Annotated in this window: 65 protein-coding genes and 2 other annotated features (1 of these 67 running past the window's edge); of the genes, 24 read left to right on the top strand and 41 right to left on the bottom strand. The window is 37.4% G+C overall.

The features are described from left to right. Positions 1-581 precede the first annotated feature (581 nt). From FG383_RS06450 to FG383_RS06475, 6 genes are all read right to left on the bottom strand, one after another. A complete protein-coding gene (locus FG383_RS06450) occupies positions 582-1,754 on the bottom strand; it encodes an MFS transporter (protein ID WP_142606140.1) in 1,173 nt (390 codons plus the stop codon). A gap of 169 nt (positions 1,755-1,923) precedes the next feature. Next, entirely contained in the window at positions 1,924-2,298 is a 375-nt protein-coding gene (locus FG383_RS06455; protein ID WP_142606142.1) for a YobA family protein, read from the bottom strand. 12 nt (positions 2,299-2,310) lie between these two features. Further along, positions 2,311-2,784 carry a hypothetical protein gene (locus FG383_RS06460; protein WP_142606144.1) on the bottom strand — a complete coding sequence of 158 codons (474 nt, stop codon included), beginning with the start codon at positions 2,782-2,784 and terminating at the stop codon, positions 2,311-2,313. Positions 2,785-2,931: 147 nt separating this feature from the next. After that, positions 2,932-3,876, bottom strand: a complete 945-nt coding sequence (locus tag FG383_RS06465) for a dipeptidase (protein WP_142606146.1) — start codon at positions 3,874-3,876, stop codon at positions 2,932-2,934. 54 nt (positions 3,877-3,930) lie between these two features. Beyond that, positions 3,931-4,914: a diaminopimelate dehydrogenase gene (locus FG383_RS06470; RefSeq protein WP_142606148.1), complete on the bottom strand. Its 984-nt coding sequence runs from the start codon at positions 4,912-4,914 to the stop codon at positions 3,931-3,933. 72 nt (positions 4,915-4,986) lie between these two features. Beyond that, positions 4,987-5,487: a DinB family protein gene (locus tag FG383_RS06475; RefSeq protein WP_142606150.1), complete on the bottom strand. Its 501-nt coding sequence runs from the start codon at positions 5,485-5,487 to the stop codon at positions 4,987-4,989. 131 nt (positions 5,488-5,618) lie between these two features. Here FG383_RS06475 and FG383_RS06480 point away from each other — a divergent pair, with 131 nt between their 5' ends. Then, positions 5,619-5,993, top strand: coding sequence for a nucleotide excision repair endonuclease (locus FG383_RS06480; protein ID WP_142606152.1), 375 nt, complete (start codon positions 5,619-5,621; stop codon positions 5,991-5,993). An 80-nt stretch (positions 5,994-6,073) separates the two neighbouring features. Here the strand turns inward: FG383_RS06480 and FG383_RS06485 are convergent, their stop codons facing one another. The 3 genes from FG383_RS06485 to FG383_RS06495 form a co-directional block, all read right to left on the bottom strand. Next, a complete protein-coding gene (locus tag FG383_RS06485) occupies positions 6,074-7,066 on the bottom strand; it encodes an NAD(P)/FAD-dependent oxidoreductase (RefSeq protein WP_142606154.1) in 993 nt (330 codons plus the stop codon). Positions 7,067-7,140: 74 nt separating this feature from the next. Next, on the bottom strand, positions 7,141-7,530 hold the full coding sequence (locus FG383_RS06490; protein ID WP_142606156.1) for a thiol-disulfide oxidoreductase DCC family protein: 390 nt from the start codon (positions 7,528-7,530) through the stop codon (positions 7,141-7,143). Positions 7,531-7,609: 79 nt separating this feature from the next. Then, entirely contained in the window at positions 7,610-8,095 is a 486-nt protein-coding gene (locus tag FG383_RS06495) for a TraR/DksA C4-type zinc finger protein (protein ID WP_142606158.1), read from the bottom strand. A gap of 127 nt (positions 8,096-8,222) precedes the next feature. On the opposite strand from FG383_RS06495, the gene FG383_RS06500 reads away from it, so the two are divergent. Both FG383_RS06500 and FG383_RS06505 read left to right on the top strand, forming a co-directional pair. Beyond that, positions 8,223-8,849, top strand: coding sequence for a YfbR-like 5'-deoxynucleotidase (locus FG383_RS06500; protein WP_142606159.1), 627 nt, complete (start codon positions 8,223-8,225; stop codon positions 8,847-8,849). A gap of 88 nt (positions 8,850-8,937) precedes the next feature. Further along, positions 8,938-9,582 (top strand): GntR family transcriptional regulator, encoded by a 645-nt coding sequence (locus tag FG383_RS06505; RefSeq protein WP_142606161.1) that lies wholly within the window; start codon positions 8,938-8,940, stop codon positions 9,580-9,582. A gap of 45 nt (positions 9,583-9,627) precedes the next feature. Here FG383_RS06505 and brnQ read toward each other — a convergent pair whose 3' ends face one another. The 8 genes from brnQ to FG383_RS06545 all read right to left on the bottom strand — a co-directional run bounded on the left by brnQ (position 9,628) and on the right by FG383_RS06545 (position 17,198). Continuing rightward, positions 9,628-10,977, bottom strand: coding sequence for a branched-chain amino acid transport system II carrier protein (gene brnQ / locus FG383_RS06510; protein ID WP_142606163.1), 1,350 nt, complete (start codon positions 10,975-10,977; stop codon positions 9,628-9,630). 458 nt (positions 10,978-11,435) lie between these two features. Beyond that, a complete protein-coding gene (locus tag FG383_RS06515) occupies positions 11,436-11,795 on the bottom strand; it encodes a Na+/H+ antiporter subunit G (RefSeq protein WP_425467633.1) in 360 nt (119 codons plus the stop codon). Continuing rightward, positions 11,773-12,057, bottom strand: coding sequence for a Na(+)/H(+) antiporter subunit F1 (locus FG383_RS06520; RefSeq protein WP_142606165.1), 285 nt, complete (start codon positions 12,055-12,057; stop codon positions 11,773-11,775). Before FG383_RS06520 ends, FG383_RS06515 begins: the two co-directional genes overlap by 23 nt. Continuing rightward, the gene (locus tag FG383_RS06525) at positions 12,057-12,539 is read right to left on the bottom strand and encodes a Na+/H+ antiporter subunit E (RefSeq protein ID WP_142606167.1); all 483 of its coding nucleotides are present in this window, start codon (positions 12,537-12,539) and stop codon (positions 12,057-12,059) included. Before FG383_RS06525 ends, FG383_RS06520 begins: the two co-directional genes overlap by 1 nt. Before the next feature lie 19 nt (positions 12,540-12,558). Beyond that, positions 12,559-14,043, bottom strand: coding sequence for a Na+/H+ antiporter subunit D (locus FG383_RS06530; RefSeq protein ID WP_142606169.1), 1,485 nt, complete (start codon positions 14,041-14,043; stop codon positions 12,559-12,561). Then, the gene (locus FG383_RS06535; RefSeq protein ID WP_142606171.1) at positions 14,036-14,374 is read right to left on the bottom strand and encodes a Na(+)/H(+) antiporter subunit C; all 339 of its coding nucleotides are present in this window, start codon (positions 14,372-14,374) and stop codon (positions 14,036-14,038) included. Before FG383_RS06535 ends, FG383_RS06530 begins: the two co-directional genes overlap by 8 nt. Positions 14,375-14,377: 3 nt before the next feature. After that, entirely contained in the window at positions 14,378-14,800 is a 423-nt protein-coding gene (locus tag FG383_RS06540) for a Na(+)/H(+) antiporter subunit B (protein ID WP_142606172.1), read from the bottom strand. After that, positions 14,787-17,198, bottom strand: a complete 2,412-nt coding sequence (locus tag FG383_RS06545; RefSeq protein ID WP_142606173.1) for a Na+/H+ antiporter subunit A — start codon at positions 17,196-17,198, stop codon at positions 14,787-14,789. The genes FG383_RS06540 and FG383_RS06545 overlap by 14 nt, the downstream gene beginning before the upstream one ends. A 329-nt stretch (positions 17,199-17,527) precedes the next feature. On the opposite strand from FG383_RS06545, the gene FG383_RS06550 reads away from it, so the two are divergent. After that, positions 17,528-18,208, top strand: a complete 681-nt coding sequence (locus FG383_RS06550; RefSeq protein ID WP_142606174.1) for a universal stress protein — start codon at positions 17,528-17,530, stop codon at positions 18,206-18,208. 50 nt (positions 18,209-18,258) lie between these two features. Here FG383_RS06550 and FG383_RS06555 read toward each other — a convergent pair whose 3' ends face one another. Next, positions 18,259-19,476 carry an MFS transporter gene (locus FG383_RS06555; RefSeq protein WP_142606176.1) on the bottom strand — a complete coding sequence of 406 codons (1,218 nt, stop codon included), beginning with the start codon at positions 19,474-19,476 and terminating at the stop codon, positions 18,259-18,261. A gap of 160 nt (positions 19,477-19,636) precedes the next feature. On the opposite strand from FG383_RS06555, the gene FG383_RS06560 reads away from it, so the two are divergent. Beyond that, entirely contained in the window at positions 19,637-20,344 is a 708-nt protein-coding gene (locus tag FG383_RS06560) for a YetF domain-containing protein (RefSeq protein WP_142606178.1), read from the top strand. Between the two features lie 348 nt (positions 20,345-20,692). On the opposite strand, the gene FG383_RS06565 is transcribed toward FG383_RS06560, so the two are convergent. Then, positions 20,693-21,466 (bottom strand): alpha/beta fold hydrolase, encoded by a 774-nt coding sequence (locus tag FG383_RS06565; protein ID WP_342782129.1) that lies wholly within the window; start codon positions 21,464-21,466, stop codon positions 20,693-20,695. Positions 21,467-21,479: 13 nt separating this feature from the next. Next, entirely contained in the window at positions 21,480-23,135 is a 1,656-nt protein-coding gene (nagZ, locus tag FG383_RS06570) for a beta-N-acetylhexosaminidase (RefSeq protein ID WP_142606181.1), read from the bottom strand. 146 nt (positions 23,136-23,281) lie between these two features. Between nagZ and FG383_RS06575 the strand changes: the two genes are divergently transcribed. Beyond that, the gene (locus FG383_RS06575; protein ID WP_142606184.1) at positions 23,282-23,620 is read left to right on the top strand and encodes a winged helix-turn-helix transcriptional regulator; all 339 of its coding nucleotides are present in this window, start codon (positions 23,282-23,284) and stop codon (positions 23,618-23,620) included. Further along, a complete protein-coding gene (locus tag FG383_RS06580; protein WP_246096883.1) occupies positions 23,610-24,539 on the top strand; it encodes a DsbA family protein in 930 nt (309 codons plus the stop codon). Before FG383_RS06575 ends, FG383_RS06580 begins: the two co-directional genes overlap by 11 nt. A gap of 155 nt (positions 24,540-24,694) precedes the next feature. On the opposite strand, the gene FG383_RS06585 is transcribed toward FG383_RS06580, so the two are convergent. Both FG383_RS06585 and FG383_RS06590 read right to left on the bottom strand, forming a co-directional pair. Beyond that, positions 24,695-25,189, bottom strand: coding sequence for a cupin domain-containing protein (locus tag FG383_RS06585; RefSeq protein ID WP_142606186.1), 495 nt, complete (start codon positions 25,187-25,189; stop codon positions 24,695-24,697). Further along, complete coding sequence (locus FG383_RS06590; RefSeq protein ID WP_142606188.1) at positions 25,189-25,776, bottom strand: histidine phosphatase family protein; 588 nt, start codon at positions 25,774-25,776, stop codon at positions 25,189-25,191. The genes FG383_RS06585 and FG383_RS06590 overlap by 1 nt, the downstream gene beginning before the upstream one ends. A gap of 239 nt (positions 25,777-26,015) precedes the next feature. Between FG383_RS06590 and FG383_RS06595 the strand changes: the two genes are divergently transcribed. Continuing rightward, entirely contained in the window at positions 26,016-26,774 is a 759-nt protein-coding gene (locus FG383_RS06595) for a MerR family transcriptional regulator (RefSeq protein WP_142606190.1), read from the top strand. Positions 26,775-26,788: 14 nt separating this feature from the next. Here FG383_RS06595 and FG383_RS06600 read toward each other — a convergent pair whose 3' ends face one another. Further along, positions 26,789-27,196: an NUDIX hydrolase gene (locus FG383_RS06600; protein ID WP_142606192.1), complete on the bottom strand. Its 408-nt coding sequence runs from the start codon at positions 27,194-27,196 to the stop codon at positions 26,789-26,791. A 21-nt stretch (positions 27,197-27,217) separates the two neighbouring features. After that, a complete protein-coding gene (locus tag FG383_RS06605) occupies positions 27,218-27,547 on the bottom strand; it encodes an MGMT family protein (protein WP_142606194.1) in 330 nt (109 codons plus the stop codon). Between the two features lie 138 nt (positions 27,548-27,685). On the opposite strand from FG383_RS06605, the gene FG383_RS06610 reads away from it, so the two are divergent. Both FG383_RS06610 and FG383_RS06615 read left to right on the top strand, forming a co-directional pair. Then, entirely contained in the window at positions 27,686-28,009 is a 324-nt protein-coding gene (locus tag FG383_RS06610; RefSeq protein ID WP_142606196.1) for a PadR family transcriptional regulator, read from the top strand. After that, a complete protein-coding gene (locus tag FG383_RS06615; protein ID WP_142606198.1) occupies positions 28,002-29,033 on the top strand; it encodes a DUF4097 family beta strand repeat-containing protein in 1,032 nt (343 codons plus the stop codon). Before FG383_RS06610 ends, FG383_RS06615 begins: the two co-directional genes overlap by 8 nt. Positions 29,034-29,148: 115 nt before the next feature. Here FG383_RS06615 and FG383_RS21250 read toward each other — a convergent pair whose 3' ends face one another. Beyond that, entirely contained in the window at positions 29,149-29,430 is a 282-nt protein-coding gene (locus FG383_RS21250; protein WP_342782133.1) for a DUF2935 domain-containing protein, read from the bottom strand. A 318-nt stretch (positions 29,431-29,748) separates the two neighbouring features. Continuing rightward, positions 29,749-30,594: a GNAT family N-acetyltransferase gene (locus FG383_RS06625; protein ID WP_142606200.1), complete on the bottom strand. Its 846-nt coding sequence runs from the start codon at positions 30,592-30,594 to the stop codon at positions 29,749-29,751. A 69-nt stretch (positions 30,595-30,663) separates the two neighbouring features. Here FG383_RS06625 and aroD point away from each other — a divergent pair, with 69 nt between their 5' ends. Together aroD and FG383_RS06635 are read left to right on the top strand one after the other, a co-directional pair. After that, positions 30,664-31,416, top strand: a complete 753-nt coding sequence (gene aroD / locus FG383_RS06630; protein WP_142606202.1) for a type I 3-dehydroquinate dehydratase — start codon at positions 30,664-30,666, stop codon at positions 31,414-31,416. A 57-nt stretch (positions 31,417-31,473) separates the two neighbouring features. Further along, positions 31,474-32,388, top strand: coding sequence for a DNA-3-methyladenine glycosylase family protein (locus FG383_RS06635; RefSeq protein WP_342782130.1), 915 nt, complete (start codon positions 31,474-31,476; stop codon positions 32,386-32,388). Between the two features lie 168 nt (positions 32,389-32,556). Here the strand turns inward: FG383_RS06635 and FG383_RS06640 are convergent, their stop codons facing one another. Continuing rightward, a complete protein-coding gene (locus FG383_RS06640) occupies positions 32,557-33,984 on the bottom strand; it encodes a stalk domain-containing protein (protein ID WP_142606204.1) in 1,428 nt (475 codons plus the stop codon). Positions 33,985-34,121: 137 nt separating this feature from the next. On the opposite strand from FG383_RS06640, the gene FG383_RS06645 reads away from it, so the two are divergent. The 3 genes from FG383_RS06645 (at position 34,122) to asnB (ending at position 38,330) form a co-directional block, all read left to right on the top strand. Then, on the top strand, positions 34,122-35,021 hold the full coding sequence (locus FG383_RS06645) for an ABC transporter ATP-binding protein (RefSeq protein WP_142606206.1): 900 nt from the start codon (positions 34,122-34,124) through the stop codon (positions 35,019-35,021). Beyond that, complete coding sequence (locus tag FG383_RS06650; RefSeq protein WP_142606208.1) at positions 35,014-36,252, top strand: ABC transporter permease; 1,239 nt, start codon at positions 35,014-35,016, stop codon at positions 36,250-36,252. Before FG383_RS06645 ends, FG383_RS06650 begins: the two co-directional genes overlap by 8 nt. Positions 36,253-36,485: 233 nt before the next feature. After that, positions 36,486-38,330 carry an asparagine synthase (glutamine-hydrolyzing) gene (asnB, locus tag FG383_RS06655; RefSeq protein WP_142606210.1) on the top strand — a complete coding sequence of 615 codons (1,845 nt, stop codon included), beginning with the start codon at positions 36,486-36,488 and terminating at the stop codon, positions 38,328-38,330. Positions 38,331-38,470: 140 nt separating this feature from the next. Here asnB and FG383_RS06660 read toward each other — a convergent pair whose 3' ends face one another. Continuing rightward, entirely contained in the window at positions 38,471-39,598 is a 1,128-nt protein-coding gene (locus tag FG383_RS06660) for an N-acetyldiaminopimelate deacetylase (RefSeq protein WP_142606212.1), read from the bottom strand. Between the two features lie 10 nt (positions 39,599-39,608). After that, on the bottom strand, positions 39,609-40,322 hold the full coding sequence (gene dapD / locus FG383_RS06665) for a 2,3,4,5-tetrahydropyridine-2,6-dicarboxylate N-acetyltransferase (RefSeq protein WP_142606214.1): 714 nt from the start codon (positions 40,320-40,322) through the stop codon (positions 39,609-39,611). Positions 40,323-40,540: 218 nt separating this feature from the next. Between dapD and FG383_RS06670 the strand changes: the two genes are divergently transcribed. From FG383_RS06670 to FG383_RS06685, 4 genes are all read left to right on the top strand, one after another. After that, positions 40,541-41,353 (top strand): ATP-binding cassette domain-containing protein, encoded by an 813-nt coding sequence (locus FG383_RS06670; protein WP_185907867.1) that lies wholly within the window; start codon positions 40,541-40,543, stop codon positions 41,351-41,353. Between the two features lie 2 nt (positions 41,354-41,355). After that, positions 41,356-42,057 carry a hypothetical protein gene (locus FG383_RS06675; RefSeq protein ID WP_142606218.1) on the top strand — a complete coding sequence of 234 codons (702 nt, stop codon included), beginning with the start codon at positions 41,356-41,358 and terminating at the stop codon, positions 42,055-42,057. A gap of 302 nt (positions 42,058-42,359) precedes the next feature. Beyond that, the gene (gene abc-f, locus FG383_RS06680; RefSeq protein ID WP_142606220.1) at positions 42,360-44,015 is read left to right on the top strand and encodes a ribosomal protection-like ABC-F family protein; all 1,656 of its coding nucleotides are present in this window, start codon (positions 42,360-42,362) and stop codon (positions 44,013-44,015) included. A 165-nt stretch (positions 44,016-44,180) separates the two neighbouring features. Beyond that, entirely contained in the window at positions 44,181-44,603 is a 423-nt protein-coding gene (locus tag FG383_RS06685) for a DUF4395 domain-containing protein (protein WP_142606222.1), read from the top strand. Between the two features lie 43 nt (positions 44,604-44,646). On the opposite strand, the gene FG383_RS06690 is transcribed toward FG383_RS06685, so the two are convergent. The 6 genes from FG383_RS06690 to FG383_RS06715 form a co-directional block, all read right to left on the bottom strand. After that, positions 44,647-45,366 carry a YebC/PmpR family DNA-binding transcriptional regulator gene (locus FG383_RS06690; RefSeq protein WP_142606224.1) on the bottom strand — a complete coding sequence of 240 codons (720 nt, stop codon included), beginning with the start codon at positions 45,364-45,366 and terminating at the stop codon, positions 44,647-44,649. Positions 45,367-45,446: 80 nt separating this feature from the next. Further along, positions 45,447-45,851 carry a DUF1801 domain-containing protein gene (locus FG383_RS06695; protein ID WP_142606319.1) on the bottom strand — a complete coding sequence of 135 codons (405 nt, stop codon included), beginning with the start codon at positions 45,849-45,851 and terminating at the stop codon, positions 45,447-45,449. A gap of 164 nt (positions 45,852-46,015) precedes the next feature. Further along, on the bottom strand, positions 46,016-46,528 hold the full coding sequence (locus FG383_RS06700) for a DUF2179 domain-containing protein (RefSeq protein WP_142606226.1): 513 nt from the start codon (positions 46,526-46,528) through the stop codon (positions 46,016-46,018). A gap of 150 nt (positions 46,529-46,678) precedes the next feature. After that, positions 46,679-47,116 carry a GNAT family N-acetyltransferase gene (locus FG383_RS06705; RefSeq protein ID WP_142606228.1) on the bottom strand — a complete coding sequence of 146 codons (438 nt, stop codon included), beginning with the start codon at positions 47,114-47,116 and terminating at the stop codon, positions 46,679-46,681. Between the two features lie 33 nt (positions 47,117-47,149). Further along, a complete protein-coding gene (locus FG383_RS06710; RefSeq protein WP_142606230.1) occupies positions 47,150-47,602 on the bottom strand; it encodes an SRPBCC family protein in 453 nt (150 codons plus the stop codon). Between the two features lie 14 nt (positions 47,603-47,616). Further along, positions 47,617-48,273 (bottom strand): metallophosphoesterase family protein, encoded by a 657-nt coding sequence (locus tag FG383_RS06715; protein WP_142606232.1) that lies wholly within the window; start codon positions 48,271-48,273, stop codon positions 47,617-47,619. Positions 48,274-48,433: 160 nt separating this feature from the next. Here FG383_RS06715 and FG383_RS06720 point away from each other — a divergent pair, with 160 nt between their 5' ends. From FG383_RS06720 to FG383_RS06730, 3 genes are all read left to right on the top strand, one after another. Beyond that, complete coding sequence (locus FG383_RS06720) at positions 48,434-48,823, top strand: NUDIX hydrolase (RefSeq protein ID WP_142606234.1); 390 nt, start codon at positions 48,434-48,436, stop codon at positions 48,821-48,823. Positions 48,824-48,902: 79 nt separating this feature from the next. Next, complete coding sequence (locus FG383_RS06725) at positions 48,903-49,766, top strand: AraC family transcriptional regulator (RefSeq protein ID WP_142606236.1); 864 nt, start codon at positions 48,903-48,905, stop codon at positions 49,764-49,766. A 114-nt stretch (positions 49,767-49,880) separates the two neighbouring features. After that, on the top strand, positions 49,881-50,354 hold the full coding sequence (locus FG383_RS06730) for a VanZ family protein (RefSeq protein ID WP_142606238.1): 474 nt from the start codon (positions 49,881-49,883) through the stop codon (positions 50,352-50,354). 4 nt (positions 50,355-50,358) lie between these two features. On the opposite strand, the gene FG383_RS06735 is transcribed toward FG383_RS06730, so the two are convergent. The 5 genes from FG383_RS06735 to FG383_RS06755 form a co-directional block, all read right to left on the bottom strand. Further along, positions 50,359-50,775 (bottom strand): GerW family sporulation protein, encoded by a 417-nt coding sequence (locus FG383_RS06735; RefSeq protein WP_142606240.1) that lies wholly within the window; start codon positions 50,773-50,775, stop codon positions 50,359-50,361. A 57-nt stretch (positions 50,776-50,832) separates the two neighbouring features. Continuing rightward, entirely contained in the window at positions 50,833-51,339 is a 507-nt protein-coding gene (locus FG383_RS06740) for a GNAT family N-acetyltransferase (protein ID WP_142606242.1), read from the bottom strand. Positions 51,340-51,451: 112 nt separating this feature from the next. After that, complete coding sequence (thrS, locus tag FG383_RS06745; RefSeq protein ID WP_142606244.1) at positions 51,452-52,648, bottom strand: threonine--tRNA ligase; 1,197 nt, start codon at positions 52,646-52,648, stop codon at positions 51,452-51,454. A gap of 49 nt (positions 52,649-52,697) precedes the next feature. Then, positions 52,698-52,928, bottom strand: a binding site (T-box leader). Between the two features lie 38 nt (positions 52,929-52,966). Continuing rightward, positions 52,967-53,196, bottom strand: a binding site (T-box leader). Between the two features lie 227 nt (positions 53,197-53,423). Next, positions 53,424-54,080: a carboxymuconolactone decarboxylase family protein gene (locus FG383_RS06750; RefSeq protein WP_142606245.1), complete on the bottom strand. Its 657-nt coding sequence runs from the start codon at positions 54,078-54,080 to the stop codon at positions 53,424-53,426. 17 nt (positions 54,081-54,097) lie between these two features. Then, positions 54,098-55,324 (bottom strand): MalY/PatB family protein, encoded by a 1,227-nt coding sequence (locus FG383_RS06755; RefSeq protein WP_142606247.1) that lies wholly within the window; start codon positions 55,322-55,324, stop codon positions 54,098-54,100. A 206-nt stretch (positions 55,325-55,530) separates the two neighbouring features. Between FG383_RS06755 and FG383_RS06760 the strand changes: the two genes are divergently transcribed. Continuing rightward, positions 55,531-55,977, top strand: coding sequence for a MarR family winged helix-turn-helix transcriptional regulator (locus FG383_RS06760; RefSeq protein WP_142606249.1), 447 nt, complete (start codon positions 55,531-55,533; stop codon positions 55,975-55,977). A gap of 54 nt (positions 55,978-56,031) precedes the next feature. Further along, positions 56,032-56,574, top strand: coding sequence for a hypothetical protein (locus FG383_RS06765; protein WP_142606251.1), 543 nt, complete (start codon positions 56,032-56,034; stop codon positions 56,572-56,574). Positions 56,575-56,615: 41 nt separating this feature from the next. On the opposite strand, the gene FG383_RS06770 is transcribed toward FG383_RS06765, so the two are convergent. Further along, positions 56,616-57,671, bottom strand: the 3' portion of a protein-coding gene (locus FG383_RS06770; RefSeq protein ID WP_142606253.1) for a catalase. Its footprint extends 1,014 nt past the window's final position; only the last 1,056 of its 2,070 coding nucleotides appear in the window; its start codon lies off the right edge, out of view — the gene reads right to left on this strand; the stop codon is at positions 56,616-56,618.

Raw genomic sequence — 57,671 nt, forward strand, 5'->3', positions numbered from 1 at the left:
AACCAGTTCTATTCGGAAAGCAACCAAATCAAATCCGAGAGCAACCAAATTGCTAGTGAAAGCAACCAAATCTTAAAATAACAAGTTTACTTGGAGTGAGACAACGATGAATACGAGGTTTCATACCAATAAATGGTTGTATGAAACGAACTTTATCCTAAGTAAATACTCTACTTATTTGGAGAAAGCATTTTCTAATTAGCTTTAATAAATATTGCGTAGTGAATCTAATCAATTTAAAGCTCTGATAACAGTAGACGCAAAATTAGTAAGAAATTCCCATGGATTTTCGCTGCTGGGAGGCCAACAGGATGTTGGTCACGAAGGCGTTGCCACACGATGTGGCGTTTTTAGCCTTTGTTCCTCTGTGTGAGCAAAATGAGACTTCTCAGGCGGACGCGCGCAGGCGCGACGGTGAAGGCTCATCGCTCACCCCACGGAAAGCGTCCGCCCAGCAGCGAAAATCCTACCGGTCACTTCCTTACCACGCAGTATCCCTAAACAGTTACATACCATCTACTTTCTAGCTTCCTATAAAACAAAAAAGCTGCCCCGCAATTCATCATACGGGGCAACTCTCCTTATGCTATTTTCTTCGTACCCTTCCACAAAATTGATCCAATCATTGTAATAAGTAGTACGATCAGGCCTAAAACAAATGGATAAATTATATGCACATCATATAATAATCCCGCAAGAAGTGGGCCTAACACATTTCCAATACTCATATATGCATTATTCATACCCATCGCAAATCCTTGTTCTTCTCCTGCTAGCTTCGATATTAGCGTCGTAAGTACTGGACGTAAAATGGAAGTAGAAAGGAAAATAATCATTGTAATAACAAAGAAAAATGCATAGTTTGATACGATAATTGAAAGGAGAAACCCGAAAGCTGCTACACCTAAAAATATTTTCAATACATTCTCTTCCCCAAAACGGCGTACAACCCAATCAACAGCTGCCAACTGGACAATCACACTGACGATTCCAGTAGCTGTTACCATCCAGGCGATGTCTTGCGGAGAAGCACCAAATTCATTATCTACAAAAAGACCAAGAACGGATTCATACGCCATCAACCCAAAACTCATTACTAGTGTAATAACAAGTGGGATAAAATATGGTTTCTTAAACGATTGAACGATTTCTTGCACCATAGGCTCAGGTTTATGTTCAGGAGTGCTACTTGTTTCTGGTTTACTTTCTTTTAGAACAAACAATGAAAAGACAACTGCTAGGACACCTACGATTGCAGAGATTAGAAGTGGCATTTTCAAACCAAATTCTGCTAAGAAACCGCCAATGCCGGGTCCAACAACAATCCCAAGTGACATTGATGCAGAGATAAAACTATTCCCTTTTGCACGTTGATCCATCGTCGTGATATCTGCTACATAAGCAAAAATTGCAGGAACTAATAATGCGGCTCCGACACCACCTATTACTCGTGATACATATAAAATACTTACCGAATCAGAAAAATAAAACACGAACATAGATAAAGCTAGGCCACTTAAACCCGCAATAATCATAATTCGTCTGCCATATTTGTCTGCCCATTTTCCAGCAATCGGGGACATGATGAGCTGTGCCCCAGCGAATATCGCGATCATCAGTCCCGCTGCCGTTCCTCCCTGCCCTATCGACTTTAAATACGCTGGCAAAATAGGAATAATAATTCCAAAACTTCCAATTGCGATAAACATATTTATCATTAAAACAAATAGTTTCTTTCGTTGATCTTTAGTCATTCGTTTCCAACTTTCATTCAAAAATAATAGCATTCTTGCAAAAGAATACCATGCTACCGAATACTATACAAGAAAGCAATTGAACTCCACATGAAAATAATAATTGTGGGGAACTACCCCAAGACAGAAAAAGAGTCACTCGTTTTACCATTCGAGCAACTCTCTCCTATTATTCGTTCAACTTTTCAAGCGTTTTGGCTGTTCCTTGCATTGGATACGACTCCGCTAAAGCATCATAACCAACTTTTACCTGGTCGTATAGTTCTAACGTATCTCTTTGAGCCATTGTAATCGTAAACCATGTTGCATCTTTTCCATTATCAATTGCTTCTTGGACGGATAGTTTATTTGCTTCCTCTGTTAAAAGGTCATCTACGACCAGTATACTCGTGTTATTCATATCTACAATAATTCCAGTCATATATCCAGTTGGCTGAGATTGGGTTGGATTTTTTTCATAAAACTGCATGATGAAATAAAAGATAGCCCCAATAGCTATAAGCGTAAGGACTAGCATGATAGCAACAGTAGATCTTCCTTTCACATGAAATCCCCCTTACTTAGAAGCCACTTTACGGAAGCCTTCTTCTAATAGATACGCTTTTGCTTCTGCATAAGAACCGAAGCTTTCTTCTAAATTGTAGCCATGATAAATATTCCACATTTCATCCTCTTGCAATAAGGTTAGCTTTGAGTTTTCTTTGTTTTTCCACTCTTCTTCTACCTCTTCCTCGGCAACCTCTTCTTCCTCTGTCGCTAAATAAGCAATGGAATCTTTAATCAATTGTCTTAATTCGTCAGCAGAAGCCTCACGGATATTCAAAAGTCCTTTGTCATTGGCTTCTTCATATTGTGGAAGGTCACCTACATAGACAAAACCATTCCCATTCGGATGGAGATGATAAATTACTGTCGTTTTTTCATATAAACTTTCTTCATAATGGTAATTTACTCGTTTTAAAGAAACTTCTTTTCGAGTGAGCTCCGGAAATTCTTGAATAATTGCTTCTTTTTCTTCAAATGTTAGCATGTGATTCCTCTTTCTTTACTTTTTTCATTTGTCTAGTATATCATACTATTCACCCTCTACGCGTCCACCATTCTGCAACGATTACGAAACAAATCACTACTGCAATGGCAACTGCAAAAAACCAACTTGGTAAACTACCCATTTGTCTTATTCCTCCTTGCTAATTTCACCAACAAATCGACTGAAGTTTTGTGATGTGAATCCCTGAACCGTTTCTGTCGTATAACTCTTCAATAAATGAATCACTAAATTTTGTGTTTTCGAGGCATCTTCCAAGCCATTTACAAATTCACTAATTCCATCAAAGTCTGATCCTAATCCTATTAAATGTGCTCCACCAAGAGATACGATATGATCAATATGTTTTACTAAATCAAAGATATCCACAAACTTTTCAGAATTGTTAATAAACTGTGGGTAATATACAATATGAATGGGTGAATTTCTATCGATTAGTGCTTTTAGTTGGTGATCTGTTAAATTTCTATTGGAGTCGCATATCGTTCTAGCATTCGAGTGGCTTGCCATAAGCCATTTCGCTTTTGGAAGCACATCCCAAAATGATTTTTCACTTAAATGGGATACATCGATAATGATATTTTGCTCGTTTAACAACGTCACTACTTCTTCACCAAATGAGGTCAACCCTGTGCCAGATTCCTCCGCTGCACCGTCTGCTACAGCATTTACACCATTCCATGTAAGACCAACTAATTTAACCCCATGGGATAGTAGCAACTTTAGCTTTTCTATATCTCCATTCATCATGTCCAAACCTTCTAGTGACAATACCGCACCGATTTGCCCTTCTTGTAGTGTTTCAAGTTGCTCCCACTTATAAATCGCTACTACATTCTCATGTTTTCCAACAATTTCAGTATGGAAAAATTCAATTTGTCGTACTGCCTCCATGAACTGCTTCTCTTTCGGAAATCCTTCAGATACAAACACTGCAAATACTTGTAGAGCCACTTTACCGGCCTCTAGTCGTTCTTTATTTGCTTGTAGTAAAGGTGAATCTGTAAAAGAAATCGGTGACTCTGCTTTAGCGAGTTTATATAGCACATCACAATGTAAGTCATATATTTTCATCTTTTTCCTCCTAAAAAAACCGGCACTCTTCTATAAAGAAGTACCGGTCTAATTTTATAATAATTCTGTACGAAGTTGTTCTGCGGATTTTGGTGAAAGTAGCCCTAATGGAATATCAAAAGCTGTTTTGGCACCACTTTGACCGGATTGACCTAGTCTGTAAGCTGCTCTTGCATATGCAACTAATACACTGGAAGTGAAATTAGGATTACTTTCAAGCTTCAATGAAAACTCCATCAATTGTTTTTCGTGCGTGCCACTTTCCCCGCTACGAATAACAAATCCACCATGCGGCATCCCACTATGATTTTGTTGTAATTCTTCTGCCGTGATAAAATGCACGGTTGTATCGTAGTCAGCAAAGTAATTTGGCATTGTGATAATTTGTTGCTCTACCTGTTCTTTACTCGCTCCATCTTCTAATACAACATAACATTCTCTCGTATGTTTTTCACGTGTGGAAAGGGTTGGATGTTCTCCGCTACGAACGCGTTCTACCGCTTCTTTTACAGGAAGTGTATATTGAACTGCGTTTTTTACTCCCTCAATTCTGCGTACTGCATCGGAATGTCCTTGGCTTAAGCCATCTCCCCAAAATGTATATGTATTACCTTCTGGAAGTACTACTTCTCCAAGCAATCGGTTTAACGAGAATAAGCCTGGATCCCAGCCTACTGAAATTACACTAATTTTGTTAGAAGCTTTCGCTACTTTATCCACCTTATCAAAAAACTCTGGGATTAATGCATGCGTATCAAAGCTATCCACTGTATGGAAAGTCTGCGCTATTTCTGGTGTTTGTTCTGGCAGATCTTTCGCAGAACCACCACATAAAATCATTACATCGATTTTATCTTGAAAATCTTTTACGTCTTCTACTAAATATACGCCAACCGAAGCATCATTTACCTCAACAGTTGATGGGTCACGTCTAGTAAATACACCAACTAACTCCATATCAGGATTTTGTTTTACTGCTAATTGGACTCCTCGTCCTAAATTTCCGTATCCAATAATACCAATTTTAATTTTACTCATTTACTTTTCCTCCACATTTACGATTTCATAGTATTAAAAATACATGCATAATACCAAACAGTCAACGGATAATTATTCAGGCGCTTCTCCAGAAAAAGCCAACCACTCTTCTTTTGAAGGACCATACATTCCTGGAACAACTAGTCCCGCTTGTCTCATTAACACCGTGATTTGACCTCTGTGATGTGTTTGATGGGATATTAATACTTGAAGAATAGTTGCAACTGTCCATGTTTGACCGTACATATCTTTTTCCTCTAAAAGTGTTTCATCTGACCACTGTTCTTTTATCGCTTGAACCATCGCATCGCTAGATTCTCTATAAGCTACTGCCAATTCTTTTGCTGTTATTGGTTTAGGTGCATCATGTGGAGTAGCTTTGAATTGCAATCCAGTTTTCCCGACCATCTCATCGATTGTCACGACGATATGCCAAGCTAGCGTACCTAGTGTTCTGCCTTCTTCATATACTTTTTGATGTAATGATTCGTCTGTTAATGTATGGAATATTTTAAGCGTAGATTCTGCTTCATGTTTCCAGTTTATCAAAAAGTCTTCTACTGTTCTAATCATCTTGATCCCTCCAAATTTAGCTATAAGCTATAGTTCGATATGTTAAAGATAGATTCCTGCTCTCTTGCGAATAGATATTACTGTCCGGTTATGGTAGACTAAAGGACAGACAATAAGAGGACGTGAGCAAATTGATTAAAATTGAATTACCGAAACCAACCGTTACGATCACGCAACGTGAACAAGTGCTTAAAGAAGGAGAAATTGAAATCCCATCGATTCATGGATTTATCGATTTCCACCAACTCCCTCGTGATAAAGGTGGCATCTTTATGTTTTATAACAAAAATGATGAGCTTTTATTCGTTGGGAAAGCACGTAAAATAAGACAACGTATTAAAAAGCATTTTGAAGACAATGTATCACCAATGATTAAGCATCGTGACGAAGTGTACAAAATCAGCGTAAGCATAGTAGACGAGGCAATGGATCGTGAAATTTACGAAACATATGCGATTAATACATTGAAATCTAAGTATAATATCGACAAAGCGTTTTTTAGATAATTTTCCTAAAATAAAACACAAAGAGTAAAGTGATCAACTTTTCTCTTTGTGTTTTTTGATGACCAAATTGCCTGCCCTTACTATTTTACTTCTTCAAAAATACTCGTACTATGAAGTGGTTGCACTCTCGATTTTGGATCGATAAACGTTTTAATATGGCTAATTGCAATCGGTACTTCTCCAAATCCAACAGCAATCAGTTTTACTTTCCCGTCATGGGTGCATACATCGCCGGCTGCATATATTCCTTCTAAGTTCGTCTCCATTTTTTCATTCACAACGACTGAATTTTTTTGCATATTCAATCCCCAAGTTTTTAGAGGGCCGAGTGATGCGACGTTTCCATAATTGACAAGGACATGATCTACCGGAATTCGTTGTTCTGATTTATCTTTGGCAACGATCACCACTTCATGAATATTCTCTCCATCTCCAACTAATTCTTTTACGACAAAGGGCGTTTTCACTTGCACCTTCGAATGTTGCAGCTGTTGTACAGTCATTTCATGCGCTGTGAATTGTTCTTTTCTGTGGCATATTGTGACGTTCGAAGCGACATCCTCTAACATAAGTGACCAATCGAGAGCTGAATCTCCTCCACCTAAAACAAGTACATCTGAGTCCTTGAAATGATTAATATCTGCTACTTTGTAATGAAGGTTTTTCCCTTCGTACTCCGTTGCTCCCGACACACTTAATTTACGTGGTTGAAAAGAACCAATCCCGGAAGTAAGTAAAATTGTTTTCGTATAATGTACCGTTTTATCTGTCGTCAATACAAAATATTCCGCCAATCTTTCGAGGGTTACTGCTGTTTCTTCTAAACAAATGGTTGGATTACTATAAGCTGCTTGCTGTTCCAAATTCGCTACTAAATCTTTCGCTAAAATCTTCGGTAGCCCGCCAACGTCATATATATATTTATCAGGATAAAGCTCCATTAACTGACCACCAAGCTGTGGTAAGCTATCGATTATTTTCACCTTTAAATCACGTAGTCCCGCATAAAAAGATGCAAATAATCCTGTTGGACCGCCACCTATAATGATTACATCGTACAATTCCTCGTCCATTCTTACATCCACCTCACTGTAATTCAAAAATGAAAATGATTCTCATCTATAGCTTAACATAGATTGAAACGACGTTACAGAAATCGGTCTCGTATATCTGGAGTTGGAATCATACAATTGTCCTTTTTCCCAAACCATTTATATCTATTTTTCGCAATTATTTTATACACACTATTTCTAAACGACTTAGGAATTACTTTGAGCAGATAAAATCCTTTCCAAATTCCATTTAAGTGTCTACAAATTGCAAGTGCTGCATCTGAGGAATCATATACTGTATTATTATCAATTACTATCACACTATCCAGTTTGTCAGCAATTAAATGCTTTTTCTTTAGATCTTCTCCAACATCACTTTGTAAAGCCGCAAACCGAAAATATCCATGAGGATCTCTTTTAATAATAAATTGAACGCTTGCATCGCAGAAATTGCATTCTCCGTCAAACAAAATAATAGCAGTCATATGAAATCCCTCCCTTTCTAACAGTATATCAATTATCACAGAAAAAGCCCCAGTACATAGGTATACTGAGGCATCGTATTTATTGTTTGTCAGAAGGAGTATCAGAGGAACCGACTTCTTCTAAAATTTCAAAGCTGTTTTCATAATCCCTTATTCGAGGGTCTTCATCATCTACCGGTTGATCGGTTGTTGAATTTAGTAGTGATTCTTCTAGTGGACGTATTTCCTCATTCACTTGTTGCTGTGCATGCTCCACACAAGTAGTCGTAGTTGGAACAGCTTCAAGCCTTTCAAGCGGTATTTCTTTACCACACTCCGTACATTTGCCGTAGTTACCTTCATCTATAGCGATTAAAGCTTCTTTAATATCGGCTATTTCCTCTTCATAATGTTTTCTTAACGCCAACCTCGTATGTTTATCCGTTAAATCTGTTGCATTATCCGCGGGATGATTATCATAATTGGATAACTCGGTCGTTTCAAACTCTTCGTCATTATCTATGCTATGTTCTAGCTCACTTAAACGCTCCTGTAACGTATCTTTTAACTTATTGTATTTCGACATATAAATTCCTCCTTCATTCCTTATAGAGTTCCCACATTTCACCGAAATAAAACAATTTCCACTCGTGATTGAAACATTACATTAAATTGAACAAATGGAGTATGATAACTATAAAGGAGTGTTATTTATGGGGATTCATAAGTTTTTTATGAGCATGAATGATTTAGAAAGAATTATTCGAGCTCCTGGACGTTTCAAATTTGAAGAACATAATGTTGCGGCGCATTCTTGGAAAGTTTCCCAATATGCTATGTTTTTTGCTACAATAGAAGAAAACAACGGTGCCACGATCAATTGGAAATCGCTTTACGAGAAAACAATTAACCATGACTTTGCAGAAATATTCATCGGTGATATAAAAACACCAGTGAAACATGCCTCACCTGAATTAAAACAAATGCTTTCACATGTGGAAGAAAAAATGATGGAAAACTTTATAAAAAATGAGATACCAGAAGAATTTCACACCGTGTTTTTTGACAGAATGAAAGAAGGAAAAGATGAAACAATCGAAGGTAGATTATTGGAGCTTGCAGATAAACTAGACCAAGTATACGAAGCTTTTGCAGAATTACAACGTGGGAATACAGACGTTGAGTTTCTTAAAATGTATGAAAATGCCCTTCGAAAGATTTTTCATATACCTCTCCCAAAGAGTATTGCGTATTTTAAGGAAGTTATGCTTCAAGATATGATTGCTGAAAAATCTGTTATAGATGTGAAAGCCCTCACGCTAAAGCTTTTAATAGAATAAAAATAATTTCCCACGAAAATGCGATATATTGTATAATATAGTGTATAATATTATTGAACTATTAAGAAAATTGGGAGGAGGGTGTTGAATGCCAATACCTGTTAATCATGCAAAACCTATTCGCACTACTGCTAAACTACATGCTTTCAATCAGTTACAGCAATGGATTATTGATGGTACACTTCAACCTTTAGAAAAACTCAATGATATTGAGCTAGCACAAGCATTAGGGGTTAGTAGAACGCCGATTCGTGAATCATTGCAACTCTTAGAATCACAAGGTTTTGTATCTATGCAACCAGGTAGAGCTACACAAGTGTCAGCTGTCGAAACGGAGGATATTAATAATCTTCTACCTCCGTTAGCAGTTTTGCAAGCGCTTGCAGCTGAGCTTGCTATTCCAAAAATCGAGGAGACTACCCTGCAACTATTAGAAGAAAAAAACAAGCAATTTGCGGAGGCTCTTTTTGCAAAAGAATTCACTACTGCACTAAAAGTAGATGAAGAGTTTCATCAGATCATCGTAGAAAGTGCGAATAACCCATACATAGATTCTATGGTAGAAATGCTTCAAGCACATGTGCGTAGACTATTCTATTATGAAAAGATTATATTAAGAGAACAATCCATTGAACAGCATGCAGAAATTATTCAACTTCTACGAGATAAAGATGCTAAAAAACTAGCAGAAACTATGCGTTCCAATTGGATTTATACTATTGAAGAATTTTAAAAAAGATTCATTCCCATTTATTTAACGGGAATGAATCTTTTTCTTTTAAGCAGTATGCACTCGTTGGAATCTTGCGATGACACCAGTAATAATCGTAACAATAATAAATGGAATCAACCATCCTAAACCAACATCATAAAACGGTAAACTATTCTCATAAAACGATACAATCGGCTTCAACCATCCGTAATATTCAACGCCCAAAGAACCGCATAACGCTTTAAAACCATCAATAACACTTATTAAAAATGTCACGAACATAACACTGCCATATACAATTCTCGCATGATTAAAAAATGGAGAAAGAAACGTCAACAAGATAATGACAATTGCTAAAGGATATAACAACATTAAAACCGGAATCGAATAAGTAATAATATTAGATAACCCAAAGTTAGCAATAATACAAGTAAATACACTAAAGAAAATAACCAATGTTTTGTAGCTAATTTTCGGCAATAATGTATGGAAATACTCCCCACATGCAGTAGTCAAACCAATACTAGTAGTCAAACATGCTAAGAAGATTACTATAGATAAAAGAACTGCTCCTAAAGAACCGAAATAATGCTCAGCAGCACTATTTAATACAGGTCCCCCATTATCAAACAAACCAAAAAGCCCTGTACTAGTTGCCCCTAAATAAGCAATACCTGCATAAATGACACCTAGGAAGAAAATTGCAACACCACCAGCTTTCGAGGTTGCTGTAATAATTCCTTTCGTTGAAGTAATACCCATTGATCGAATTGCAGTGATTACAATGATACCAAATACGAGGGACGCCAGTGCATCCATTGTGTTGTAACCTTCTGTAAATCCAGTCATGAATGCTTTATCCACATAATTTCCTTGAGGTTGCTCAAATCCACCCATCGGTTTAATGAAAACAAATAATAGTAAAATAAATAAACCAACGATAATCCCCGGCGCTAAATACTTTCCTACATTGTCCACAATTTTAGATGGATTTAGCGAGAATAGCATTGTTATCCCAAAGAAGAATATCGTGAAGATAAGTAATCCAATTTGTGCATATTCTGCACTTATAAAAGGCTGAATCCCTATTTCGTATGAAACTGCCCCCGTTCTTGGAAGTGCAAAGAACGGTCCGATTGTTAAGTACAATAAAGAAGTAAATACTACTGCAAATATTGGGTGCACCCTGTTTGATAAATCTTGTAAATTTTTACTGCCTGAAAAGCCCATTGCAAGTGTACCTAGGAAAGGTAATCCTATCCCGGTTGCTAAAAAACCAAGAACTGCTGGCCATACGTTAGTACCAGCGTTTTGCCCTAAACTTGCTGGAAATATTAAGTTGCCTGCTCCAAAAAACAGTGCAAATAACATTACCCCGATAACAAGGTAATTGGAAAATGATATTTTCTTGTCCATTCTTTGTTCCTCCTGTGATATAAGAAATAATCATTTCTCATTGTTTGTATAATTCCCTCTAAGATGAATGCTATGCAAATGATTTTCCTTCATCACTGCTGTATGCAATATATCAGACTTGATAATACTATGTATTTTGCCAGAATGCAATATATTAATCGAAATTAATCGAACATTTATTTTATTGGAATAATATTCATTTTACTAAAAAAACGTAAGTGTCCTTTATATGTCTATAGTTTCCGGAATATTCAAATAAAAAATAGATAGTACAATATAGGAATAACAAGTAACTAAAAGTAACCGTTTGGATTTTTGCTTTAGGCGCACGCTTTATACAACTCACTACGACGCATTATCTCTAAATGTCGGCATACCTTACACTTTTTCATTTCCTAAACTAGAAAAAAGCTAACACTATAAGATAAGTTCTTAAAGTGTTAGCTTTTCTACTTGTACTATTTATCTTCGGGAAAAAGTAAGTCCTTTAACTCATCATCAGCCGAATTATCCGTAAGCTTTACTCTACCTCGATAAGCTGCTCGAGTAATAAGATGCCCAGCTACAGGAGCCGTTAAGAAAACGAATACGATTCCGAGCAATAATCTTACACTGATAAAACCTTCATGCACCCAAAAATACACAAATGCACCAGTAAGAGATAATAATACGGCTAAAGTGGAACTTTTCGTTGCAGCATGTGATCTTGTATATACATCAGGTAAACGGATTATCCCGAATGCACTTACCACACTCATAATACTTCCGAGCAATATGAGCAATGCTGCTCCTAACTCAATCATCTGATTTAAGTTCAACGATAATCCCCCTTTCAACATACTTCGAAATGGCGATTGTACTGATGAAAGCAAGTATTCCTAATATGAGTATTGCCTCTAAAAAGGCTTTTGTTTTAAGCACGATCGAGATGACTGCAATCATGGAGATCAAGTTAACCCCAATCATATCTAAAGCAACAGCGCGGTCTGGCATCGAAGGACCTATAATAATTCGAACTAAAGCTATTACAATAGAGATAGCAAATAAAGCCAGAGCTGTTAACAGTATCTTCTCCACCATTAGCGTGTCACCTCCATAATTGCTTTTTCAAACTTTGTAATGGATCGTAAAACATCCGCTTTCGATTGTTCAATGTCCATTGCATGAATATAAAACATATCCCCTGCAGGATTCACTTCCATTACAACTGATCCCGGTGTTAACGTGAGTAACATCGCAAGCGTTGTAATTTCCCAATCTCCACGCAGTTCTGTTTTATACGTGAAAATGCCTGGCTTTATCCTTAACTTTGGACTTAATATTTGCCTACTGATCAACACACTAGAAGCCGCTAGTTCCGTTATGAATATAAAAATTAGTTTAATTAGTGAGTATAATCTCCTTAAATAAAATTGCGTACCGAAAAATCGATGCATCAAGAAAATAATAACAATTCCAACGAGGAATCCACCGAAAAAGGTGGTAATTTTCAGTTCGTCCTCATCTTGTAGCAACATCCAAAGGAACGCTATAAATAAATTAAGTAAAAACTGTGCTGGCATCTGTCATCACCCTCTCCCATTACTTATTTCCACCTAATACTGCTTCAATATAAACAGAAGGTTTGGATAGTACATATGCCGCATCACTTACATATTCCGATATAAATTCTGCACCAAGCCCCAAGGAAGCCGTTCCAACACCAAGCAGCACGATAGGTATAATCATTCCTTTTTTCAGTGGCACCTCATCTTCTGTGCTAATAATTGTTTCTCCGAAAATAGAATTTAAGAAAATACGAAGGAGTGAGTACAACACCACGATGCTTGATAAAAACGCAAGTGCTAATAGAACGTAAGATCCCGACTCGATTGCACCTTGACCTACCAATACTTTTCCTACAAACCCACTAAGTGGTGGTATACCAGCAAGGGAACAAGTCACGACAAACACCATCCAACCAAATAATGGATAGTTACGTATTAGTCCACTTATTTCATCAATTTTCGTTTTTCCAGTCAACACAATCATCGTGCCAACTATTAGAAATAGCATCGCTTTTGCAATCATGTCATGAATAACGTAATAGATAGATCCTTCTAACGATGTCTGTGTAGCAACTGCTAAACCGACTAGTATAAATCCGACCGCAATGACTACATTATAGGATGCGATTAACCGAACATCTTTATAGGCAATCGCTCCAATACACCCTACGACTAACGTAACTCCAGCCATTATTCCGATTAAAGTATGTGTAATGGAAGGCTCATGATAAAAAATTAAGGTAAACGTCCGGAATAGAGCATAAATACCTACTTTCGTTAACAATGCACCAAATAATGCAGCAACTGCTGTTGGGGGCACACTATAAGAACCAGGTAGCCAGAAAAACAATAGCAACCCTGCTTTTAAACTAAAAACGATTAAAAAGAGAATACTAATAGTTGTAAGTAATGGCCCTTGACCTGCTTCTGCTACTCTCTCCGATACATGGGCCATGTTTAACGTACCAATAGTACCGTATAAATAAGCAAGCGCGACTAAGAAAAACCAGGAAGACAGCACATTAATAATGACATACTTGATCGATTCTCTTAACTGAGCTTTCTTTCCTCCTAACGTTATTAACACGTAAGAAGCGAGAAGCATTACTTCAAAACAGACGAACAAGTTGAACAAATCACCTGTTAAAAATGATCCATTAACGCCAGCTACTAAAAATAACACGAATGGATAAAAGAACATTTTCTCATGACTTTCTCCAATCGAAGAGAAAGCATAGATCAAACAAATCGCAGTTACAATACTAGCCGTCAATACAAATAACATGGCAAACGAATCTGCTACAAAAAGAATACCAAAAGGAGGTACCCAACCACCAAAGTCTAGTCGTATGATTCCTTCTGCTTGTACCTTATTTAAAATATATAAACTGATTCCAGCTAAACTTATCATCGTCACTAAACTAATTACACGTTGTGTTTTCACATATGGACGAAGGAACACAAGAATAACCCCAACTATAATGGGGATAATTAAAGGCAAAACAATTATATTATTCATCACTTGTCCCTCTCAATGCATCGAGATCATCTGCACCAATATCTTGATACGCGCGATACGCAAGGACAAGAATAAATGCTGTTACTGCAAAACTAATAACGATTGCAGTTAAGATTAATGCTTGCGGAAGTGCATCGGTATAAGGTGCATCTGCTTCTTTCAACAACGGAACATTCCCCGTCTTCAATCCCCCCATCGTTAAGATGAGCAAATGAACCGCATGGGAAAGTACCGCAGTTCCTAAAATTACTCTTATAATATTTCGAGAGAGGATTAGATACGTAGCCACGGCAACTAGTATTCCGATTAGTAGTACAATTAACGTCTCCATAGTCTATTCATCCTCACTTATACTTAAAATTATTGTTACCACTACTCCAACTACAGCAAGTGCTACTCCCGCTTCAAAGATGGTGACGGTCGTTAGCTCTGTTTTACCGAAGACCGGCAAATCAAAATAAGCAAATGTTTGCGACATAAATGGGACGCCGAATATAAGTGAACCAAATCCTGTAACCGTTGCTAATAGAACACCAAAAGCGGCAACGAGCTTAAAATCGAGCGGAAGACTTCTTTGAACGGTTTCAATATCATTCGATAAATATAAAAGCACAATCGCAGAAGCTAATACTAATCCGCCGATAAACCCACCACCAGGTGTATTATGACCGGAGAGGAACAAATACACGCCAAATGTTAAAATAATAAATACAACAATTCTTGTTACTGTACGCAAGATGACATCATTTATTTTCAATGTTTTCATCCTCCTTTTTCGCTCTTAGCTTAATCATCGTATAAACCCCTAAGCCAGCTATAAAGAGAACAACCACTTCAAGCATCGTATCAAAACCACGGAAATCACCTAGAATAGCGTTTACGATATTTGCACCGCCAGCTAATTCATAGGCATCCTCAAAGAATGTAGAAATTGATTCAAACCGTTCGTAATTTAATACTGCTAGTGCTACTAATACAACAACCGCCCCAACACTGATTGAAATAACGGCATTGATTAACTTCGTTTTAGAAGAAACCGCCTCCTTTTTCCAATCCGGTAAATAAGAAAAAGCTAAAAGGAATAATACCGTCGTGACGGATTCTACTACTAATTGTGTTAACGCTAAATCTGGCGCTCGGAAAATAACAAAGAAGATGGCAATAGAATATCCTAAAACTCCATTGAGCAAAGTTGCCGTCATACGAGACTTCGAAAATAACATGGCAATCGCTGCAATTACCATCACTCCGACTAAAATAACTTCAAAAGTCTGTATCGGTGCGTCCATTGATAGAGCAGATGAAAATGCACCCGAATAAAAGAAGAAACCGCCTACCGTTAATATAAAGAAAATATAAATATAGACTAAATAATCTCTTAGAAGACCTGACATATATTTATTCGTTAAAACAGTAGACTTACTTTCTGCCAACGATAGAAAGTTATTATATAATGCGTTAAATGTGTATCTAGAAGATAATAACCCATAAACTGGCTTCCACTTTTTAAGCAGTCGATATAATAATCCTCCAACTAAAATAACACCAATTGTCATAAGTAATTCCGGTTTTACCCCGTGCCAAGCATATATGTCAGGAGTAAGATTCGCTGGATCTCCAAACGTAGGATAAATACTCCCCATTGCAGGTTTTAATATATAAGCTCCTAGCAGATTAGGAAAGAAGAAAATACCAACAACGAATACACTTAAAATCAATGGGGAAATCAGCATCCCCATTGGCGCTTCATGAAGTGGCTTATCCAATTTTTCCGGTTGAACGGGTCCAAGAAATGTTTTAAAAATGATAATCATACAATAAACGAATGTTAATACACTCGCTACCCACGCAACAATAGGGAAAACAATTCCAAATGACTGCAAAGAAAATACTTCTGCATTCATAATTTGCACAGTCGCCGCAAAAAACATTTCCTTACTTAAAAATCCATTAAACAGTGGCATTCCAGCCATCGACAAACTGCCAATGACGCCTACGGTAAACGTAAATGGCATAAAGGTCATTAATCCACCTAAGCGCCTAATATCCCGTGTCCCTAGCTCATGATCGACAATCCCAACGACCATAAATAGAGCCCCTTTAAATGTGGAATGATTGATCAGATGAAATAAAGCTGCAAATGTAGCCTGTGTATATAAAATAGAATCCTCCGAATACCCGAACTGCAATGCGATGGACCCAAGTCCCAATAAACTCATAATTAGACCGAGCTGGCTGACAGTAGAAAAAGCTAATAATGCTTTTAAATCTGTTTGACGAACGGCATTAAACGATCCCCAAAACAATGTGATCATACCAACACCACTCACCGTCCAAAACCAAATCTGATCTCCACCAAAAACTGGTGTAAAACGAGCAACTAAATAAATCCCAGCTTTCACCATCGTCGCGGAGTGTAAATATGCACTAACTGGTGTAGGTGCCTCCATTGCGTCTGGCAACCAAATATGAAAAGGGAACTGAGCAGACTTAGTGAATGCTCCAAGCAATATTAAAATCATTGCAGGTATAAATAATGCGTGGTCTGTAAAGTCCCCTATACTTGCTATAATTTCACGTATACTAAAGGAACCAGTCATATTGTGAAGCATTATAAAACCTATGAGCATCGCAATCCCACCACCTACCGTGATAAGCATTGCCTTTTGCGCACCAAGCCTCGATGCCTTACGATGATTCCAAAATGCTATTAATAGGAAAGAAGACACACTTGTTAATTCCCAAAACACATATAATACCATTAGGTTATCGGAAAAAACGACACCGAGCATGGCACCCATAAATAGTAGAAGATAGCAATAGAAATGTTGGAGTGATTCTTTCGTAGAAAGATAATAAATAGAATAGAGAATAACTAAACTACCTACACCGGTAATAAGTAATCCCAATATCATACTTAAACCGTCTAAATAAGTAGTGAAATTAATATTTAATGAGGGAATCCAATTATATGTATGGATATATGTTTTACCACCTGCTACCGAGGGAATCAGCATAGCAAGCATAACAAATAACGTAATAGGCACTAACATGACAAGCCATCCGATATGCATATATTTGAAACGCCTATAGATGAATGGCACGAATGCGGCTATTATAAAAGGAAGAATAATAGCGAAAGTAACTGAAAACAAATTGTAGCCTCCTATTTCCAAAACATGTTTTGTGAATGTTGGATTTTGTAAGAATTATTTCATTTGAAAGGGATACTTGACTATCCCAGTAACTAGTAGCATAATAGGAATCCATATGAGGTCATTATGTACTTTAGAAGAATTTGAGGTGTTTACCATTGCCTGATTGAGCGAAAAGCAATTCGTTTGCTTTTCTATTACGTGATGCACATACTCTATAATTATACACGAAAGACGTAATCACTGCACTTCAAGTGATTATTAACATAATTTTGAATAGATCATGCATGAAGATAGATTAAATTAATAAAATCGAGGTGTAGACAACCGTGAAACACGCAAAAGGTCGAATGGATGAAAGTATACTTGTCTGCGTATACTACGGCCCAAATGGAGAACGACTAATAAGAAGAGGACATAAGATGGCAAGCATGCTAGATTGCCCGCTTTATATTCTAACTGTTGACCCACTTCCATATGATGCGTTCGACGCTGAAAGATCTGGATATATTGAAGATTGGAAAAACCTAGCTGAGGAATTACAAGTAGAAGAATTTATCATTCGTGATAATGAAAGACGTTCTTCTCCGAAAGTAATAAAAGAAGTAGCTCATCAACTTAACATTACACAAATTATTATTGGACAAACTGCTCAAAGCAGATGGGAAGAAATCACAAAAGGTTCATTTATGAACGTTTTGTTAAGAGAAATTCCTTTCGTTGACTTCCATGTAGTTTCTGTGGAGCGTTCCGTAAAAGATGAAGAGGAAGGCATATTTGAAAAAGGAGTCCGGGCTTATTTAGTAGTTGAAGGCGACTCTTACAAGGTTTCTTTCACTTGTGCCAAAAACATGTGCCAAGAAGGGATTTTCTTTAAAGAGATTGGAACAGATTTCGACAATGGCATATTTAAGTTTATGCATAATAACAAAATGCACCAAGTGCATATTCAAGACAATTTAGTACCAGATCCATCTCAAGTACCAGATGGCTGTAGCGTTAAGATATGAAAAGGGAGACTTTAAAAGTCTCCCTTTTTTAGTGTAAATCTACTAGTTCTTTATTTATTTGCTAGTGTAATTTTCCGGTCTTTTGGCAATGCGATTGCTACAAGTCCGATAATCGGTAACACGGATATAATAATCATTGTTGTATAAACACCAACATGGTCCATTAAAATACCGATCACTACCGCTCCAATCGCCCCCATCCCAAACGCAAGTCCAACCGTTAATCCTGCCATTGTCCCGATTTTACTCGGTACAAGCTCTTGCGCATACACGACGGATACTGAAAAACTTAACATGATGAAAAAACCAATCAAAACAAGCAAAACTACAACCGCCCAAATCTGAACATATGGCAATACTAACGAAAGTGGAATTGGTACAAGAACCGATAACAAAATAACATTTTTTCTACCTAATCGATCGGCCCATGGCCCCCCGAAAAACGTACCAGCCGCTCCGAGCACTAGGAAGATAAATATAAACAACTGACCCTTTTGTATCGAGAAATCGTAATTCTCCATTAAATGAAATATGTAGAAGTTTGTCATATTCGTTACGTAAAAAGATCTTGCAAAAATAATAATCATTAAAAGGGTTAATGCAACGCCTACTTGTTTTTTAGAAAGAACCGGCAATGATGAAAGTAACGTCTTTTTCTTTTTCGCTAAACTATCTTCTTCTAGTTGTTTCTTATACCATGCTGAAATTTTACTTAAGATGAAAATTCCAACTGCTGCAACAACTAAAAACAGAGCCGCTCCTTTTTGACCGAGTGGTACTAGGATAAACGCACTTATTAATGGAGCAAGTGCTTGTCCCGAGTTCCCGCCCACTTGATAAATAGATTGAGAAAGCCCCCTTTTAGACCCTGCTGCCATGTACGAAACCCTTGATCCCTCTGGATGAAAAACTGCAGAACCAAGCCCTAGAAAAATAACGGAAACTAAAATTATCCAATATTCAGGTGCAAATGCAAGTCCCGCTATTCCAATAAAGGAACTGATCATGCCAAGAGGAAGTGCATAAGGCATTGGTTTTTTATCGCTTATAAAGCCTACAACAGGCTGTAATATAGATGCTACTATATTTAACGAAAACGAAATTAATCCTAATTGTGTAAAAGTTAATCCAATTTCTTTTGCAAGTACTGGAAACATTGCTGGAATAACCGCTTGAAGTGAATCATTAAATAAATGGCAAAGACCAATTGCAAACATAATTGGATAAACAGGATTTCCCAGTTTACTCGAAAGATTACTGGTCGTCATTGTACATATCACACTCTTTCTACGCTCGAAATAATATCAGTATATTCATTATAGCGCAAATTTTTAAAAAATGTTCGTTCTTTTTTCGTTACACGGATAGTAACAAGCTTCGAGGTAATACTAATGGAAAGTCACTTGATAGAGGAGTTTGAATAGAAATATGGATACATTTTTCGAATTGAACTTTTGGGAAATGATTATTAGGACGACTATTTCCTTTATAGCATTATTAATACTGGCACGTATTCTAGGCAAAAAACAACTTAGTCAACTGACATTTTTCCATTATATTACGGGTATTACAATTGGATCTATCGCAGCGGAAATTGCTTCTCAAAAGGAGACCCCTTTTCTCGATGGGCTTGTTTCACTAATATGGTGGACTATCCTTACATTGCTTATGAGTTATATTTCATTAAAATCTACAAAGTTACGAATTCTAATTGACGATGAACCTACGATAATTGTTAAGGATGGGGAGATTTCCGTTAAATCTTTGAAGTCTGCTCGCCTGCATATGGACGATGTGTTAATGATGTTAAGAGAACAATCTATTTTCTCTATCCAAGATGTGCATTATGCCGTTCTAGAAACAAACGGAGAGTTAAGCGTTTTTAAGAAAGTGGCGCAACATGAAGCGACAAAATTAGATGTCAAAGCAGATGTATCACTTCCCGCATTTATGCCCGCTGAAATCATTTCGGATGGGAAAATTGTTCAAAAAAACTTACTGGAGCTCGATTTAACAGAGGATTGGGTAATGAAAAAACTTCGAAAGCATGGGGTCGATTCAATTAGTGATGTTTTTTACGCCCAACTTCAAACGAACGGCTCTTTATATATTAGCTTAAGGAAAAACGGAATTTGAAAAGTTGCTATAGTGTTTATTTTTTAGCGGTCGAGCGATGAGCCCGCATTTTTTAATGCGTAGGAAACTACAAAATTTTAGAGTTGTGGATAATCTTTTTCAAGTAATACAAGTTATGGCATTCTTTGTATTGTACGTAATATAGGAATACTGCGCGGTAGTGCGTCGACTAGTGTCCGCTGGGATTTTCACTGCAGTCGTACGCTTTCCACCGGGTAAGCGTTCGACTGCAGCGGAAATCATAGCGGTCACCTAATAGGTCTTTTACCACGCAGTATCCCTATTATGTGCGTCATTCCCGTTTGTTATATCGGGTCAGAGACAAGCGCTTTAGCGTTTTTTGTTCTTTCATTTAAAATCGATTATTGCTTGTATTAACTCTTTTGGCGCTTCGTACATACCCATATGACCTACATCATGTATCAATACTTGTTTTATGTGTTTTTCGCTTGCTGTAAAGACTTTTTCTGAAGGTATCAATTGATCCTCCTCCCCAGCTATTAATAACACCGGTAAATCTGTGGCTTCTATGATTTTTCGGCGGTCTATTCGATTCTTCATCGCAATCAGTGCATTTTTTGCTCCAGCAGGAGAAGTGGAATAGCCGATTTTTTTCACTTCTGTTATTTCCTTTTGATGACTTTCCAAATGTTTAGGTGAAAATAGTTTTGGAACTAAGCCATTTATAAACGCTTCCATTCCATCTGTATCTATTTTGTTCGCAGAAGCGTCCCTTCCTTCTTTTGCTTCTTGTGAATCTGGGTAACCAGTAGAATGGATTAACGAGAACCCCTTTAAACGGTTACTATACTTTTCTGCAAACGCAAGTGTAATATAACCTCCTAACGAATGCCCTAACATTGTTACCTGCTCGATTTTTAATACGTCTATAAAGTCTTTTATAAAAGTAGCATATTGATCTATTTCTTTTATATTTTCCTGCACTGCCGAATCCCCGTGGCCAGGCAAGTCTAATGCAATAACTCGGTGCGTTCTTGCAAGTTCATCGATAATATTATCCCAATAATCCAAGCTGCCACAAAATCCATGAATGAGTAGGATCGGTTCCCCATTCCCTTCCTCTCTGTATGCTACATCTGCTTGATTGACTTGAATTTTCATTTCGCTCATCTCCTTATTTAATCGATAATTGTTTCATAGCTTCATTGAGCTGCTGTATGTTGACTGCTGTTACTTCCTTATTTGATAGGTTGTATTTTTCTTTTAGTGCAAGAATGCGGTGTACACTTTCGTTTATTCTTACCTCTGAAATCTCGCCGTCATTTACTGATTTTTCAATTGCCTCCATCGCTTTTAGAACATTGTCATAATCATGTGCGATTAACACAATATCACTTCCTGCTTTTACCGCTTGGGCAGCTGCTTGACCAATTTCATGATTGTCGATGATCGCGTTCATCGTCATATCATCGGTCATCACAACGCCATCAAACTGGAATTGGTCTCTTAATAGCCTAGTAATAATTTCATGCGACATAGATGATGGAAATGTAGAATCTATTTTAGGCAATAAAATATGCGCAACCATCACAACATCGGCACCTTCTTCCATTGCTCGTTTAAACGGAATCAATTCAAGCTTCTGCAAATCCTCTAAGCTCTTCTCCATAATCGGCAATTCTAAATGGGAATCCACAGCGGTGTCACCATGGCCTGGAAAATGCTTCACAACAGAGATAACATGTTGACTTTGAATACCTTTCATTGTTTGAATTCCTAGTTCACTTACAATATCTACATTATTCCCAAATGACCGATCCCCAATAACCGGATTTTTCGGATTACTATTTACGTCCAGCACAGGTGCAAAGTCGAGATTAAATCCAAATGCGTTCATTTCTTCTCCTAGGTGGGTACCTATTTTATAAGAATAAGAAGGATCATTTAGTTTCCCGATTTCCTTATTAGTCGGTAACTTGCTCAATCCCGGTAATCGTGAAATTCTGCCGCCTTCTTGATCGACACCTAAAAAAAGTGGAAACCTTTCATTTTCACTTTCTTTTTTAATCGCATTTAATAGTGCAGTAGTATCGTTTACATCTTTTAAATTATTTTTATAAAAAATGAGACCACCTACTTTACTCGTTGAAACTAATTGCTTTATCTCTTCAGAGAAGGTAGTTCCTTCCACTCCCGCAAAAATCATTTGCCCTATTTTTTCTTTTAAAGTCATCTCACTTATTATTAGGTTTTCTTGTACAACCTCTTCAACTGCATCTGTAACAACAGATATATGATCGACTACTGGGTTCGGTTTACTTTCAGTTGGTTTCGGAATAATCCACTTTAGTTGGTAACTCGGTTCCAATTCATAAACGAGGATTAATTGGCCTACTTCATCATATCGAATTACATCCGCTTCTCCTTTTACCATTTCGATATCCTTTAAACTTATTTGCTGGATAGCTTCTGAGTTAGATCTAATATCAAATACAATTCCAGACTGATGCCCAATCGTTGCTCTTTTGGATGAGTAATCATCATATGTAGCTGCAGACAAGTCACTTTTTCTCGTCGGTTCTCCCCATGATGTATACACTTCCTGTATACCCGTTTTTCCTGCGATAAACGGCACATCTAATACTTGACCTTTTGCTGCAAGTTCGAAAACAAGTGCAACGAGTGATTCAGTTTCCGGTAGAGCTACTTCTTCCTTAGGCTGTTTTTCTTTCTCTATCGTTTCGTTCGTTTTATTTTTATCTTCCATTATTATTAAAATAATCGCGATAATAATAAATAATAAGAAAATGATTCCAACTTTTTTTGTCATTCAAGAACCCTCCTTCTTATTGGTTTCCCCTAATTCCCCATTCTATAATCGTTGCCTTTATCCCTTTATTTTTTTGAATATAATTATTATACTTGATATATTTTTTATACCAATATATAATGAAGTAGAAATGAGGGATAAATACTATGAAAATTTGTCCATATTTAGAATCGTCTTTTGAAATACTCGGAAGACGTTGGAACGGTTTAATCGTTCATTATTTATTTAATTGTCCAAATTATTGTGCCCATTTCTCGGATATGAAAAAGGATTTAACCGACATTACGCCTCGTGCATTGTCACTTAAGTTGACCGAACTTGCAGAACATGGGCTAGTGGAGAAAAAAACGACTGTGGAGCCAACTGTCCAAATTACTTATCATTTATCAGTTGCTGGGCAAGAACTTGCAGAAGCGCTTAAACCAGTACACGCTTGGGCAATACAACATATTACATTAGAAAAGGAGAAACAACATGACGAATAATAATTCCATGATGTGTGATCTAGAAACAGGTATTTGTGGACCAGCAGGAGAGGGAAATTCCGAAATGGAACTAATCGATTTAACTGCACCAAGTAAAAAAGTCGATCTTTACTATGTTACTGACCCAATTTGCTCGCATTGTTGGGCATTGGAACCGACATTACGTAAATTTATGGAAGAGTACGGTCAGTATGTCAATTTGCATACATTAATGGGTGGCTTGCTCGAAAAATGGGATGGATTCGCCGATGTATCCAACGGTATTTCCGGACCTGGTGACGTAGCAGGACACTGGCGTGAAGTCGGAGAGCATACTCGTATGCCAATCGACGGTAGCTTCTGGTTCGAGGATCCAGTTACTTCGTCTTATATCCCATCACGTGTATATAAAGTAGTTCAACAAAAAGATGCTAGCTTAGCTCCAGTGTTCTTACGAAAAGCAAGAGAAGCAGTATTTCCGTTCAATAAAAATATTAGTAACGACCAACTACTAATCGACATTGTCAACAGCATCGGTCTAAATGGAGAAGAAGTCGTAAAAGAATCTCATCTGCCACCAGCCCAGGAAAGTTTGCAAGAAGATTTCGCCATGGCAAGCCGACTAGGCGTACGCGGCTTCCCAACAATCATTTTCTTAAATGAAGAGCAAAAAGGGGTAAAAGTTGTAGGAGCTCGCCCTTATGATAATTACGTGCAAGCATTGAAGCAAATATTGCCAGAAGAAAATATCCAACCAAGATCAGTCGATACATTACAACATGTCTTACAAAAAGAAGGACTATTATTCTCGCGTGAAATCGAAGAGCTTTATAGTTTAGCACAATCAGATGTTGCAGCATTCGTTGAAAAAGAATTAGCTGCGGATAGCTATGTAGTAGAAGAAGTGCTTGGTGAAAAATATATTAAACTGAATCAATAAATGCAAAATGCCGCTCGAGTATAGATATGCTCGAGCGGCATTTTTGGAATTGGTTGCTCTTTGTAATGAATTGATTGCTTTCCCGCATTAATTGGTTGCTTTAGCTGGCGGGTTAGTTGCTTTCATAAGCATTTCTGTATCCCTTAGCCATTATTTCACAATTTCTCGTAAGCCATCTTACGAATAATTTGTTCATGTTCCGGGTATTTTTCTAGCAATTCACTTTGCGTGAAAAGCTCAAAGTCTTCAAAATCAAAACCAGGAGATACCATACATCCTACAAGCGAAAATGTTCCATTATCCACAACTGATGAGCCAAAAATCGAATTTCGAGGGACAAGTACTTGTGGCGACTCTCCATTTTCGATATTTAGACCAAGCTTATGCTCCATGTAATTCCCCGCTTCGTCAATCACATGTACTACGAGTGAATTGCCTCCGTGGAAATACCATAATTCATCCGACTTCAATCTGTGGAAATGCGATACGTCGCCTTCCCCTAACAAAAAGTAAATGCTTGTGTACTGCTTTCGAGTCGTGTCAAAAGCATCGATCGTCTCTTCAGAAGCATGCGTGCTTTTAAAATATCCACCTTCTGGATGAGGCTCTAAATGTAAGTGCTGTATGTAATAGTTCGCGTCTTTATGCATTAGACTTCCCTCGCTTCCAGATGGTTTGTACAGTTAAATAGATGACATAAGTTTTCATCTTCCTGAAGCTCCACTACGGTAACTGAAGTATTGCCTATATCTTTTGCAAATTCCCCATTTGGAATGAGCGCATGTAAAAGTCGCCCGATAAATCCGCCATGACTAACTACTAAAATTCGTTTACCAGGATATGCTTCTTTCACATCTTCTATAAAGGACATCCCCCTAGAAATAATCGTTTCCTCCGGTTCAAAACCAATATCCTGCTTCCTCCATTCAGTACCCCACTTCGCTACTCGTTCTTCTTCCGTAGTACCTTCGATCAGTCCACCACCGATTTCACCCAAACGCTTATCTATAAGGAAATCGAGTGTGGGTTGTTTTTCTGCAATAATTTCTGCCGTTCTTTTTGCACGGATTAAAGGGCTTGTATAAATGACATCCCACTCTTCATGTTCCATTCTATTAGCAACACGTTCAGCCATTTGGATACCTTCTTCATCAAGTGGCACATCCGTGCTCCCTTGGGCCCGTCCTTCTTTATTCCATGCTGTTACGCCGTGCCGTATAAAACCGATTGTTGTCATTTAAATAATCCCCCTTTTTTATTCCATACCACTTCCATCTGCTGTGGTTCGTATGCAAAATACTTAACAGCAGTTTCCACGACGATCTCTTAAATGAAATTTACTATGAAAATGCTTTTTAGGCAACAAACTAAGTTCCCAATAATTTTTCATTGCATTTCTTGCAAAAAAAAATTTTTTCCCCTCTTGACCTTCACGCAACGTCAAGGTTTAGACTGTAGATATGAGGAGGTGATGACGTGGAATATACGGTACAAAAACTAGGTCAACTCGCCGGGATAAGCACACGGACGCTTCGTTATTATGATGAAATCGGATTACTTAAACCCGCGCGTATCAATTCATCAGGCTATCGTATTTATGGTTCTGCTGAAGTGGACAGATTGCAGCAAATTCTATTTTACCGGGAGCTCGGCGTGAATTTGGATAGCATTAAAGAAATAATGACTTCAGAACAATTCGACGGGGCAACTGCTTTAAAAGAACATCGGGAAAAACTGCTCGAAAAAAGAGCACAATTGGATTTACTAATCGAAAATGTGGATAAATCTATTCAACTAACAGAAAGGAAGATTATCATGACGGACAAAGAGAAATTTGAAGGCTTTAAACAAAAGCTTGTGGATGATAACGAGCAAAAATACGGGAAAGAAGTTCGAGAAAAATATGGCGAAGATGCTGTAAATAAATCGAATGCTAAAGTAAAAGGAATGACACAAGCACAGTATGAAGTAGTGACAAAGTTAGAAGAACAACTAGCTTTAAGTCTGAAAGCAGCAATTGCAACTGGTGATCCAGCAGGAGAGCTCGCACAAAAAACAGCAGATTTGCACCGCCAGTGGCTAAGCTATTACTGGGATAAATATACGAAAGAAGCTCACGCTGGCCTTGCACAAATGTACGTAGATGATGAACGTTTTACCGCTTATTACGATAAGATACAGCCTGGTGCTGCGGTGTTTTTAAGAGATGCTGTGCACGTTTACACACAAAACTAGAAGGTGCTTCCCTTCTAGTCTTTTAACAGTTGCTCCAGTATGTGGATATCTTCTGGATAAGCTAAAGGAAGCTCTGCAATCTCCTCTAACGATTTCCAAGCGATTTCATGAATAAATTCATCTGGGTCTTGGATCATTATTTCCCCACTCACTATTTCTACTAAAAAGTATTCTACATGATAAGAAATTCCGTGTTCACTAATATTGCCACTTTTAACATGTACTTTTTCAAGGATACAAACTGTAAGACCAGTTTCTTCCGAGAACTCCCTTACACAGCATTGTTCAAATGTTTCTCCGTCTTCTAATGTCCCCGATGGAACAGTCCATTTCTTTTCCTCTTCTGGGGCTGCTTGAAGAACCATTAATATTTCCTTCTTTTTATTTATACAAACACCTGCTGCACCTTGCCATTTGAACATTTTTATTCCCCACTTCATTCATTAGATTATATCTACATCATTAATATCAGGTATGTATCTTGATTTTTTTAAATCCACAAGGCCATTTGGTCGAAAATGTACGCCTTCTACTTCTAGCATTGCTCGTTGGGAATAGGCGGATTCTTCATCCGGAATGGCGATTTCTCCTTTAATATTTATTACTCGATGCCATGGTAGGTTATGTTTTGCACTCATCGTGTGGAGTATTCTGACGACCTGTCTTGCCCCTCTTGGACTTCCTGCTTCTTTTGCAATTTGTCCATATGTCATGACTTTTCCTGCGGGTATTGCTTTTACTATTTGAATAACTCTTTCCGTAAAAGGGTTCATTTATCTTCATCCTTCCATTACTTTGATTATAACTGAAAGAGATTATTTTATTCAGTACCTTGCATAGAATAATACCGTGTGATATATTGTTCTCAATGGTACTATTCATTGAACAGTAGTGAAAGGAGTGAACGAGAATTGAATATTCAATTTAAAAAAGGTGTGCTGAATCTTTGCGTGCTTGTTTTGTTGGATAAGCAGGATCGTTATGGCTATGAGCTTGTCCAAAAAATATCCGACCAAATCTCCATTTCGGAAGGTTCTGTTTACCCGCTATTACGACGCTTAACTAAGGAAGGATACTTCACGACATATCTACAAGAATCAACAGAAGGTCCCCCTCGTAAATATTATAAGCTGACGGAACTCGGCAGGACTTACTTACATGAGCAGCTAAACGAATGGAAAAGCTTCACAAATGGTGTAAATAATCTGATCGAAGAGGGTGGAAAAAATGACTGAACAACAATTTTTAAACGAATTAGAACTTGCGTTAACTACGCTCCCAGTAGATGAACGAAACGATATTCTTTCCGATATAAAAGAGTATTTTATAAATGGTCGCGAAGATGGAAAATCAGATAGCGATATTGCCGCATCACTCGGTTCTCCGAAAGAAATTGCACAAGAATTAGTAGAGTTCCCGATTCAGGAAAAAATGACGACTGAAAATAAAGTGATTAGAATTCCACAATCGAGCTTTTCCAATGTCTCAATGAATATTGACTACGGCTCTCTAAATGTGTTCCCTTCTGATACAGATGAAACGATTATTGAGTTAATAGGGGAAAACGATAAACTAAAGCTCACTGCAGAGATCGTGAACGACACTTTATCGATTCAATTAAAATCAAAGAAGTTCCAGTTTTTCAGCTTCATCTTCCTTATTAAAGAGATGAAAGTAAATGTAGCACTCCCTAAAAAACTGTATACGTCAATCACAATGAAAACCAACAATGGACGTATTCGTGCAGAAAAAATGCTCGGTAAAACGATTAAAGCCACCTCCGATAATGGCAGCATCGGCCTAAAAGAATTTGCTGCCACTGTTTTGGAGGTAGAAACGGATAACGGACGAATCGAACTGGATAAAGTACAAGTCGACAAGCTTTCCACTCAAACGGATAATGGTCGAATTGAGTTGCGGAATATAGATGCGGAACAAATCATTTCAGAAACAGACAACGGACGTATCATGATGGAACATGTGAATGGGCATATCATCGGAAAAACCGATAATGGAAGAATTTCGCTACTAACATCGAGTTTAGATCGTATGATTCAATTAAATACGGATAATGGCAGCATCTTAGTTGAAACAGAAAATGAGCCGACAGACGTTTCTATTCATACGAAAACGGACCACGGTAGGGTAAATGTGTTTGGCGACAAAAATTCCCGTACAATTTTTGGAAACGGAGCAAATACTGTTCGACTATCCTCTGATAACGGGAAAATTACCGTTGCTAAGAAAAGTTTAACCTGAATAATAGCTCTTTGCTTCGGCAAAGGGCTAATATTGTGAGTCGTATTTTACATAATCTACCTAAGCAAGACAAACGAAAACAGCTGCGTAACAATTACTCGCAACTGTTTTTAAACTAAAATACTACTTTCTCTTCCAAGTTTCTCCACAAGTGATGTGCTTCTCTAGCAATATGCTCTAACAGGTTAGGCGGAGCGGTTGTAACAGCAGCACATGCCTTAATAAGTTCACTTAGTTCCAATATCTTTGTTTTTACTCTTACTTCATCATGAAGCTCGTAGTTAGATGCATCTACATAATGGCTTATAAAGATAAGATGATCGAGCATTTGTCGTAACCAAAAATAATTTTCATGGATCGTTGCTTCTGCAGGGGTAACATAAGCGCCGGTTTCGATTAATTCATGTGTAGAACTTTTCGCTTCGTTTTAGTAGATGAACGATATCCCCTTGTTTTGATTCGGCTTGCCGAAATATGCCTCCCATATGCTGAACCATCTGGTGATTTACACGAGCAAGCTCTAGTTCATGATGACTTATTTCCCGTTCAAAAAATCTCCATGATCAAAATTATTTCGTATCCCAAAATCGATTATGCCAAACGTATCTCGCTCATAATTATCTGTATAAGGCAAAACTACACCTCTTTCCTGTTAGTAACATCATCGTATTCTATGCAGGTTATTTACCTAAGGTTCTAAATAGCTTTTTTATTGTTATTCAAACCCCAAATGTACAGAGTCTATCAATTTTTTATAACCAATCTCCTGATAAATTTTGTTTGACGTTGGATTTAGCATATCTGTGTAGAGCACACAAAATTGAAATTCTTTTAAAAGTTCCTTACTTCCTGCTGCTACCATCGTGCGAGCGTATCCTTTTTTTCGCTCCTCTTCTGGTGTGAATACGAGCGAAACGGTGACACCATTTGCTGTTGGTCTTGCTTTTTTCATCATGGATACAGTTTGTCCTTGGTTTTCCCATAAGAATACTTCATTTGCATCGAGCATTGCTTTCACTCGATTTTTTATCTCCTCTGGTGCTGTTTTCGGGAGTCCAGTATTTTCTTCAAATAAGCTATACCATTTTTCAATAAGAAGTGCATCTTCTTTCGTTGCATAACGCCACGCACCTGGGCTCATTTCGAGTGCATCTTCTATTTGATCTAATCGGTATAAGCCTTGATCCATCAATATAGAGAAGCTTTGCCCCGTTTTTTCCTGCCATTTTTGCGCAAATGCATATGCCCATTCTTTTACACTAATAATGGAGTTAATAGAAATAGATTGCTGGATTAGCTCATGGATACTTAAGTTGATGCATTCTTCCATTCGCTCTTTATCCACAAAAATGATATTAAGCGGATGTGGTGGAGTCATTTGGAAAAGGGCTAGTAACTCGCCATCTTCTTCGACTGTTGCGATATATGGATTTTCGTATTTTCCGTCTTTAATCGCCTGCAGGACACCAAGAAACAAACTAAACTTATCTTCATTTTTTTCTAAAAAAGGTGTAGCTATTCGTGCAAAGTCTTTTGCATTTTCATATCTCTGAAATTTCATTTTATTCCCCTCCACTTCCTCTTTGTATGTTAATATAACGTAAAATACAATTGAACGGGAGTCCATTTTATGAAAATTGTTTCTATTCGAGATATTCATATCGGAGAAGGCGTTCCGAAAATTATTGTTCCACTTATGGGAAAAAACATAGAGCAGCTTCTTGTAGAAATTAAAACAATAAAGCAGGTAACTCCAGATATCGTGGAATGGCGTGCGGATGTGCTAGAGGAAATTGAAAATTTAGAGGTAGTGAAAAAGACAGTTTCCACCATTAGAGAAGCATTATTCCCTACCCCCCTGCTGTTCACATTCAGAAGTCACCGGGAAGGTGGAAATAAAATAATCGAGGACGCTTATTATAAGGAGCTTCTTGAGAGTATTATCCAAACAAAAGCAATCGACTTAATAGATGTAGAGCTCTTTTTTCCAAATGTTAGCGAGATCGTGGAAACAGCCAAAGCTCATGACATTTATGTAGTCATGTCCAGTCATGATTTCGAAAAAACACCTGTCAAAGAAGAAATCATTTGGAGATTACGAAGAATGCAGGAGCTTGGTGCGCATATTCCCAAAATAGCAGTCATGCCTAAAATTCCAACAGACGTGCTAACGCTACTTGATGCAACGTATACGATGAAATCCCTTTACGCAGATCGACCAATTATTACAATGTCAATGGCTTCTACCGGAGCAATTAGTCGGATAGCAGGACAAGTTTTCGGATCTGCCGCAACATTTGGAGCTGGTGTGGAAGCATCTGCTCCTGGGCAAATACCTGCTGAAGAGCTAAGAAAGATGTTAAACGTTTTACATACGACTTAAAAAGCAATATAACAAAACTCTTTATGTTTATACGGAAGAAACAAGGAGTTGTTGAGGTTGATATGGAAAATGGAAGACAATCAAATCATTTTACCTACCCCATCTGAATTTAGCTTTATCCAAAATCTAGGTTACTTACAAAGATCAACGAATGAATGTATGTTCCAGATTCATGACAACAAAGTGAGAAAAGCAATTGCTACGGATGAAGGTACAGCACTTATAGAAATTAGTAAACAAGGTGAACAGTCATTAACAATTGAATTTTTAGGAAATACAAAACCAACAACTAAAAAAGCAGTTGAACAAGTAATGGAATACATAACCGACTGGTTCGATATAAAAACGGATATACAACCTTTTTATGACATATCAAAAAAGGATTCGATGCTTCAACAAGCTGTTGATGCATTTAATGGTCTACGAATTATGGGCATTCCAGATTTGTTCGAGGCAATGGCTTGGGGGATTCTTGGACAACAAATCAATTTGCCATTCGCCTATACGTTGAAGAGACGTCTTGTCGAGAAGTTTGGAACTTCAATTACGTTTGAAGGTGAACAGTATTGGGTGTTTCCAACACCAAGTGTTATTGCCAAGCTAACAGTAGAAGATTTAGTAGGATTAAAAATGACCGTCAAAAAATGTGAATACTTAATAGATGTGGCCAACCAAATAGAAATCGGCTTACTTACAAAAGAGATGCTTTTAGAAACAAATGATGTGAAAAAAGCAGAAAAAATCCTAACGAAAATTCGTGGAATTGGACCATGGACTGCAAATTATGTATTAATGCGCTGTTTGAGATTCCCTTCTGCCTTCCCGATTGATGATGTAGGGCTCCATAATGCGATTAAGCATGTGACAGGTTCTCAGCAAAAGCCTACGAAAGAAGAACTATTGAAACTCTCTGAGCCGTGGAATGGCTGGGAAGCTTACGCTACTTTCTATTTGTGGAGATTCTTATATTGAAGTAAAAATGCCCCTTTTGACTAGAAAAGGGGCATTTCTTTGATTTGGTTGCGCTTATTAATGAATTGATTGCTTCCATAGTCGAAATAGTTGCTCACGTGACTAGATTGGTTGCTCTCCCAGTCAACTTGGTTGCCCTAATCCATTTATTTGAAGTCAAATAACAATTTAAGGAATTAACACTTCTAAAATGTCTTCTGATACATAAGTTTTATCGTTTTTTAATACTGGTTTTTCTGTAAATTGTCGTAAACTTCGATTATAGCTGTATGTTTTATCACCGACTGTAATAAGTAAGGAACTATTCCCTTTTTTTAAGTAAGTACCTAAGCGTTTTGAATAAGTTAGTACTTCATAGTCCAGTTGCTCTGCGACTTTAGCCAGTGGAATCATTTTGGTTCCATTTTGTACAAAGTGATCTTCTTCAATAATAGTTTGAACTTCTGTCATTTCTGGTGAAAGATTACTAATTGCCACTATCTTACTTGGTGGCGTTTGTGCTGGAATACTCATTGTTGTGATTGTATAAAATACAACTAGCTCTTTTCCCTTTAAATCGGCTTGTTCAAGTTCCTCGCCTTTTTCATTTACTAAAATTGTTTCTTCTCCAATGTTTAGCTTCAGTTCTTTATCTAAACTTAAAAACTCATCGTCAAACTTAGATACTTTGACAGAACCCATCTTTTCTTCGTCATGGACAATGACTAACTCCGGCGTAATTTGTGCTGGATAAATTAAAATCATTGGCTTGTTTTTATCATAGTATGCGTCTATGCGTTGCCCTTTTTGAAAGGATTCCTTTTGAACTGCTTTTGTAGTTCCGCTGTTAAATGCCAGTGTTTCGTTATTGATAGTAAAAATAGTCGTTTGTGGTTCTTTTTCTTCCGTTTCTACTGTGAGCGTTACTTTCCCATCTTTTGAAGCAACCTCTTTGATCTTCCCGGAGGATTTCATGAAATTCGTTGTGTCCTCTGTCGGAAGATCGCCAATTGTTATGATTTTACTTGGTGTTGTTTGTGCAGGAATACTTCTAGTGGAAACCGTATAAAATACAACTAGCTCTTTTCCATTTAAGTCGGCTTGTTCAAGTTCCTCGCCTTTTTCATTTACTAAAAGTGTTTTTTCTCCAATGTTTAGCTTTAGTTCATTATCTAAACTTAAAAACTCATCGTCAAACTTAGATACTTTAACAGAACCCATCTTTTCTTCGTCATGAACAATTACTAGTTCTGGCGATATTTGTGCTGGATAAATCATAATCATTGGCTTGTTTTTATCATAGTATGCGTCTATGCGCTGACCTTTTTGAAATGCATCTTTTTCTATAGATTTTGTCGTTCCACTATTGAATAGAAGAGTTTCATCAGTCAATTTGAAAATGGTAATTTGAGGTTCTTTTTCTTCTGTTTCCACTGTCAGTGTCACTACGTCATCCTTCGTTTCAATCTCTTTGATCACTCCAGAAGACTGCATAAAGTTGGATGTGTCTTTTTGCTCCACCGTCGTTTCTTCCTCACTTTGCGCGTTAGCAATAGGCTGTTGAAAAACAAATCCTGCCACAAGGATCGCTGCTGCAAATATCCCTAGTTTTTTCATCGTCTCGCTCCTTTTCTTTCCATTCGTTTCATTGGATTTGACGACCAACCAAGGAAAACGTTACAAAAAAGTGAAACATTCTTTATTCTCATTACGTATATGGTAGATAGAATAGAATACTAGATGGGAGTATGCATATGACGTTATCTATTAATCAAGTAACAAAAAGGTACCAAGACTTTGTAGCCGTTAATAACCTGACCTTTACGATTGAAAAGGGAGAGATTTTTGGATTGATAGGGCAAAATGGTGCCGGGAAAACGACGACATTTCGTATGATTTTAGACCTTCAAGAAACAACTGAAGGTACCATCATATGGAACGGGACACCTATCAATTCGATTAATCGAGACATTTTAGGATATTTACCGGAAGAGCGAGGCATCTTCCCTTCAATGACAGTAGAGGACCAACTTTATTTCTTTGGTGAACTAAGAGGAAAGCATCGAAAAGAATTAAAGAAAGAAGTGGATTATTGGATTAATCGCTTTGAACTTGAAGAAAAACGAAAAGCAAAAGCGGAAACTTTATCTAAAGGGAATCAACAAAAGGTGCAGCTAATAGCAAGCTTTATTCATAAACCTGAGTTCCTTATTTTAGATGAGCCGTTTAGTGGACTGGATCCAGTTAATATGGATTTGTTGAAAAATGCTATTTTGGAATTAAAGAATAATGGAACGACAATTTTATTCTCCAGTCACCAAATGGATAATGTGGAAGAGCTTTGCGACCATTTATGTTTGTTGAAACGTGGTGTCTCTTTGTTTTCTGGTAATTTATTGGACTTGAAGAAGCAATATGGGAAAACCAAATTAACGATTCGAACAGATATCCCACAAGATGTGCTAGGTAAGTTGAATGGCGTGAAGGATATTCAAGTTGGGAAAGACCAATACATTCTCACTTTAGAAGATGAATCATTTGCACAATCCATTTTTGACTTTGTATCGGACGGCAAATACATCGAAAAATTTAGCTTAGATTATTTGACGTTAGATGAAATCTTCAAAGATAAGGTTGGTGGACCGAATGTCTAAGTTTTGGTTGCTTGTGAAGCAGTTGTACACACAAAAAGTGAAAGCCAAATCTTTTATTTTTTCAATCGTTCTTTATGTTGCTGTCATTAGCGGTGTAATGTTCTGGTCGGATATTAAAGAAGCTTTTTTCCAAGATGAACCTTTGCAAATTGCTGTTTTGAATGAGACGGATGCAGAAATTGAGAGTTTTTTTGAATCGACAAGTGATATAGATTTTTCGTTTCCAACAGAAACAATAACGGAAGTAGAGAAACAGGTCATCGATGGTGATTATGCGGCAGCTGTTTTCATTCGAGACCAAGACAATTCATTGGCTGCAGAAATCGCAACGTTCGAACCACTTACCTTTAATGACCAATTAAGCATTTCTTCTACGTTGCAATACGCAAGTAAAATATATGAAGTGCAACAATTGAATTTGACTGCGCAGCAAGCAGAAAAAATTCTTCAATCAGAAACAATTATTTCTACGAAAAATTTAAATGTCGAATCAGCATCAGGAAAAAGTGAAGATGAAAAAGCTGCTGGTATTGGAGCCTCCTTCTTAGTAGGTTTCCTCATCTATTCATTCGTTATGACATTTTTATCGATGATTACAACAGATGTTGCATCTGAAAAAGGTTCGCGCGTTTTAGAAGTATTGCTTGCGAGTGTTAAACCATCTACTCACTTTATGGCAAAACTAACAGGGACATTTTTACTTGCTTTAACGCAAATTGGAGCACTTTTAGTTATCCAAGGTTTGTTATTTATGTTTATCGACGGTGGTTCCAAATGGGATATGGTCGTGGACATTGCAAATGAGTTATCCTTTAGTTACATTGGATATGCCGTTTCGTTTCTTTTGTTAACGATTATTTTATACTTAATCTTAGGAGCACTCCTCGGTTCCCTTGTTTCCAAAGTGGAAGAATCAGGTCAAGCAATGATGCCTGCGATGATGGTTGGGATTATTGGATTTTACGTGTTAATCTCGGGAATGGCTAGTCCTGATACGATGCTTATCAAAGTTTTCTCATACATTCCATTCACCTCTGGAATGGTCATGCCCCTTCGAATTGGAGCGACAGATATTGCTTCGGTTGAACCAATCGTAGCAATGCTCGTTTTAATCGGTACAGTAATACTGATGTTCCTATTAAGTCTATCTTTCTATAAACGAAGCGTATTAACGTATAGCTCCGGCGGCATTATCCAAAAAATTAAAACCGTACTTAAAGTGACAACTTAAGTACACTTGGCTTTGATCCGGTGCCTGGCACTAATACATTCATGTTTAATAAAACAATCGTGAAAGTTTAAACTTTCACGATTGTTTTATTTTTTTGTGTTTATTACAAGCTTGTTACTGGTGCCTGGCACCAGTAACAAGCTTGTAATATTTTTTTGTGCTTAAATAATCCGTAGGCACAAATTTGGTAGTTTCTTGCATAAAATAGTTCATGAAAGAAAGGATGCGGATATATGTGTGGAATAACAGGTTGGATTCACTTTAAGAAGGATTTACAAAATGAGAAACCAATTGTGGAAAAAATGACGCGAACGCTTAGTAAACGAGGACCTGATGATCATAATATTTGGAGTGCAACTCATACGTTGCTAGGTCATCGCCGACTAACGGTGGTCGATCCTGTTGGCGGGAAGCAACCGATGGTGAAAACGTATCAATCTAACCAATATACGCTTTCTTATAACGGAGAATTGTATAATACGGAAGACCTCCGGAAGGAATTATTGAAACGAGGACATTCGTTTTCGGGGCATTCTGATACGGAAGTGTTGCTGACCTCTTATATCGAATGGAAAGAAAATTGCATAGATCATTTCAATGGGATTTTCGCTTTTGCTATTTGGGATGAGCAAGAACAAAAGCTTTTTATCGCAAGGGATCGACTTGGAGTTAAACCACTTTTTTACACAGAAAAAACTGGAGGCTTTCTTTTTGCTTCTGAACTTAAAGCACTTCTTGCACATCCCGATATCCCTCCCAAAATAAACCGAGAAGGATTAGCTGAAATAATTGGATTAGGTCCATCTCGCACTCCTGGATCTGGAGTTTATGAAGGAATCCATGAATTGCGTCCTGCACATGCGCTTACTTTTTCTAAAAATGGACTTCGTATTTGGCGATACTGGAATGTACAAAGTACCAAACATACCGATTCTTTGGATGAAACTGCGGAGAAAGTTCGATATTTAGTTACGGACGCTGTGGAGCGACAACTTGTATCAGATGTACCTCTTTGCACATTTCTTTCTGGCGGTCTAGATTCAAGCATCATTACAGCAATTGCTTCTAAGGCTTTCACCCGTGATGCAAAAGGAACACTCCACACATACTCCATTGACTATGAAAACAATGAAAAACACTTCAAAGGAAACACCTTTCAACCATCAGACGATCAGCCGTGGATTCGAAAAGTTTCCAGTAACTTGAATACAATGCACAATCATGCTGTTATCAGTCAGAAGGAATTAGCGGAATACTTAAGAGAAGCTATGCATGTGCGTGATCTGCCTGGGATGGCAGATATCGACTCTTCATTACTTTGGTTTTGCGAAAGAATAAAACAAGACTTTACAGTAGGATTGTCCGGGGAATGTGCCGATGAAATTTTCGGAGGGTATCCTTGGTTCCATCAAGTTGCACATGCGGAAAAAGGGTTTCCTTGGATTCGCTCTACAAATGAAAGATACTCTTTACTAAACGATAGCTGGAAGAAAAAGCTTGCTATACATGAATATGTTCAACACGCACACGATGCAACGATTGCTGAAACTCCCCTTTTAGATGGAGAATCTTCTATTGAGTCAAAGCGACGCGAATTATTCTATTTAAATATGACTTGGTTTATGACGACCTTATTGGATCGAAAAGACCGTATGAGCATGGGTGCTAGTTTAGAAGTAAGGGTGCCATTCGCGGATCATCGCTTAGTGGAGTACGCATGGAATATTCCGTGGGATTTCAAAATGGTTGGCAATCAAGAAAAAGGAATTTTAAGAAAAGCATTTCAAGAGGAGCTCCCATATGACGTGCTATACCGGAAAAAAAGTCCTTATCCGAAAACACATAATCCTGTTTATGCCGAGCTTGTCGGAAGCATGTTAAAAGAGCAACTCCAGGATAAAAGTTCAATCCTCCATGAGCTTTTCCAAGCGAAACGTCTTTCCGATTTAATCGAATCCAATGGGGATGCTTTTCAAGTACCTTGGTTTGGTCAATTAATGTCTGGACCTCAACTGTTAGCTTATTTAGGGCAAATGCATATTTGGTTTAAAGATAATAACGTACAACTTGTGGATTGATAGGAAAAATAGGAGCCGAGAAAGTCTGACTAGATTGTGGGTTTTATTTTTGATTTGTCGCATTCACGGTGAATTATTCTCTTGCAGGATTATTTTCCCCAAAAAGAAGGAGCTGCCTTTATTATGAGGCAACTCCTTTTTTATTTATTAGAAAGTACTCGAAAATATGATTCTATAAACGGGACAAGATAATCAATGACAGCTTCATCCGGATTCAGTTTTGCATGATGCAATCCAAACGAAGAATCTACCCCTGCCCAAAACAACACTCCTGGAATTTCTTGTAGAAAGTACCCAAAATCTTCTCCTGTCATTGCAGCATCACAAGCGATTGCAGTAGTTGACTCATCTTGCTCAGCAAATGATAGGAATTCTTTTGCTAACGTCTCATCGTTTTTTACTTGATAATAAGATGAACCGTAATCGATCCGTACATCACAGTCAAACGCAATTTCTGTTGCACGACAAAAAGATTCTATTTTTCCTTTTATACTGGTCATCGTCGCTGCGTCCATCGTTCGGATTGTTCCTTCTAACCTAGCCTGACCAGAAATAATGTTCTGAACAGTACCTGAAGACATTTTCCCGATTGTTAAAACTGCAGGAGCCATTGGATTAACAGATCTACTCACAATCGTTTGAAGTTGTAATAACAGCGTAGCTGCGGCAATGGACATATCTTTTGCTTGGTGTGGGTAAGCTGCATGCCCTTCCTTTCCTACTAAATCAATAAATAATTCGGATGTGTTTGCAAATAACAAACCTGGACGAGTGGCAACTGTCCCTACTGGATATTCAGGCGCGATATGAAATGCATATATTTGATCTGGAACTAGCTCCGGATGTTCTTTTTTCATCCACTCTCTCATGGGCAAAGCGCCACCTGGTCCTTCTTCGGCTGGTTGAAAAATAATAACTACATGATCATTTATTGGCTTATGCACGAGTTTCTCGAGCAAACCTAATGCCACTGTCATATGCACATCATGTCCACATGCGTGCATCTTTTCCTCATGCTCCGATTGAAACGGTAGATCTGTCGCCTCCGTTATTGGCAATCCATCGATATCTGTCCGCCAGCCGATTGTCTTTTTTCCCTCGGTCCCTGTAACTTTTACAACAATGCCTGTTTTCCACTGAATGATCGTTAATCTGTCTTGTGAAAGGGCGTGAATTTGTTCCAATAAATAGCTTTGCGTTTTTATTTCTTGAAAACCAAGCTCCGGAATGCGGTGCAAATCGCGTCGAATTTCAATTAAGGATTTCATACGACACCTCTTACAATTGACGTAGTTCTTGCATAATTTCCGTTTTAGAACGTGTTTGATCATCTATTTCTTTTATTACTCTTGCAGGCGTTCCAGCAACTACTGAATACGGTGGAACATCCTTCGTAACAACCGCTCCTGCGGCAACGACAGCACCTTCACCAACTCTACAGCCCTCTAACACAACTGCATTTGCGCCGATTAATACGTCATCCTCTATGATAACCGGTGTTGCAGAAGGTGGTTCAATTACACCTGCAAGTACCGCTCCTGCCCCAATATGACAATTCTTCCCGACCGTCGCACGACCACCAAGAATGGCGCCCATATCGATCATGGAACCTTCCCCAATTACGGCACCTATATTAATAACCGCACCTAGCATTATAATTGCATTATCCCCTATACTTACTTGATCACGAATTATGGCACCCGGCTCAATACGTGCATTGATGCCTTTTAAATCTAAAAGTGGGATAGCAGAATTTCTACTATCATTTTCTATCATTACATCTTCTATTTGATTTGCATGTTCAGTAAGCGCTACTTCAATCTCCGCCCATTCACCAAACAAAACAAGTGAATTACCTTCCCCAAATACTTTCGTATTTTCCCCAAAAGATAGTTTGTGGATATCTTTTCCTTTTACATACACCTTTACTTGTGTCGATTTTTTTGCATGTTGAATATACGAAATGATTTCATATGCATCCAATTGCTTCATTCTCCATACCTCCCTTAAAAACATGTGATAATTGTACAGGAATTTTCATGAAAAATCACGAATTAAAATACATTTTTTGATATTTAATTGAAGAAAAATACATTACAAGAGTGTTACTGGTGCCTGGCACCAGTAACACTCTTGTAATAAAAACTCCCTTTAATTAACTAAATATACTGATATATGATAGAATAATGGAAAAATGGGTTGTGGTTGTAGTGGGAAAAGTTATTTTAGAAGCTTCCAATTTAAAGAAAGAAATTGATGCGAGTATAATTTTAGAACATGTCTCCTTTAAGATTGAAGAGCATGCATCAACTGCTATACGTGGATCAAATGGCTCCGGCAAAAGCACCTTATTGAAGCTACTTGCAGGGATTTATGAACCAACTAGCGGAAAGTTGATAAGAAATACAAATAGGATTGGATATGTCCCCGAGCATTTTCCAGAAAACCTTCGATTTAAACTGAAAGAATATTTAGTATCAGTCGCATCCTTTCACGGGATATCTGAAACGGATATGGAAACAGAGCTATCCGAATATATTAGTTTGTTTGGAATAGAGCCCTTTATAAACACTCCTCTAAAAAAATGTTCTAAAGGAACAAAACAAAAAGTAGGTATCCTTCAAGCAATTCTATTCAAACCAGATATTCTATTATTAGATGAACCTTTGACAGGTTTAGATACGAACTCACAACAAAACTTATTGGCTATTTTAGAAAAGCTAAAAACAAAAATGACAATCATCTTTACTACTCATGAAAATTTGTTAGTAGACAACATTGCAAACCAAATATTATACGTAAAAGATGGACGTGTATTAGTTCATACCGAAACTAAAAGCTCATATCGAGTTATTAAAGTAAGATTTCCTAACAAAGCCTTTTTGGCTGAACTTGAATTAAAAGAAATTCATATGGAAGAGGACCTAGCTTTCATAACCGTACCCATAGATAAAAGTGATTTCCTGTTAAAGGAGCTTTTGAATAGAAATTGTTCTGTACTTGAGGTCAGGGAAAGGATATAAATGTGCACGGATTAATAACATACCAATTTAAAAGCTATATACGCTCATTCAAAATAATCCCACCAGCAGCAACCTTCCTAGTATGGATAGTTGTCTTATATCATTATAGCGGTGTGGAAATATTAAGTAGTTACGCCGTTTCAAGCATTGTTTTATATCTAGTAACAACATGGATATCGATGAACTTATGTTCAATGGAAGAGGAAGCCGAAAAAAATATGTTATTTGTTCAAGTGGGGAAAATTAGATATTTACTAGGCAAATGGATTATTAGTATGCTTATTGCCATTGTATTAATGTTATTTGCAATCAGCTACCCTATACTGTTGGATAGTTTTAAAGAAGCAGTTCAACCAATTCATTTGGGACTTTCTATTTTAATACATCTTTTATTGGCCATATTCGGTATTTTAGTTGGTTCTTTTTCATCCATCACTTCATTTATCCCGAAGAGGTACACATGGCTTTCAGCAGTCCTTATTATTGCCATTACGCTTTCTTACGATGGTATAGTGGAACAGCTATCCTTATTAAAGTGGGTATTTATAATATTTCCTCCAGTTGTAAATGTTATTAACTTTTTTGAACCGGACGATGTAAAACATTTTGGGAAAGAATTTTGCATTATTTCTTCGTTTGCACTCTTATACTCCATTATTGCCTTCTCCGTATTATTGAAATTATTTTTAAAAGAAGAAAGTTAAGAGTGAAGTTAGAATATGATATAATGAATACAACTATTTTTGAGAGGATGATGGGTGGACAATGGATATTTAATCTTATTTCTTAAGTAGAGGTTTTTTCTGCGACATGTTTTCGCAGTAACAAAATAAACACTACAAAATCGGAAATAGGATTAGTCTGCCCATTTTTCTATCAAATACGAATGATTCTCTACAATACACTAATTTGTAGTGGTTTTTTTGCGTATTTATTTTATGGCAAGCAATCCTTCCGATTCATATTCGGAGGGATTTTTTTATTCCTCCAAAAAGGAGCGGATTGTATGACATTACACGGTAAATTAATAAAAATAAGTATCACATTTGGAGATAAAGTAATATTGGAAAATATAATAGCTGACATTCCAACAGGTGCTGTTATTGGCATAGTTGGAGGAAATGGAGAAGGAAAGTCCTCCCTTCTTTCTGTGCTAGCAAACGAAACTCTCCCTACCAGTGGATATATGGACTGGTTTGGAACAGCACCGACTATCAGCTATTTTAAACAAGAGGATGAGCATTTTAAGAACAATGATTTTGCGGATGATGAACGGGCATATTTTAGTAAATGGTCTGTCCCCGGGTATAGAAAGTATGCCGACTTAAGTGGCGGAGAAAAAATGAAGAGACGTCTTTCCCGAGTATTTGCAAAAAAAGCGCAGCTTCTTCTATTGGATGAACCGACGAATCATTTAGACCAAGATAGCTTATCTTTCTTAAAAGAACAGATATTAGCCTATCCCGGAACAATTATTTTAGTATCCCATGATCGTTTTTTCTTAGATGAGGTAGCTAGTTGGATTTGGGAAGTGGAAAATAAAAAGTTAACAGTTTACGCGGGTAACTATACATCTTATCGACAAAAGAAAGAAGAATCTAGACTTTCACAACAAAGACTATATGATGCACAACAAACGAAGATCAAACAAGTAGAAAAACAAATGGCAGCACTAAAAAACTGGTCAGCTAAAGCACATGCAGATTCAACTAAACATGAGTTCAATAAAGAATATTACCGAGTGAAAGCAAAGAAAATGGATGTCCAAATACGCTCTAAAAAGAAACGATTAGAACTCGAGCTCTCTAAAAACACAATAGATGAACCAGAAGTAGAAAAAGAAGTGACCTTCTCGATTGAAGGAAATAAGAAAAAAGGAAAGCGAGTAATAGAAGCCAAACGATTGAGTAAAACATTTGGAGACCAACTGCTGTTCCAAAACGCCACTTTTACCATCCAGTCTCAAGAACGTATTGGCATTTTAGGTTCTAATGGGAGTGGAAAATCGACATTTTTCCGCATGTTATTAGGGGAAGAAAGCGTCCGAGGTGAACTTTGGAAGTCGGAAGCGATGAATATTGGCTATTTACGTCAAACTGTATTTGATTTACCAGAAGAAAAAACACCGTTTGAGTTTTTTGGACCCACTGATTTCGAAACACGAGGTCAAATTCAAACCCTCATGATGAATTTAGGATTTTCGAAAGATCACTGGTCCCGTCCGATTCGCACAATGAGTATGGGAGAACGAGTAAAGTTAAAGCTAATGGAATTCATATTAGACCAAAAAGACGTTTTACTATTAGATGAACCAACAAATCATTTGGACCTTCCTTCCCGAGAACAACTGGAGAAAACCTTGTCGACATATCCGGGAACAATTTTATTAGTCACACACGACCGTTATTTTTTAGAAAAGCTAACAAATAAACTGCTCGTCTTTGAAAATAAAACGATTCGAAAAGTAGAATTGGGCTACAACGAATGGATGCATAAAACGAATGAATCCGCTCGGGAAAAAGAGCTATTAAAACTAGATACCGAGCGACAAGCAGTGTTAGGAGAACTAAGCTACTTACAGAAAAAAGACTCCAAATACAACGAACTAGACCAACACTTTATAGCATTAACCAAACAAATCAACGAACTAAAGAAAAAATAATTACAGGTATGTTACTGGTGCCAGGCACCAGTAACATACCTGTAACAAAACATCGGTTTTTGTCAATTTCCCGGGAAATATGGAACGAGCCAAATTCATTCGTTTACTTTATGAGCTGTTCATTATATAATGAAATTAAATCCAATAAGAAAAGTAGGTTTTAATGTGAACACAATTCCAAAACCTCTAGTCATGGCTAATCAATGGACGATTGTTTTGTCTGTAATCGTTGCGCTTATTACCCAATCAGCATGGATTTTATTCGTTCCACTTGTCGCAAATCTTTCCAGCTTATTAACTGGTTTTCACCCGATATTAGTTATAGTAAAACGATTCTTACTTAAACCCGCAAATGCATATATTCAAGAAGATTACGCCCAGCTAAGATTTAACCAGTGGCTAGCGGTCGGCTTCTTATTCGTTGCAAGTATCAGTTTTGTATTAAATTGGTCTATATTATTTAATGTAGCTACAATCATGGTTGGTTTAGCTGCACTCATCGCAATTTTTGGATTTTGTATTGGTTGCTTTATGCGTTTCCAATATCAGCAATGGAATTATCGTCGAAAAAATTCAGCGATGCGCTAATGAAAACAGCCTTTCCAGAAAAATTGGAAAGGCTGTCTCTCTATTATTCTCCTAAGTCTACGTTATGGTAGACTTGTTGAACGTCTTCTAAATCTTCAATTGCATCGATCATTTTTTCGAACTGTGCTTGTGCGTCTGCTTCTAATGAAATGTCGTTTTGTGCAAGCATTGTTAGCTCTGCTACTGTGAATTCTTCCACACCAGCAGCTCTTAACGCTTCTTGTACAGCATGGAATTGATCCGGTTCCGCATAAACGATCACTGAATCATCTTCTTCTAAAATATCACGAGCGTCTACGTCGGCTTCCATCAATAGTTCTAGAACTTCATCCGCTGTTTTTCCTTCTACACCAATAACTGCAGTGGCATCGAACATATACGCAACCGAGCCACTCACACCCATGTTACCGCCATTTTTACCGAATGCAGCACGCACATCGGATGCTGTACGATTTACGTTATTTGTCAATGCATCGACAATTACCATAGAACCGCTTGGACCGAAGCCTTCATAACGAAGCTCGTCATAACTTTCTTCTGATCCACCTTTTGCTTTTTCAATTGCTTTATCAATAATATGCTTTGGCACACTGTATGTTTTTGCACGCTCTAATACTACTTTTAATGCTTGGTTAGAAGTAGGATCTGGCTCACCTTGTCTAGCTGCTACATATATTTCACGACCAAATTTAGCATAAATACGACTAGTATTCGCGTCTTTGGAAGCTTTCTTTTCTTTAATATTATTCCACTTACGACCCATGAATTCCCACTCACTTTCGATTCATTTTTTACTTTTAGTATTATACATTAATTACTTAGCCGTTAGCAAAAATAAATACATTAACTTCCATATGTTGCTTGTGTTAATGTTATGCATCTATTTATTAATTCTTTTAACACTTCCACATCAATATCCGCAACTTTATTAATATACACACAGGCTTTTCCAGAAGTATGCTTGCCGAACCTTTCCAATATGGCATCACATTCCGCATCACCAGTAGCGATATACAAACTAATTTTCGCCTTACGCGGGGAGAATCCTACTAGCGGTGCATCTCCTTCATGACCTGTCGCGTATTTATAATGATACGTCCCAAAACCAATAATACTTGGTCCCCACATTTTCGCCTCATAGCCAGATGCTTCACTGAAAATTTCCAGCAATTTATAAGCATCTTCTCTCTTTTTTGGACTTTCTACATTTTCAATAAACTCAATGACACTGTTATCGGTTTCTTTCATCTTTGGTTCGTACTTTGCCAAGTTAACATCCCCCTTAAACTATGAATGAAATATAATATTCATTTTACAGGCAATTGTTATTTTTGACGAATTACTTCTAATTAAATTATTGTATGATTAAAACGAGCCTTTCTCGATTCCTCGAAAAATAGCTCGTCCTTTTTCTATCTTGATGGTCTGATTAGGAAACCACCGTTAAATCTAGTTGGTTCATATGAAATGATAAACGCTTTAGGCGATAAAGATAAAATATAATCTCTCAGTTTTAATTCGTTTTTTCGTTTTGCTAGTACTTTCATACAAAGGCGTTTTCCATCTTTTCCGTCCGCTACCCACGAGGTAACACCGTAGCCTTTCGCCCGAACTTGAATCGGAATTTCAATTTCTAATGAGTCGACGATCACATCAAATACAACGTAGCCTAGTGCTAATCGATTTTCAATGATACTTCCACAATATACGCCAAGACCCCATCCAATACAATAAGCGACAATATTTAACGGTTCGTCCAGATTATCAAGAACCATCGTTAATCCCATTAAATAGACAAACACTTCCGCCATAGACAAGAATGACGCCACTACTCTGTAACCTTTAATAACTAAAATCAAACGTAAAGTAGTTAATGTCATATACACAACATTAATAACAATAATAAGCAATATGATAGAATCCATATTTACTTCCACCTTTCTTACGTAATACCGTGGCTTTCGTCTAGTATTCAAATCATTATACAGTATTTCTTTATAAATGGTATTAAAACTCTTCTCTGCTTTTGTTAAATAAAACAGGGGCTCTCTGATTTACCCAGAATGCCCCCTTTGTTATGAAAGTACTTTCTCTAATACAATTTTATGCGACCCTTTTTCACTATGAAAAGTTTCGATTACATCGAAACCAAATTTAATATTTAGTAGTAGCATTTCTCGTCTTTTATTTCGAGAAATAGTTCGGACTTTTGGATAGCCAAGAGATTTTACTTTCTCGTGTTGCCGACGCATGAGTTCAGATGCAATTCCTTTTCCACGATAATCAGAATGTACCCCGCCTAGCCAGCTATAAAACATATGATCATTAAACTCATATCCAATTTTGAAACCCACAACCCGATCACTGTCTATTGCCACAAAAATGAGGAGATTCTTCTTCTGAGTTAGCTCTTCTAACCTTAGCTCAGCTCCCTCAAAAACATGCTTATGTAGCTCCATAATGCCAATAAGCACATCCGTCTTTGGTATCTCCTGATAATATATATATTCCATCTATTCGTGCTCCTTATTAAAGATGATGACTACCTATTTCGTTTCCGCTATTTTCTTTAATTCGCTAGCTCTAGAAATTATAAAGTTCTTCATATATTTTTCTAAAAACAATATGTCTGCTATTTTTCCTATTATTCCAAGAGGAGCTTTATACGCAAATGTATCCTTCATAACTGTTCCTACGTTATAGTCAATAAATTCATGCGTATGTGTAAAAGAATGAAAAGCTCCTCGAATCATCACATCGGTAAACGTACGAGGTGCATTCATATTTATAATCTTTGCGTTTAATCGCTGCTTCACACCAAAATGGGTTGCTTCCCACGTAACACTATCCCCTAGTTGCAATAATCCTGTTGTTACACCAGCCACTGCTTTTTCGTTTGTATTTTTTGTTGTTACTGTATGTATTTCCACGTTTCGGGCAAGGTCAAAACATTTTCCTATTGGAGCTTCGATATATGTTTCGTGTATTATTTTAGGCATTCCCCCGTCCCCTTTTACTTTTTTTCTTTCATATCATTCTTATCGGTTTGGATGTTTATCCACTCGATTATTTCACCAGTTTGTTTTAGCTTCACTCCAGTTAACTGATTGCCAAATACGGCAGCTGTATCGATATTCCAAGAGTTGCTTTCTGCATTATATATTGGAGAATCAGACGGTGTATGGCCGATAATTTGAAGTTTTTGTATGTTTTTCAAAGGACCTCTATTCCATAAAATACCATTTTCACTTGTTTCATTGAATGGGTTATTCGCTAGTTCCGAAATACCTGCATGACTGATAAAAACGCGATCGTTCCCCCAAAATAACGGCATTCTTCGAAGCCACTTCACATCATCTTCTATGTCTTGGTCGGTCATAAAATATTGGTGCAACGTTTCAGCTCCACCTTGTTTTAACCAATTATTGTTTGGCGGGTGTGTCATATGTTCGATCATTTCATATTCATGGTTACCCTTTAAAAAGACTGCTTGATCTGCGTATTGTTCCTTCAGTTTTCTTGCCAGTTTTATCACTTCTGGTGATTTGGTACCTCGGTCTATTAAATCACCAAGCTGAATCAATATTTCCGTTTCTCTATCCCAATGTTCGATCATTTTCAAAAATGTTTCATAACAGCCATGGACATCCCCAATGACAAATAAGTTCAATTACATTTCTCCTCATCGTCTTTTTTATACTATACGCATGATGTTGGCTAACTATTTTATTACTGGAAAGAGCTTTCATTTTGGAAGTTGTTATATAATAAGCATAATATGCGCAAGAATGTTCTGTCTACTAGTCTACGCGAAAGGAAGGTGAATACGATTGAGAAACCGAGGAGCGACTGTCATTATTGAAAATGGGCGGATTGCGTTAATCAAACGAACGAAGCCACATACAACTTACTATGTATTTCCAGGTGGAGGTATTGAAGATGGCGAGACACCAGAGCAAGCCGCTATCCGAGAAACGCACGAAGAACTAGGGGTACATGTTCGTATTCAACGGACACTGAAAATATTACAATATAATGGCACTCAGCATTTTTTTCTAGCTGATATTATTGGTGGGAAATTTGGAACAGGCACCGGAGAAGAATACTCGCACACTTCTGTACAGCGTGGAATTTATGAACCAATATGGGTTAACATCGATGATCTGCCTTCACTTGACGTTCGCCCTAAAGTGATTGTAGAGCTTCTTTTAGCAAAATAAAAAAACAGTCCACAGTGCGCACATAATGACAGGATTAACTAGTAAGTATTAATTATGATAAATACAAGGAGTGTGCGTCATGGGCTGGGTCGAATCGATTCAAAAAGCAATTAATTATATAGAAGCAAACTTACTGAATGAGTTGACGATGGAACAAATTGCAAAAGTAGCAAATTCGTCAGTGTTTCATTTCCAACGAACATTTGCCATCCTAACCGACATGTCAATTGCCGATTATATACGGCGCAGAAGATTAACATTAGCAGCGCAGGAATTAATAAATAGCGATATAAAAATAATCGACCTTTCCTACAAGTATGGCTATGACACTCCCGAAGCTTTTACAAAGGCATTTCGCAAGCAACATGATATGACGCCTAGTGCTGCTAGAAAGAAACTAGGTAAACTACAGTCTTATAACCGTTTAGTAATCCAGGTAAGTTTGAAAGGAGCCGAACCAATGAACTATAAAATTGTTGAGAAAGAAAGTTTCCAAGTGGTTGGAGTGAAAAAAACATATAACTGTAAAACAGGTGAAAATCTGCAAGGCATCCCGTTATTTTGGGATGAAGTGAACACAAATGGCACGGATGATCTGCTTTTCCAATTAAACAACGGGAAAATTGAAGGGGTACTAGGCGTTTGTGTTGTAGATGAAAGCCAGAAAGATAGCGGTTTAATGGACTATTGGATTGCTTCTGCGCGTGTTGGAGATGTTCCGGGAAATTTATCGACTTTGGAGATTCCTACTTCGAAATGGGTTATTTTTGAAGTACACGGCCCGATGCCACATGCAATGCAAGATACATGGAAACAAATTTATTCCGAATGGTTTCCTTCTAATCCATATGTCCCAGCTGGAACTCCTGAGTTAGAAGTGTATTCCAATGAAAATCCAAACAATGCTGATTATTATTCGGAGATTTGGATTCCAATTAAGTAAAAGGAAACCCGAAGAGCGATTTTTAGTTACTCCTCGGGTTTTTATTTTCTATAATCTTTATAGCTTAACTGTACAGAAATATGAAAAGTTCCTGTTTTATGTTACTGTTTTGTTATGAAAAAAATCATTCCTTTGCTTTTTTTACTTATCATTGTTTTTATTTCGTCTGGACAAACAGCTGAACAGCAATCGCTTGTACCAGTGCTCGAAAAGTGGTTACCGAATAGACCGCTGGAATCCATCCTTTCCCATTTTCAAATTCCGTACTGGGGCATTCTAGTTTCCGTTGAAGAACGTGGATATTATCCATTTTTGGAATTTTTGATTCGAAAAGGTACGCATTTCTTTTATTTTGGAATAATAGCACTCGCTATATACGCTGCTTTGCCTAAATTCAAATATCGTATACTTACAGCCATTATCCTCACGATGCTCTTTGCAGTCGCGGATGAACTACATCAATCATTTACAAGTGGTCGCACAGCTTCTGCTCAAGATGTGTTACTTGATACTGCTGGTGCAATGACTGCACTTCTATTATTAACTTTCTTAAGAAGGATAAAACGAAGAAAATCCGCTAAGTTATAGTCCTTTAGCGGATTTTCTTGATAGTATTTAGCTTTATTATTTTTTGAAATAAAAACCCAAGCCCGAGCGTAACAATACTTATAATTGTTAGAATGGAATAAGCATTAATAATTGGCTTAAACTTCACTTTTTCAGACGTGATTTCGAATACCCCAACTGGTTTAACTGAAAAATATCCTCCCCCACCTTCACCTTGGGCAGCAGATTCTTTTTCATCCACGTTGGAATATCCCCCTCCTCCACCAACATAATAATTAACTTTGGCAACTGGAAGTACTTTTTTATCTTCTAATTCAATCGGTTCTCCATAAACCAATGAAGCATCCTTGGCACGGGAAAATTTTTCGAATATAGACCGAATAGGAGAATGATAAATGGCGTGTTTATCTTCTGATCTAGCAACAAACTTGTCTGATTCCATAAATTTTCTACCTCCTCATATGTATTAACTACTTCGACACTTTTAAAGTAAACCCTTCTATCTTAAAAGTAGTACCATATGATCTTCATCGTAATATGTGTTGGCCATTTTTAAAGCCTTTTCTTCTACACCAAAAACTTTAAATCCTAATCCTGTGTACAAATTTTTAGCTTTCTCGTTCGTTGATACGACAGACAAATTTATCTTTTCAATTTCTTCTAGCGATTTCGCTTTATGAATTGCTTCCATAAGCAATGCTTTTCCCGCCCCTAGTCCACGCGCTTTCGGACTTACATACATCGCAAAAATAGTTGCCCGATGCTTCATTTTAAGATAACTTTCTTGAGACAATGTAACCATCCCAACAAGTTTGTACTGATGGAATGCCCCGAAAGTGTAGTTGCCCTCCGTTTGTAGATTTTTTTCCACCTGCTCAATTGGATTGGTTCTTTGTATCGCTTCTTCATAACTTGTGCCAAATGCTTCCGGGCTTGTCTGTAATGCTTCTAGCCTTAATTCCCAGTATGCACTTGCATCTCCTGGTGTTAATAGTTTTATCTCCATCACTTACTCCTTTGTTTTTGTTAATTCATCCATTGAAATGTAAGAATCCCTCCTACAGGCTTTATTCGTGAAGTATAATCAAAAATCTTTGTAGGAGGGGGTTCCTTTACATTTAGCGCTCGCTTTTTAAATGTCCAATCAATTCATCCAAGTTCATCTCACCTATGATTCCTACTCTATGCTTTCTAACAGAGACAACATGCTTCTCCATTTCTTGATCTCCCACAATGAGCATATACGGATGTTTTTGCAGAGCTGCTTCTCGAATTTTCAAACCAATTTTCTCCACACGGTCATCAATTTCTGCGCGATACCCCTCTTGTTCAAGTTGCTGCTTCACCTCTTTAGCATACGAAATATATGCATCCGATATTGGTAAAATCTTCACTTGAACAGGTGCTAACCAAAGCGGAAAGTTTCCTTGAAAATGCTCTAGAAGAATAGCTATGAAGCGCTCGATAGAACCATAAATCGCACGGTGAATCATTATCGGTTGGCGTAGTTGATTGTCCTCATCGATATATCCACAATTAAATTTTTCTGGCATTTGGAAATCAAGTTGCACTGTTCCACATTGCCAGCTACGACCAAGGGAATCTAAAATATGAAAATCGATTTTCGGACCGTAAAATGCCCCGTCTCCTTCATTTACTTGATATGCTACTTCTTTCTTCTTTAGCACCGCTTCAAGCGCATGCTCTGCTTGATCCCAAACTTCCACAGATCCCATAAAATCTTCCGGTCGAGTAGAAAGCTCTACTTTATAACTAAAACCAAACTCGGAATAAAATTCATCCACTAAATCGAGCACTTTATCGATTTCCCTTTCTATTTGATCTTCTCTTACGAATAGATGCGCATCATCTTGTGTAAATGCACGTACTCTTAAAAGTCCATTTAACGATCCGGATAACTCGTGACGGTGCACTAAGCCAAGCTCCGCGTAACGAATCGGAAGCTCTCTATAGCTTCTTTTTTTACTATTGAAGATGAGTACTGCCCCCGGACAATTCATCGGTTTAATCGCATACTTTTGTTCATCCACATTAGCAAAATACATATTTTCATGATAATGATCCCAGTGGCCTGACTGCTCCCAAAGCTCTTGCTTCATCATAATGGGTGTTTTAATCTCCTGGTAACCTGCTCTTTGGTGCTTCACTCGCCAAAGGTTTTCCAGTTCGTTTCGTAATGCCATGCCCTTTGGTAAATAAAACGGCATTCCTGGTGCTTCTTCACTAGACATAAATAGCTCTAATTGTTGACCTAACTTCTGATGACTGACTCTTTCTTCTGCTTTAATTGACATGTAAATTCCTCCTATGAATTGAAATAAAAAAGACCACACCCATCCCTGGTAAAGGGACGAGTGTGGTCGTGGTTCCACCCTAATTTTGTAACACAAAAAATTGTACTACGCTCATAAAAAGATAACGGTTCTCCCGATTATGGATAATTGCATGTATTGTTTTCTCCATAATAGCTCCAAGGTGGTAAATCATTCGTTTTTCTTTAAGGGCTCTCAGCCAATGACCCTGTTCTCTGATAAGAAAAAATGGAAGGATTCATATCCTTATCTTCGCTTGAATTATTAAATTTTAAATACAAAAAACCACACCCATCCCGGTAAAGGGACGAGTGTGGTCGTGGTTCCACCCTAATTTTGCAACACAAAGAATTGTGCTACGCTCATAAATAGATAACGGTTTTCCCGATTATGGATAATTGCGAGAATTGCTTTCCCCATAATAGCTCCAAGGTGGTAAATCATTCTTTTTTCTTTAAGGGCTCTCAGCCAATGACCCTGTTCTCTAATAAGAAAATGTGGATGAATCATGTCCTTTTCTTCGCTTGTTTACGATTTATAAATTATTTTGTTTAGTATATGCAAAAAATTTTAAATAGTCAACACTTAGATAAGTAGGAAAAGTGTGTTTTCCAACTAAACATTGAATTTTTCCAACTAAAACCTCAATTTTTCCAACTAAAGATAACTTTATTCCAACTAAACCCGCTTTTTTTACAACTAACACAAAAAGTTGGAGCCTTTCCTACGTGAAAAGCTATATTCTACTCCGTTCTCTTTACCCTTCATACGCATTCAATGCATTCACACTATGCGCAAGGGCCGAACCGGCTTTTAAAGCGGTTGCTACGAAAATAGCTTCTGTGATTTCTTCTAAGGAAATGTCTAATTGTTTTGCTTTTTTTGTATGTGCTTCAATACAGTACGCGCAACCAGTAACATGCGCAACCGCTATAGCCATTAGTTCTTTGTCAGTTTGACTTATTAACCCTGGTTTCATCGCTTCCATATCGAATTTATTGAATGCCTTAAAAGCATCTGGATTTGCACCGCCCAATTCTTTAAACCTAGCCATATTCGATCTTTTATACAACTCATCATCTTCCGCCCCGTCGAACGCATTCAGTCCATTTAATCCATGAGCAAGTGCGGAACCTGCTTTTAATGCTGTCGCAACCATCACTGCTTCTAGCATTTCTTCTTTGGAAGCTTCCAATTTTTTCGCTGCGGTTACATGTGCTTCAATACAATATGGGCAACCGGTTACATGTGCTACCGCTATAGCAATTAATTCTTTTGTTCTCTTTGGAATTAATCCTTCTGCTAGAGCTAATTGGTCAAATGCCACAAATGCTTTAAATGTATCTGGAGCGAGCTTCCCTAATTCCACTAATCTACTAGCGTTAGATTTTACATATAAACTATCGTTTGTCATTTTATAGCCTCCATTTATTAAATAGTATTCACGCTTACTTTGTTAAGATGATCTACATGCACATCCTCAAATTCTCTTGCAATTCTTTCAAACGCTTCTTTAATTACAGATCTTGGGGATGGAAGGCAGATTCTTTGATATTGCAAACCTTCCTCTCCAAACATACTTCCATCTTCCAAGAGTACATTTGCCTTATTGTAGATACGATCATGTACTTCTTCAGGAGAAAGGCCATAAGCGCTAAAATCCATCCACATTACATACGTGCCTTCCGGGATTCGCACTTTTACTAGAGGCATTTTTTCTGCTAGGAAATCTACTACCCAATCTATTGTGTGATCTATATACTCTTTCAATTGCTCTAACCATTCTTCTCCTTCGTTATAAGCCGCTATTAGTGCAGCGATTGTAAATGGAGACGCTAGTTGAAAGCCCATTATTTCACTGAATGTTGTTCTGAGCTCTGGATTAGTTATAATCACATTCGTGCAATGAAGTCCCGCAACATTAAATGTTTTATTAATAGCGGTACAAGTAATAATATGATCTACATTTTCAGCAACTTTTGCGATTGGGATAAATGCCTGATTTCCTCTTATTAAATCACCATGAATTTCGTCCGCAATAATTAACACATTATTTTTTGCACAAATATCGGATAACTTTCCAAGCTCTTCTCTGGTAAATACTCTTCCTACCGGATTATGAGGATTACATAAAATGAATAGCTTCGTCTTTTCCTCTTTTGCCTTCGCTTCAAAGTCCTCAAAATCAATCGAATAATAGCCTTCCTCATCACAGTTGAGTGCATTATTTACTACGAGTCTCTTATTCCCTTCAATGACCGCTGTAAACGGCGGATACACTGGACGTTGAATAATCACCCCGTCTCCTGGATTCGTAAAAGCCCTTACCGCTATATGCAGCGCATGGACTGTTCCAGGACTATAAATAATTTCTTCCTGTTTAATCTCCCAATCATGTCTTTTTTTAAACCAAGTTTGAATGGCTTGATAATACTCCTCGGGAAATACAGAATAACCAAATATTTTATGATCAACCGTTTTATGCAAAGCATCTATTAACGGTTGTGGTACCGGTAAGTCCATATCCGCGGTAAACAAAGGAATCGTTTTTTCGTCGTATCTTTCAGTCAATCCCATTTCTTTAATTAATTTTTCTCCATCCCATTTTAGTGAGTGGGTACCTCTACGGTTTACTATTTCATCAAAGTTGTATCTCATCTGAAATTCCCCCTTCTAATATTAACAACGCTTACAATCAATCTATCAAAAATAGTTTAGCACCTAAACAATATGACGTCAATGTTATTTTTAAACTAATCAGACAATTATAAGATTTACCTCTAAGCTACTTGTAAAATTACTCTCATGTTACAATAGTCATAATATGCCACAGAAAATTTACGTGAATTTTAGGAGGAGAAAAAATGTCTAGAGAAGAAGTGTTTAGTGAACTGATGGAGTCACTATACGAAGTTTCTAGAAAAATTGCTTCATATGAAAGTGTGCCTAGAAAATACGGTACAGAAGATGAACTTTATATGGTAGAAGCACATACAATTAATTTAATCGGCAACAAAATACAAACTACTTCAACAGAACTTACTGAACTCACTAATAAAACAAAAGGTGCTATCTCTCAGATGGTGGATAAACTTACCAAAAAAGGGATGATAATAAAAAATAAAAACCCTAAAGATAATCGAGAAGTCATCCTTGAATTATCGGAAAAAGGAAAAACAGTGTATGAATATCACCAAAAATTGGATGAAATGGAATATGAGAAACTTTTAGCAAAGTTAGGTGAATTTTCGGAGGAAGACTTTTTAAAGTATATTAAATTGACTTCTCTACTAATTCCTGAAGTGGGATAACTAATCTGATCAGATAACCAATACAATAAGTATTTCTACGAAAGAGGTGTTGTTTTGAATTTTATCGCATGGACGATAATCGCTTGTGAAATTGGTTTTTGGGTCGTTATTTTACTCGGTCTCGTCACAAGATACATATATAAAAAAGAACGTTTTGGTTTGTTTTTTCTTGCGTTAACGCCCGTGATTGATCTAATCTTACTTGCTATTACATCTATAGATTTATATAACGGAGCAACCGCAACTTTAGCACACGCTATTGCTGCAGTTTATCTTGGTTCTTCGATTGCCTTCGGTAAAAGTATGATTCGCTGGGCGGATGAAAATTTTCGATACTATGTACAAAAAGAAGGTACTAAACCGGGACGCAAAACCGGGATGGAATATGCACGACAGTCGTTAAAAGGAACTTTGCAACATTTACTCGCATATATCATTGGCGGAGGTCTACTTCTCCTTTTAATATATTTTATCGATGATCCTTCTAGATCAGAAGTTTTATGGGGTACTTTGAAAATTTGGGGACTCATCCTTGGCATTGACTTTGTCATCTCCATTTCCTATTTTATATGGCCACGACTTTCTAAAACTAAGTAAAAGGCATGCCCTAGGTTAAGGGGCATGCCTTTAAAATTATTTTATACAGCTCGATTCCAAAAGCGATGCATCGCAATTGCCTCGATAAAACTTTCTACAAAACTAGTTTCCGTCTCTTCTGTTATGACACCCGCTTGTCCTTTCAACCCGAGTTCATCGAGCAATTGATCTCCATAAAACGTGGCGGCAATAGGTTTGAAATGATTATATACCTCCTTCACAAAGTATGCAGCTTCTTTTTGGTACGTTGGTGTTGTGCCTTGTGGACTTGCGATATACACAGCATCAAATAATACCGAATCTGCAGTTAAAAACGTATGTTGGACTGCAAGTGAAGATCCGTCTGCTCCTGTTATAGTCCCTTGACAGTCGCTGACAATTTCTACTTGGGCTCCCTTCGCTTTTAACGCTTCTAAGATGGCGATCAGCTCTTTATCAAACCCTTCTGAAACTAATACAGCAATTTTGCGAGTATCCGGTTTCTTAACTGAATTGGATTGACTTAACGCTGGAGAACTCTTGCTATTGTTAGATGCATTATTCCCCTGTACAGTGAGTCCTAAATTTTTGGCAACCTGGCTTGCCAAGTCTTCATCTACATTTACGAGCATTTCTACGACTTGCTCGCGAACAGTCTTTTCTTTACACATGCCAAGCTCGAAACTAAATGCATTGACAATATGAAGCTTCTCCGGATCACTCATACTATTCCAAAACATCGTTGCTTGAGAGAAATGATCCTTAAAGCTTTCGCTTCGCGCACGAATTTTGCGTCCATCCACTTTTTCTTGGTAATGTGCGTATCCACCCTCTTCCTCGCTAACTGGAGTTGGTGTATTGCCGGCAAGAGAGTTTTTATGATAGCTGACTTGTCCAACATTTATCGTTTGTCTGCCGTATCCATCTCTCTGATTATTATGAAAAGGGCAAACTGGTCGGTTAATCGGAAGCTCATGGAAGTTCGGACCTCCAAGTCTTATCAATTGTGTATCTGTATAAGAGAATAGCCTTCCTTGGAGCAGTGGATCATTTGTAAAATCAATACCCGGCACTACATTTCCGGGGTGAAATGCCACTTGTTCGGTTTCAGCAAAAAC

It is taken from the genome of Psychrobacillus soli, from assembly GCF_006861775.1.
GTDB lineage: Bacteria > Bacillota > Bacilli > Bacillales_A > Planococcaceae > Psychrobacillus > Psychrobacillus soli.

Bases quoted from the DNA above. Each gene is read 5' to 3' on its own strand.
- FG383_RS06475 (WP_142606150.1), bottom strand. From the start codon at position 5,487: ATGATTAGAACAGTAGAAGACTTTTTGATAAACTGGAAACATGAAGCA.
- FG383_RS06500 (WP_142606159.1), top strand. From the start codon at position 8,223: ATGGGGATTCATAAGTTTTTTATGAGCATGAATGATTTAGAAAGAATT.
- aroD (WP_142606202.1), top strand. From the start codon at position 30,664: ATGAAAATTGTTTCTATTCGAGATATTCATATCGGAGAAGGCGTTCCG.
- FG383_RS06465 (WP_142606146.1), bottom strand. From the start codon at position 3,876: ATGAAAATATATGACTTACATTGTGATGTGCTATATAAACTCGCTAAA.
- FG383_RS06645 (WP_142606206.1), top strand. From the start codon at position 34,122: ATGACGTTATCTATTAATCAAGTAACAAAAAGGTACCAAGACTTTGTA.
- FG383_RS06560 (WP_142606178.1), top strand. From the start codon at position 19,637: ATGGATACATTTTTCGAATTGAACTTTTGGGAAATGATTATTAGGACG.
- thrS (WP_142606244.1), bottom strand. From the start codon at position 52,648: ATGTCAATTAAAGCAGAAGAAAGAGTCAGTCATCAGAAGTTAGGTCAA.
- FG383_RS06755 (WP_142606247.1), bottom strand. From the start codon at position 55,324: ATGAGATACAACTTTGATGAAATAGTAAACCGTAGAGGTACCCACTCA.
- FG383_RS06590 (WP_142606188.1), bottom strand. From the start codon at position 25,776: ATGACAACAATCGGTTTTATACGGCACGGCGTAACAGCATGGAATAAA.
- FG383_RS06520 (WP_142606165.1), bottom strand. From the start codon at position 12,057: ATGGTGGAGAAGATACTGTTAACAGCTCTGGCTTTATTTGCTATCTCT.
- FG383_RS06470 (WP_142606148.1), bottom strand. From the start codon at position 4,914: ATGAGTAAAATTAAAATTGGTATTATTGGATACGGAAATTTAGGACGA.
- FG383_RS06575 (WP_142606184.1), top strand. From the start codon at position 23,282: ATGAAAATTTGTCCATATTTAGAATCGTCTTTTGAAATACTCGGAAGA.
- FG383_RS06730 (WP_142606238.1), top strand. From the start codon at position 49,881: ATGAAAAAAATCATTCCTTTGCTTTTTTTACTTATCATTGTTTTTATT.
- FG383_RS06555 (WP_142606176.1), bottom strand. From the start codon at position 19,476: ATGACGACCAGTAATCTTTCGAGTAAACTGGGAAATCCTGTTTATCCA.
- FG383_RS06605 (WP_142606194.1), bottom strand. From the start codon at position 27,547: ATGAACCCTTTTACGGAAAGAGTTATTCAAATAGTAAAAGCAATACCC.
- asnB (WP_142606210.1), top strand. From the start codon at position 36,486: ATGTGTGGAATAACAGGTTGGATTCACTTTAAGAAGGATTTACAAAAT.
- nagZ (WP_142606181.1), bottom strand. From the start codon at position 23,135: ATGACAAAAAAAGTTGGAATCATTTTCTTATTATTTATTATTATCGCG.
- FG383_RS06600 (WP_142606192.1), bottom strand. From the start codon at position 27,196: ATGTTCAAATGGCAAGGTGCAGCAGGTGTTTGTATAAATAAAAAGAAG.
- dapD (WP_142606214.1), bottom strand. From the start codon at position 40,322: ATGAAGCAATTGGATGCATATGAAATCATTTCGTATATTCAACATGCA.
- FG383_RS06585 (WP_142606186.1), bottom strand. From the start codon at position 25,189: ATGCATAAAGACGCGAACTATTACATACAGCACTTACATTTAGAGCCT.
- FG383_RS06690 (WP_142606224.1), bottom strand. From the start codon at position 45,366: ATGGGTCGTAAGTGGAATAATATTAAAGAAAAGAAAGCTTCCAAAGAC.
- FG383_RS06535 (WP_142606171.1), bottom strand. From the start codon at position 14,374: ATGGAGACGTTAATTGTACTACTAATCGGAATACTAGTTGCCGTGGCT.
- FG383_RS06580 (WP_246096883.1), top strand. From the start codon at position 23,610: ATGACGAATAATAATTCCATGATGTGTGATCTAGAAACAGGTATTTGT.
- FG383_RS06505 (WP_142606161.1), top strand. From the start codon at position 8,938: ATGCCAATACCTGTTAATCATGCAAAACCTATTCGCACTACTGCTAAA.
- FG383_RS06530 (WP_142606169.1), bottom strand. From the start codon at position 14,043: ATGAATAATATAATTGTTTTGCCTTTAATTATCCCCATTATAGTTGGG.
- FG383_RS06735 (WP_142606240.1), bottom strand. From the start codon at position 50,775: ATGGAATCAGACAAGTTTGTTGCTAGATCAGAAGATAAACACGCCATT.
- FG383_RS06625 (WP_142606200.1), bottom strand. From the start codon at position 30,594: ATGAAATTTCAGAGATATGAAAATGCAAAAGACTTTGCACGAATAGCT.
- abc-f (WP_142606220.1), top strand. From the start codon at position 42,360: ATGACATTACACGGTAAATTAATAAAAATAAGTATCACATTTGGAGAT.
- FG383_RS06705 (WP_142606228.1), bottom strand. From the start codon at position 47,116: ATGGAATATATATATTATCAGGAGATACCAAAGACGGATGTGCTTATT.
- FG383_RS06490 (WP_142606156.1), bottom strand. From the start codon at position 7,530: ATGACTGCTATTATTTTGTTTGACGGAGAATGCAATTTCTGCGATGCA.
- FG383_RS06695 (WP_142606319.1), bottom strand. From the start codon at position 45,851: ATGAAAGAAACCGATAACAGTGTCATTGAGTTTATTGAAAATGTAGAA.
- FG383_RS06565 (WP_342782129.1), bottom strand. From the start codon at position 21,466: ATGAAAATTCAAGTCAATCAAGCAGATGTAGCATACAGAGAGGAAGGG.
- FG383_RS06495 (WP_142606158.1), bottom strand. From the start codon at position 8,095: ATGTCGAAATACAATAAGTTAAAAGATACGTTACAGGAGCGTTTAAGT.
- FG383_RS06450 (WP_142606140.1), bottom strand. From the start codon at position 1,754: ATGACTAAAGATCAACGAAAGAAACTATTTGTTTTAATGATAAATATG.
- FG383_RS06700 (WP_142606226.1), bottom strand. From the start codon at position 46,528: ATGGATTCTATCATATTGCTTATTATTGTTATTAATGTTGTGTATATG.
- FG383_RS06640 (WP_142606204.1), bottom strand. From the start codon at position 33,984: ATGAAAAAACTAGGGATATTTGCAGCAGCGATCCTTGTGGCAGGATTT.
- FG383_RS06740 (WP_142606242.1), bottom strand. From the start codon at position 51,339: ATGGAGATAAAACTATTAACACCAGGAGATGCAAGTGCATACTGGGAA.
- FG383_RS06650 (WP_142606208.1), top strand. From the start codon at position 35,014: ATGTCTAAGTTTTGGTTGCTTGTGAAGCAGTTGTACACACAAAAAGTG.
- FG383_RS06460 (WP_142606144.1), bottom strand. From the start codon at position 2,784: ATGCTAACATTTGAAGAAAAAGAAGCAATTATTCAAGAATTTCCGGAG.
- FG383_RS06725 (WP_142606236.1), top strand. From the start codon at position 48,903: ATGGGCTGGGTCGAATCGATTCAAAAAGCAATTAATTATATAGAAGCA.
- brnQ (WP_142606163.1), bottom strand. From the start codon at position 10,977: ATGGACAAGAAAATATCATTTTCCAATTACCTTGTTATCGGGGTAATG.
- FG383_RS06750 (WP_142606245.1), bottom strand. From the start codon at position 54,080: ATGACAAACGATAGTTTATATGTAAAATCTAACGCTAGTAGATTAGTG.
- FG383_RS06525 (WP_142606167.1), bottom strand. From the start codon at position 12,539: ATGCCAGCACAGTTTTTACTTAATTTATTTATAGCGTTCCTTTGGATG.
- FG383_RS06485 (WP_142606154.1), bottom strand. From the start codon at position 7,066: ATGGACGAGGAATTGTACGATGTAATCATTATAGGTGGCGGTCCAACA.
- FG383_RS06615 (WP_142606198.1), top strand. From the start codon at position 28,002: ATGACTGAACAACAATTTTTAAACGAATTAGAACTTGCGTTAACTACG.
- FG383_RS06760 (WP_142606249.1), top strand. From the start codon at position 55,531: ATGTCTAGAGAAGAAGTGTTTAGTGAACTGATGGAGTCACTATACGAA.
- FG383_RS06710 (WP_142606230.1), bottom strand. From the start codon at position 47,602: ATGCCTAAAATAATACACGAAACATATATCGAAGCTCCAATAGGAAAA.
- FG383_RS06660 (WP_142606212.1), bottom strand. From the start codon at position 39,598: ATGAAATCCTTAATTGAAATTCGACGCGATTTGCACCGCATTCCGGAG.